At 69.2% G+C, this 55327-nt stretch carries 57 protein-coding genes and 2 tRNA genes (2 of these 59 only partly in view); 32 read left to right on the top strand and 27 right to left on the bottom strand.

The annotated features are described in order from the left end of the window. Positions 1-74 carry the 5' portion of a hypothetical protein gene (locus tag ACQEU1_RS17330; RefSeq protein WP_157512840.1) on the bottom strand. Its footprint begins 103 nt before the window's first position, so only the first 74 of its 177 coding nucleotides appear in the window; its start codon is at positions 72-74; its stop codon lies beyond the left edge, outside the window. Between the two features lie 82 nt (positions 75-156). Between ACQEU1_RS17330 and ACQEU1_RS17325 the strand changes: the two genes are divergently transcribed. Then, on the top strand, positions 157-693 hold the full coding sequence (locus ACQEU1_RS17325) for a carboxymuconolactone decarboxylase family protein (protein WP_433202258.1): 537 nt from the start codon (positions 157-159) through the stop codon (positions 691-693). Positions 694-697: 4 nt separating this feature from the next. After that, the gene (locus ACQEU1_RS17320; protein ID WP_433202255.1) at positions 698-1510 is read left to right on the top strand and encodes a class I SAM-dependent methyltransferase; all 813 of its coding nucleotides are present in this window, start codon (positions 698-700) and stop codon (positions 1508-1510) included. Position 1511: 1 nt separating this feature from the next. Here ACQEU1_RS17320 and ACQEU1_RS17315 read toward each other — a convergent pair whose 3' ends face one another. Together ACQEU1_RS17315 and ACQEU1_RS17310 are read right to left on the bottom strand one after the other, a co-directional pair. After that, positions 1512-2141 carry a dioxygenase gene (locus tag ACQEU1_RS17315; RefSeq protein ID WP_433202252.1) on the bottom strand — a complete coding sequence of 210 codons (630 nt, stop codon included), beginning with the start codon at positions 2139-2141 and terminating at the stop codon, positions 1512-1514. A 112-nt stretch (positions 2142-2253) separates the two neighbouring features. Next, entirely contained in the window at positions 2254-3117 is an 864-nt protein-coding gene (locus ACQEU1_RS17310; RefSeq protein WP_433202249.1) for a sigma-70 family RNA polymerase sigma factor, read from the bottom strand. A 35-nt stretch (positions 3118-3152) separates the two neighbouring features. Here ACQEU1_RS17310 and dnaG point away from each other — a divergent pair, with 35 nt between their 5' ends. Genes dnaG through ACQEU1_RS17295 form a run of 3 tightly spaced genes read left to right on the top strand, consistent with a single transcriptional unit; the run spans position 3153 to position 6307 of the window. Further along, positions 3153-5042: a DNA primase gene (dnaG, locus tag ACQEU1_RS17305; protein WP_433202246.1), complete on the top strand. Its 1890-nt coding sequence runs from the start codon at positions 3153-3155 to the stop codon at positions 5040-5042. After that, positions 5042-5542, top strand: coding sequence for a hypothetical protein (locus ACQEU1_RS17300; RefSeq protein ID WP_433202243.1), 501 nt, complete (start codon positions 5042-5044; stop codon positions 5540-5542). The genes dnaG and ACQEU1_RS17300 overlap by 1 nt, the downstream gene beginning before the upstream one ends. A gap of 24 nt (positions 5543-5566) precedes the next feature. Next, complete coding sequence (locus ACQEU1_RS17295) at positions 5567-6307, top strand: trans-aconitate 2-methyltransferase (protein ID WP_433202240.1); 741 nt, start codon at positions 5567-5569, stop codon at positions 6305-6307. 6 nt (positions 6308-6313) lie between these two features. Here ACQEU1_RS17295 and ACQEU1_RS17290 read toward each other — a convergent pair whose 3' ends face one another. After that, on the bottom strand, positions 6314-6586 hold the full coding sequence (locus ACQEU1_RS17290) for a hypothetical protein (protein ID WP_433202237.1): 273 nt from the start codon (positions 6584-6586) through the stop codon (positions 6314-6316). A gap of 144 nt (positions 6587-6730) precedes the next feature. Here ACQEU1_RS17290 and ACQEU1_RS17285 point away from each other — a divergent pair. Continuing rightward, positions 6731-6803: transfer RNA gene (locus ACQEU1_RS17285), tRNA-Asn, on the top strand. A 70-nt stretch (positions 6804-6873) separates the two neighbouring features. Continuing rightward, positions 6874-7731, top strand: a complete 858-nt coding sequence (locus ACQEU1_RS17280; RefSeq protein ID WP_433202234.1) for an oxygenase MpaB family protein — start codon at positions 6874-6876, stop codon at positions 7729-7731. On the opposite strand, the gene ACQEU1_RS17275 is transcribed toward ACQEU1_RS17280, so the two are convergent. Continuing rightward, positions 7686-8147, bottom strand: a complete 462-nt coding sequence (locus ACQEU1_RS17275; protein ID WP_433202231.1) for a GNAT family N-acetyltransferase — start codon at positions 8145-8147, stop codon at positions 7686-7688. The genes ACQEU1_RS17280 and ACQEU1_RS17275 overlap by 46 nt on opposite strands. Before the next feature lie 111 nt (positions 8148-8258). On the opposite strand from ACQEU1_RS17275, the gene ACQEU1_RS17270 reads away from it, so the two are divergent. Together ACQEU1_RS17270 and ACQEU1_RS17265 are read left to right on the top strand one after the other, a co-directional pair. Next, positions 8259-8336: transfer RNA gene (locus tag ACQEU1_RS17270), tRNA-Ile, on the top strand. Between the two features lie 250 nt (positions 8337-8586). Continuing rightward, on the top strand, positions 8587-8736 hold the full coding sequence (locus ACQEU1_RS17265; RefSeq protein ID WP_433202228.1) for a hypothetical protein: 150 nt from the start codon (positions 8587-8589) through the stop codon (positions 8734-8736). Positions 8737-8751: 15 nt separating this feature from the next. Here the strand turns inward: ACQEU1_RS17265 and ACQEU1_RS17260 are convergent, their stop codons facing one another. Beyond that, positions 8752-9309: a TetR/AcrR family transcriptional regulator gene (locus ACQEU1_RS17260; protein WP_433202225.1), complete on the bottom strand. Its 558-nt coding sequence runs from the start codon at positions 9307-9309 to the stop codon at positions 8752-8754. A 108-nt stretch (positions 9310-9417) separates the two neighbouring features. Between ACQEU1_RS17260 and ACQEU1_RS17255 the strand changes: the two genes are divergently transcribed. Beyond that, positions 9418-10119 (top strand): SDR family NAD(P)-dependent oxidoreductase, encoded by a 702-nt coding sequence (locus tag ACQEU1_RS17255; protein WP_433202222.1) that lies wholly within the window; start codon positions 9418-9420, stop codon positions 10117-10119. On the opposite strand, the gene ACQEU1_RS17250 is transcribed toward ACQEU1_RS17255, so the two are convergent. Beyond that, entirely contained in the window at positions 10116-10847 is a 732-nt protein-coding gene (locus ACQEU1_RS17250; protein ID WP_433202219.1) for an AraC family transcriptional regulator, read from the bottom strand. The genes ACQEU1_RS17255 and ACQEU1_RS17250 overlap by 4 nt on opposite strands. Before the next feature lie 54 nt (positions 10848-10901). Here ACQEU1_RS17250 and ACQEU1_RS17245 point away from each other — a divergent pair, with 54 nt between their 5' ends. Together ACQEU1_RS17245 and ACQEU1_RS17240 are read left to right on the top strand one after the other, a co-directional pair. Next, on the top strand, positions 10902-12041 hold the full coding sequence (locus ACQEU1_RS17245) for an MFS transporter (protein ID WP_433202216.1): 1140 nt from the start codon (positions 10902-10904) through the stop codon (positions 12039-12041). A 24-nt stretch (positions 12042-12065) separates the two neighbouring features. After that, positions 12066-12926 carry an exodeoxyribonuclease III gene (locus ACQEU1_RS17240; protein ID WP_433202213.1) on the top strand — a complete coding sequence of 287 codons (861 nt, stop codon included), beginning with the start codon at positions 12066-12068 and terminating at the stop codon, positions 12924-12926. A 30-nt stretch (positions 12927-12956) separates the two neighbouring features. On the opposite strand, the gene ACQEU1_RS17235 is transcribed toward ACQEU1_RS17240, so the two are convergent. The 5 genes from ACQEU1_RS17235 to ACQEU1_RS17215 form a co-directional block, all read right to left on the bottom strand. Continuing rightward, positions 12957-14252 carry a HAMP domain-containing sensor histidine kinase gene (locus tag ACQEU1_RS17235; RefSeq protein ID WP_433202210.1) on the bottom strand — a complete coding sequence of 432 codons (1296 nt, stop codon included), beginning with the start codon at positions 14250-14252 and terminating at the stop codon, positions 12957-12959. Then, positions 14249-14920 carry a response regulator transcription factor gene (locus tag ACQEU1_RS17230; RefSeq protein ID WP_433202207.1) on the bottom strand — a complete coding sequence of 224 codons (672 nt, stop codon included), beginning with the start codon at positions 14918-14920 and terminating at the stop codon, positions 14249-14251. Before ACQEU1_RS17230 ends, ACQEU1_RS17235 begins: the two co-directional genes overlap by 4 nt. 4 nt (positions 14921-14924) lie before the next feature. Beyond that, entirely contained in the window at positions 14925-15056 is a 132-nt protein-coding gene (locus ACQEU1_RS17225) for a hypothetical protein (protein ID WP_433202204.1), read from the bottom strand. Further along, a complete protein-coding gene (locus ACQEU1_RS17220) occupies positions 15053-15415 on the bottom strand; it encodes a hypothetical protein (protein ID WP_433202201.1) in 363 nt (120 codons plus the stop codon). The genes ACQEU1_RS17225 and ACQEU1_RS17220 overlap by 4 nt, the downstream gene beginning before the upstream one ends. A gap of 64 nt (positions 15416-15479) precedes the next feature. Next, the gene (locus ACQEU1_RS17215) at positions 15480-16247 is read right to left on the bottom strand and encodes a hypothetical protein (RefSeq protein WP_433202198.1); all 768 of its coding nucleotides are present in this window, start codon (positions 16245-16247) and stop codon (positions 15480-15482) included. A gap of 189 nt (positions 16248-16436) precedes the next feature. Here ACQEU1_RS17215 and ACQEU1_RS17210 point away from each other — a divergent pair, with 189 nt between their 5' ends. Beyond that, the gene (locus ACQEU1_RS17210) at positions 16437-18668 is read left to right on the top strand and encodes an ATP-binding protein (RefSeq protein WP_433202195.1); all 2232 of its coding nucleotides are present in this window, start codon (positions 16437-16439) and stop codon (positions 18666-18668) included. 13 nt (positions 18669-18681) lie between these two features. Here the strand turns inward: ACQEU1_RS17210 and ACQEU1_RS17205 are convergent, their stop codons facing one another. Beyond that, complete coding sequence (locus tag ACQEU1_RS17205) at positions 18682-19749, bottom strand: LCP family protein (RefSeq protein WP_433202192.1); 1068 nt, start codon at positions 19747-19749, stop codon at positions 18682-18684. Positions 19750-19783: 34 nt separating this feature from the next. Between ACQEU1_RS17205 and ACQEU1_RS17200 the strand changes: the two genes are divergently transcribed. The 7 genes from ACQEU1_RS17200 (at position 19784) to ACQEU1_RS17170 (ending at position 28649) form a co-directional block, all read left to right on the top strand. Further along, positions 19784-20194 carry a DUF6542 domain-containing protein gene (locus ACQEU1_RS17200; protein WP_433202189.1) on the top strand — a complete coding sequence of 137 codons (411 nt, stop codon included), beginning with the start codon at positions 19784-19786 and terminating at the stop codon, positions 20192-20194. A gap of 90 nt (positions 20195-20284) precedes the next feature. Beyond that, positions 20285-22168, top strand: coding sequence for a glycosyltransferase (locus tag ACQEU1_RS17195; protein WP_433202186.1), 1884 nt, complete (start codon positions 20285-20287; stop codon positions 22166-22168). 65 nt (positions 22169-22233) lie between these two features. Continuing rightward, the gene (locus tag ACQEU1_RS17190; protein ID WP_433202183.1) at positions 22234-22794 is read left to right on the top strand and encodes a TetR/AcrR family transcriptional regulator; all 561 of its coding nucleotides are present in this window, start codon (positions 22234-22236) and stop codon (positions 22792-22794) included. Between the two features lie 78 nt (positions 22795-22872). Then, positions 22873-24066 carry a cytochrome P450 gene (locus ACQEU1_RS17185; RefSeq protein WP_433202180.1) on the top strand — a complete coding sequence of 398 codons (1194 nt, stop codon included), beginning with the start codon at positions 22873-22875 and terminating at the stop codon, positions 24064-24066. Next, positions 24066-24260: a ferredoxin gene (locus ACQEU1_RS17180; protein WP_433202177.1), complete on the top strand. Its 195-nt coding sequence runs from the start codon at positions 24066-24068 to the stop codon at positions 24258-24260. The genes ACQEU1_RS17185 and ACQEU1_RS17180 overlap by 1 nt, the downstream gene beginning before the upstream one ends. Positions 24261-24568: 308 nt before the next feature. Further along, positions 24569-25498, top strand: a complete 930-nt coding sequence (locus ACQEU1_RS17175; RefSeq protein ID WP_433202174.1) for a hypothetical protein — start codon at positions 24569-24571, stop codon at positions 25496-25498. A 223-nt stretch (positions 25499-25721) separates the two neighbouring features. Then, entirely contained in the window at positions 25722-28649 is a 2928-nt protein-coding gene (locus ACQEU1_RS17170) for a BTAD domain-containing putative transcriptional regulator (RefSeq protein WP_433202171.1), read from the top strand. Here the strand turns inward: ACQEU1_RS17170 and ACQEU1_RS17165 are convergent. The 5 genes from ACQEU1_RS17165 to ACQEU1_RS17145 form a co-directional block, all read right to left on the bottom strand. Next, positions 28646-29446 (bottom strand): phospholipid scramblase-related protein, encoded by an 801-nt coding sequence (locus ACQEU1_RS17165; protein WP_433202168.1) that lies wholly within the window; start codon positions 29444-29446, stop codon positions 28646-28648. The two genes, ACQEU1_RS17170 and ACQEU1_RS17165, sit on opposite strands and share 4 nt — an antisense overlap. Positions 29447-29527: 81 nt before the next feature. Further along, positions 29528-29719 carry a ferredoxin gene (locus ACQEU1_RS17160; RefSeq protein WP_382439591.1) on the bottom strand — a complete coding sequence of 64 codons (192 nt, stop codon included), beginning with the start codon at positions 29717-29719 and terminating at the stop codon, positions 29528-29530. Next, complete coding sequence (locus tag ACQEU1_RS17155) at positions 29716-30930, bottom strand: cytochrome P450 (RefSeq protein WP_433202165.1); 1215 nt, start codon at positions 30928-30930, stop codon at positions 29716-29718. Before ACQEU1_RS17155 ends, ACQEU1_RS17160 begins: the two co-directional genes overlap by 4 nt. Beyond that, positions 30927-32504, bottom strand: a complete 1578-nt coding sequence (locus tag ACQEU1_RS17150) for an ABC-F family ATP-binding cassette domain-containing protein (RefSeq protein ID WP_433202162.1) — start codon at positions 32502-32504, stop codon at positions 30927-30929. Before ACQEU1_RS17150 ends, ACQEU1_RS17155 begins: the two co-directional genes overlap by 4 nt. 125 nt (positions 32505-32629) lie before the next feature. Continuing rightward, complete coding sequence (locus ACQEU1_RS17145; RefSeq protein ID WP_433202159.1) at positions 32630-33166, bottom strand: TetR/AcrR family transcriptional regulator; 537 nt, start codon at positions 33164-33166, stop codon at positions 32630-32632. A 73-nt stretch (positions 33167-33239) separates the two neighbouring features. Between ACQEU1_RS17145 and ACQEU1_RS17140 the strand changes: the two genes are divergently transcribed. The 5 genes from ACQEU1_RS17140 (at position 33240) to ACQEU1_RS17120 (ending at position 38143) form a co-directional block, all read left to right on the top strand. Next, positions 33240-34310, top strand: a complete 1071-nt coding sequence (locus ACQEU1_RS17140) for an FAD-dependent monooxygenase (RefSeq protein WP_433202156.1) — start codon at positions 33240-33242, stop codon at positions 34308-34310. A 182-nt stretch (positions 34311-34492) separates the two neighbouring features. Beyond that, on the top strand, positions 34493-35668 hold the full coding sequence (locus ACQEU1_RS17135) for a nitric oxide synthase oxygenase (RefSeq protein ID WP_433202153.1): 1176 nt from the start codon (positions 34493-34495) through the stop codon (positions 35666-35668). Between the two features lie 9 nt (positions 35669-35677). After that, positions 35678-36742 (top strand): APC family permease, encoded by a 1065-nt coding sequence (locus ACQEU1_RS17130; protein ID WP_433211546.1) that lies wholly within the window; start codon positions 35678-35680, stop codon positions 36740-36742. A 40-nt stretch (positions 36743-36782) separates the two neighbouring features. Further along, on the top strand, positions 36783-37880 hold the full coding sequence (locus ACQEU1_RS17125) for an NAD(P) transhydrogenase subunit alpha (RefSeq protein WP_433202150.1): 1098 nt from the start codon (positions 36783-36785) through the stop codon (positions 37878-37880). Continuing rightward, the gene (locus ACQEU1_RS17120) at positions 37877-38143 is read left to right on the top strand and encodes an NAD(P) transhydrogenase subunit alpha (protein ID WP_285645206.1); all 267 of its coding nucleotides are present in this window, start codon (positions 37877-37879) and stop codon (positions 38141-38143) included. The genes ACQEU1_RS17125 and ACQEU1_RS17120 overlap by 4 nt, the downstream gene beginning before the upstream one ends. Here the strand turns inward: ACQEU1_RS17120 and ACQEU1_RS17115 are convergent. Next, on the bottom strand, positions 38133-39242 hold the full coding sequence (locus ACQEU1_RS17115) for an RNA-guided endonuclease InsQ/TnpB family protein (RefSeq protein ID WP_433202147.1): 1110 nt from the start codon (positions 39240-39242) through the stop codon (positions 38133-38135). The genes ACQEU1_RS17120 and ACQEU1_RS17115 overlap by 11 nt on opposite strands. 62 nt (positions 39243-39304) lie before the next feature. Between ACQEU1_RS17115 and ACQEU1_RS17110 the strand changes: the two genes are divergently transcribed. After that, positions 39305-40666 carry an NAD(P)(+) transhydrogenase (Re/Si-specific) subunit beta gene (locus ACQEU1_RS17110; protein WP_433202144.1) on the top strand — a complete coding sequence of 454 codons (1362 nt, stop codon included), beginning with the start codon at positions 39305-39307 and terminating at the stop codon, positions 40664-40666. Here the strand turns inward: ACQEU1_RS17110 and ACQEU1_RS17105 are convergent. The 3 genes from ACQEU1_RS17105 to ACQEU1_RS17095 form a co-directional block, all read right to left on the bottom strand. After that, entirely contained in the window at positions 40632-42602 is a 1971-nt protein-coding gene (locus ACQEU1_RS17105; RefSeq protein WP_433202141.1) for a diguanylate cyclase domain-containing protein, read from the bottom strand. The two genes, ACQEU1_RS17110 and ACQEU1_RS17105, sit on opposite strands and share 35 nt — an antisense overlap. Before the next feature lie 52 nt (positions 42603-42654). After that, positions 42655-43458: an SAM-dependent methyltransferase gene (locus ACQEU1_RS17100; RefSeq protein ID WP_433202138.1), complete on the bottom strand. Its 804-nt coding sequence runs from the start codon at positions 43456-43458 to the stop codon at positions 42655-42657. Positions 43459-43531: 73 nt separating this feature from the next. Next, positions 43532-44566 (bottom strand): MFS transporter, encoded by a 1035-nt coding sequence (locus ACQEU1_RS17095; RefSeq protein WP_433202135.1) that lies wholly within the window; start codon positions 44564-44566, stop codon positions 43532-43534. Between the two features lie 57 nt (positions 44567-44623). Between ACQEU1_RS17095 and ACQEU1_RS17090 the strand changes: the two genes are divergently transcribed. Genes ACQEU1_RS17090 through crcB form a run of 3 tightly spaced genes read left to right on the top strand, consistent with a single transcriptional unit; the run spans position 44624 to position 45712 of the window. After that, on the top strand, positions 44624-45067 hold the full coding sequence (locus tag ACQEU1_RS17090) for a MarR family winged helix-turn-helix transcriptional regulator (protein WP_433202132.1): 444 nt from the start codon (positions 44624-44626) through the stop codon (positions 45065-45067). A gap of 22 nt (positions 45068-45089) precedes the next feature. Next, positions 45090-45377 carry a fluoride efflux transporter FluC gene (locus ACQEU1_RS17085; RefSeq protein WP_433202128.1) on the top strand — a complete coding sequence of 96 codons (288 nt, stop codon included), beginning with the start codon at positions 45090-45092 and terminating at the stop codon, positions 45375-45377. Continuing rightward, the gene (gene crcB / locus ACQEU1_RS17080) at positions 45374-45712 is read left to right on the top strand and encodes a fluoride efflux transporter CrcB (protein ID WP_433202125.1); all 339 of its coding nucleotides are present in this window, start codon (positions 45374-45376) and stop codon (positions 45710-45712) included. Before ACQEU1_RS17085 ends, crcB begins: the two co-directional genes overlap by 4 nt. Here crcB and ACQEU1_RS17075 read toward each other — a convergent pair. From ACQEU1_RS17075 to ACQEU1_RS17060, 4 genes are all read right to left on the bottom strand, one after another. Continuing rightward, positions 45657-47987, bottom strand: coding sequence for an NACHT domain-containing protein (locus ACQEU1_RS17075; RefSeq protein WP_433202122.1), 2331 nt, complete (start codon positions 47985-47987; stop codon positions 45657-45659). The genes crcB and ACQEU1_RS17075 overlap by 56 nt on opposite strands. A 208-nt stretch (positions 47988-48195) precedes the next feature. After that, positions 48196-50763: an NACHT domain-containing protein gene (locus ACQEU1_RS17070; protein ID WP_433202119.1), complete on the bottom strand. Its 2568-nt coding sequence runs from the start codon at positions 50761-50763 to the stop codon at positions 48196-48198. A gap of 19 nt (positions 50764-50782) precedes the next feature. After that, entirely contained in the window at positions 50783-53014 is a 2232-nt protein-coding gene (locus ACQEU1_RS17065) for a HelD family protein (protein ID WP_433211543.1), read from the bottom strand. A gap of 144 nt (positions 53015-53158) precedes the next feature. Beyond that, entirely contained in the window at positions 53159-53587 is a 429-nt protein-coding gene (locus tag ACQEU1_RS17060; protein WP_433202116.1) for a MarR family winged helix-turn-helix transcriptional regulator, read from the bottom strand. Positions 53588-53722: 135 nt separating this feature from the next. Between ACQEU1_RS17060 and ACQEU1_RS17055 the strand changes: the two genes are divergently transcribed. The 3 genes from ACQEU1_RS17055 to ACQEU1_RS17045 all read left to right on the top strand — a co-directional run bounded on the left by ACQEU1_RS17055 (position 53723) and on the right by ACQEU1_RS17045 (position 55276). Then, positions 53723-54325 carry a hypothetical protein gene (locus ACQEU1_RS17055; RefSeq protein WP_433202113.1) on the top strand — a complete coding sequence of 201 codons (603 nt, stop codon included), beginning with the start codon at positions 53723-53725 and terminating at the stop codon, positions 54323-54325. Position 54326: 1 nt separating this feature from the next. Then, positions 54327-54545, top strand: coding sequence for a DUF6343 family protein (locus ACQEU1_RS17050; RefSeq protein WP_433202110.1), 219 nt, complete (start codon positions 54327-54329; stop codon positions 54543-54545). Between the two features lie 95 nt (positions 54546-54640). Beyond that, complete coding sequence (locus tag ACQEU1_RS17045; protein ID WP_433211540.1) at positions 54641-55276, top strand: TetR/AcrR family transcriptional regulator; 636 nt, start codon at positions 54641-54643, stop codon at positions 55274-55276. Here ACQEU1_RS17045 and ACQEU1_RS17040 read toward each other — a convergent pair. Next, positions 55247-55327 carry the 3' portion of a dihydrolipoyl dehydrogenase family protein gene (locus ACQEU1_RS17040; RefSeq protein ID WP_433202107.1) on the bottom strand. The gene runs 1272 nt beyond the window's last position, so the window shows 81 of its 1353 coding nt (coding positions 1273-1353); its start codon lies off the right edge, out of view; the stop codon is at positions 55247-55249. The two genes, ACQEU1_RS17045 and ACQEU1_RS17040, sit on opposite strands and share 30 nt — an antisense overlap.

Genomic DNA, 55327 nt, shown 5'->3' with positions numbered 1-55327 from the left:
TCGCCTGCCAGCAGCGTTCCCGCCAGCAGGCCGGCCGACTCGTGGTCGATGTCCAGCACGAAGTCGTTGCTCATGCAGGGACCCTATGAGTAGAGCGGCTCGGGCCCCAGTCACCCAAAGGTGTCACGTTCTGGCGGGCTGCGTCGTCCAGTGGGCATGACGAGGATCAAGGGAGTCACCAAGAAGGACGCGGGCCTGCTGCTCAAGGCCGTGTACTGGTTCGCGCGGCGCGAGTTCGGGGCCGTGCCGGAGCCCGTCACGGTGATGGCCCATCACCCGAAGGTGCTCATCGCGAGTGGACGGCACGAGCTGGCCGTCAAGAAGGCCGTGCACGGGCCGTTGTTCGAGCTGGTCGTCTACCGGACGGCGGTGAAGCTCGGCTGCTCGTGGTGCGTCGACTTCGGCGCCATGCTGATGAAGCACGACGGGCTCGACATCGAACGGTTGAAGCACATCGACGAGTACGCCACCTCGCCGTTGTTCACCGACCTCGAACGCAAGGCGCTCGCCTACGCCGACGCCATGACCGAGACGCCGGTCGCCGAGCTGGAGGGGCTGATGGGACGCAAGCAGCTCATCGCGCTGACCTACCAGATCGCGCTGGAGAACCAGCGGGCCCGGTTCAACAGCGCGTTCGACATCAAGGATCAGGGATTCACCAGTGGTGACGCGTGCCGCGTCCCGACAAACTAGGGGAGTGGAGAAGATCACCCTGACGGGTGCGCAGGAGACCATGCTCGCCACGCTCTACGGGCGGGCCCTCGACAGCGTGCGGCCCGCGTCCGTGCTGCACGACGACGAGGCCAAGCGCGCCGTCGACCGCATCGACTACGACTTCGGCAAGACCGGGATGAACACGACCACCGCGGTCGGCGTCGCCATCCGCGGCCGGGTGCTCGACGACTGGGCCCGCGAGTTCCTCCGGCACACCCCGTCCTGCACGGTGCTGCATCTGGCCTGTGGCATGGACACGCGCGTGCATCGCCTCGAACGGCCGGACACCGTGCGGTGGGTCGACGTCGACATGCCGGACGTCGTTGCGTTGCGGCGCAAGCTCTTGCCCGAGCCCCAAGGCGACTACCGGCTGGTGGCGTCGTCGGTCACGGAGGACGCGTGGCTCGCCGAGGTCCCCGCGGACCGGCCGGTGGTCGCGGTGTTCGAGGGCCTGTCGATGTACCTCACCCAGCAGGAGGGGCACGCGCTGATCAGCCGCATCACGAACAGGTTCGCGAGCGGTGAGCTGCTGTTCGACGTCTACGGGTCGTGGGGGATCAAGCTGCAGAAGCTCGTGCCCGCCGTGAAGAACGCGGGCGCGACGTTGCACTGGGGCGTCGACGATCCGCGCGAGATCGAGGCGTTGCGCACCGGACTGACCACAGTGGACTCCTGGCGCAGCGTGGACCTGCCGCACCTGGACGCGTTGCCCAGGTCCGGCAGGATCCAGATGAAGGTCGTCAGCGCGGTGCCGAAGCTCCGTGACGTGGGAAAGCTGCTGCGAATGCGGTGGTAGCTCAGCTGTCCAGGACGAAGTCGAACCTGGCGGTGTAGCGGTTGCCGACGAGCGGGCCGAGCTCCATCTCGCACTCGCGGTCGAGGTAGGCGTCGCGCCGGTTCAGGTACGCCACGTTCATCCCGTACGCCCTGAGGTTGTCCGGGAAGAACAGCTGCGTGGTCAGGATCGGGCCGCCGCGCGGCTGCGCCTTCACGTGGATGTGCGGGGTGCGGCCTGGGTAGTCCTTCGGCACGATCGTCTCCAGCACGTACGCGCCGGAGGCGTTGGTGAACTGGTGGCCGCGCATCTTGAACGTCGTGTTGTCGTAGACGCCCCGGTCGTCCGCCTGCCAGAAGTCCAGCAGCGCGCCGGGGATCGGCTGGCACTTCATCGTGTAGACGAATCCGGTGATGCTCAGCACGATCCCGGTGACGCCGGGCGTGCGCAGGTTCGTGCGCTGCGGTGAGTTCCGCTTGAAGTAGGGACCCTCGATGTTCGACGGGGTGTCGTCGTCATCGACGCAGGTCGGGGTGAGCGGGAGCGGGGCACTGCGGGCGGTGGTGGTGCCGGCGGCGGTCAGGGCGACCACGGCGGCCGCGCCGGTGGTCGCGAGGAACGACCGGCGCGAGGGGACGTCTTGTTCGGGCATGAGCGGACTCCGGTGGTTGCAACCCGCGGCAGGGGGCTTGGGCTGGACCGACGCCGGGTGACGTTAGCCAGCACGCCGGTCCCGGCTCCAGTTACGGTCCAGACCAAAACCCTCAGAACGCCACGTGGGCGAGCTTGTCCGGGTTCGCGATGTCGTAGACGGCCGCGATCTTGCCCTCGTGCACCGTGAACGTCGTCACGCGCGCGGTCACGTCGCCGTACGCCGGCATCACGACGCCGAGCTCGCCGTTGACGAACATCGGCCGCTGAGCCTCCGGGAAGCCGTACTTCTGCACGAGGCCCAGGAAGAAGCGGGCGACCTTGTCCGCGCCGGAGACCGTGTTGACCGCCGTGCGCACCTTGCCGCCGCCGTCGCCGATCATCACCGCGTCCGGGTGCAGCAACGCCAGCACGCCGTCGAGGTCGCCGCTCGCCATGGCGCGCATGAACTTCTCCAGCACCTCCTGCTGCTCGGCCAGCGCCGCGCGGGGTGGCGGGTCGGCGTCCGCGACGGCCTTGCGGGCCCGCGACGCGTGCTGCCGGGCGGAGGCCTCCGAGACGCCGAGCACCTGGGCGATCTCGTTGAACGGCAACGAGAACGCGTCGTGCAGCACGAACGCCACCCGCTGGTCGGGGGTGAGCCGGTCGAGCACCACCAGCGCCGCCATCCGCACGCCGTCGGACCGCACCACGCTCGCCAGCGGGTCGTCCTCCTCGCCGGTCGTGAGCAACGGCTCCGGCAGCCACGAGCCAACGTACGTCTCGCGGCGCACGGCGGCGGAGCGCAGCCGGTCGAGGCAGATGCGGCTGACGACGGTCGTGAGCCAGCCCCGCGCGTCCTGCACGCCCTGCGCCTTCGCGAACCGCGGCCACGCCTCCTGCACGGCGTCCTCGGCGTCGGCGATGCTGCCGGTCAGCCGGTACGCGACGCCGATCAGGTGCGTCCGGTGGAGTCCGAAGACGTCAGCGGTGGTCACGGTCGGCAGTTTGCCAGGGGATTAGACTCGGGTTCGTGGCAGGACGCATCAGGGAGAGCGACATCGCGTTGGTGCGTGAGCGCAGCCGCATCGACGAGGTCGTCGGTGACCAGGTTTCGCTGAAGCGGGCGGGCGGAGGCGCGCTCAAGGGGTTGTGCCCCTTCCACGACGAGAAGACGCCGTCGTTCAACGTGCGCCCGTCGCACGGCACGTTCCACTGCTTCGGCTGCGGCGAGGGCGGTGACGTGATCGCCTTCGTGATGAAGGTCGAGCACCTGTCGTTCGTCGAGGCCGTCGAGCGGCTCGCGGACCGCGCGGGCATCCAGCTCGTCTACGAGGGCGGCGGCGCGACGATCCAGCGCGACCGCGGCACCCGCAGCAGGCTCATCGAGGCGCACAAGGCGGCGCAGGAGTTCTACGCCGAGCAGCTCAAGACGCCGGAGGCGCAGGCGGCCCGGGAGTTCCTGGCCGAGCGCGGGTTCGACGAGGCCGCTGCGCGCCAGTTCGGCTGCGGCTTCGCGCCCGGCGGCTGGGACAAGCTGACGAAACACCTGCTCGGAAGTGGTTTCGAGCTCGCGGAGCTGATCAAGTCGCAGCTGGTCAAGGAGGGCAAGCAGGGGCCGATCGACCGGTTCCACCGGCGGCTGCTGTGGCCCATCAAGGAGATCAGCGGCGACGTCGTCGGGTTCGGTGCCCGCCGGATCTTCGACGACGACCCGATCCAGGCGAAGTACCTCAACACCAGCGAGTCGATGATCTACAAGAAGTCGCAGGTGCTGTTCGGGCTCGACCAGGCCAAGCGGGAGATCGCCAAGCGCAAGCAGGCGGTCATCGTCGAGGGCTACACCGACGTGATGGCCATGCACCTCGCGGGCGTGCCGACGGCGGTCGCCTCGTGCGGCACGGCGTTCGGCTCCGACCACATGAACGTGCTGCGCAGGCTGCTGATCGACGACGACGTGAACGGCGAGGTCATCTTCACCTTCGACGGCGACGAGGCGGGCCAGAAGGCCGCGCTGAAGGCGTTCGAGGGCGAGCAGCACTTCTCCGCGCAGACCTACATCGCGGTCGCGCCGGACGGCATGGACCCGTGCGAGCTGCGGCAGAACAAGGGCGACGTGGCGGTGCGCGACCTGGTGGCGCGGCGCATCCCGCTGATCGAGTTCGCGATCAAGGCGCAGCTCAAGGCGTACGACCTCGACTCCGTGGACGGGCGCGTCGAGGCGTTGAAGAAGATGGTGCCGTTCGTCGCGCAGATCAAGGACCGGGCCAAGCGCGACGGCTACGCGACGCGCCTGGCCTGGTGGGTGGGCTGGGACGACGAGGCGATGGTCGTGCGCCGGGTGCGCCAGACCGCCGGCGGCAAGGCGCCCGTCGCGGTGGCGCAGCGCGTCGACCCGAACCAGATCGCGCTGGGCGTCGAGGTGGACGGACCCGCGCGGCCGAGCCCGCGCGACCCGAAGCTGATCTTCGAGCGCGAGGTGCTCAAGATCGCGCTGCGGCTGCCCGAGTACGCCGGCCCGCTGTACGACTCGCTGCCGGACGAGTCCTTCACCGACCCCGCGTACGTCGCGCTGCACCGGGCGATCCGCGACGCCGGTGGCGCGTCCTGCGGTCTCGCGGGCACGGCGTACCTGGACGCGATCTCGCAGGCGTGCTCGCACGCGTCGGTGCGGTCGGTGCTGACCGAGCTCGCCGTGGAACCGTTGGCGGTCAAGCAGAACGACGAGTTCCGCTACGTGTCGATGGTGATCGCGCGGCTGCAGGAGGTGCAGGTCGGCAAGCAGGTCGAGGACGTGAAGTCGCGGCTGCGGCGGCTGTCCCCGATCAAGGACGCCGACGAGTACCGGGCGCTGTGGGGCGACCTGGTGGCGCTGGAGGAGTACCGCAAGGCGCTCCTGCAGCAGAGCGCTGGAGTGCTGTAGTGGGGCTGTTCAGGCGGTTGTTCGGCGACGGCGCACCCGACGGGTTCACGGGCGAGCTGGAGAAGGACGAGACCGTGATCGCGTTCGCTCCGGTGACGTCGGGCGGGCACCTCGTGGTGACGTCGCTCGGGCTGTGGGTGCCGGACGAGCCGCCGCGGCGGATCGGCTGGCACCTCGTCAGCAAGGTCAAGTGGGAGGGCTCGCTGCGGGTCGTGGAGGCCGCCGAGGCGTCGGCCGAGGGGCCTGTGGTGCTGCTGGAGGACCTGCCCGCCGTGCGGTTCTCGGTCGACCGGCCGGATCGCGTGATGCGGGCGATCAGCCAGCGCGTCGAGGGGTCGATCCGGGTGCGGGAACGCGTGGAGTCGCCCGGCGTGTGGATCCTGCAGCGCAAGATCCCCGGCCGGGACGGCGTGGTGTGGCAGGCGCGGGGTGACGCCGGGGTGGACCTGGCGGCGGTGCGCGAGGCCGTGGGGCCGTTCGCTTCGAAGCTTGCGGGCTAGCAGTACGCGTGTACTGTTAGTCGCATGTGGGATCCGGCGCAGTACCTGGCCTTCGCCGATCACCGGGCGCGGCCGTTCTACGAGCTCGTTGGGCGCGTGCAGGCTTCTTCGCCGCGTCGTGTCGTCGACGTGGGCTGCGGGCCCGGCAACCTGACCGGGTCGCTGTCGGTGCGGTGGCCGTCCGCCGTGGTCGAGGCGTTCGACTCCTCCGCCGAGATGGTCGAGGCGGCTCAGGCGGCCGGCGTGGACGCGCGGGTCGACGACGTGGCGACTTGGGAACCGTTGCCCGACACCGATGTCGTGGTGTCCAACGCGGTGTTGCAGTGGGTTCCGGAACATCCCACGATCGTGTCTGGCTGGCTCTCGGCCTTGTCGCCTGGCGCGTGGCTCGCGTTCCAGGTTCCCGGCAACTACGGGGACGCCTCGCACCGGTTGATCCGCGAGGTGGCGGGAGCCGGTCTGGAGCACGTCTTCCGGGCGGAGAAACCGGTTCTGGACCCCGTGGAGTACGCGAACCTGCTCGGCTCCTGCTCCACTGTGGACGTCTGGGAGACGACGTACGTGCAGCGGCTCTCCGGTGCGGACCCGGTGCTCGAATGGGTGACAGGCACGGCTTTGCGCCCGGTGCGCGCCGCATTGTCCGTTGAGGACTGGGAGGCGTACCGGGCGGAACTGGCGCCGCGGCTGCGCGAGGCGTACCCGCGGCGAGCCGACGGCACCACGTGGTTCCCGTTCAGGAGGATCTTCGCGGTCGCCCAGCTGTGAAGGTGATCACAGGCGGGGCGGCGTGACGACCCTCCCGTTGGCCTCGTCCTGGTGTCGCCACGGTGCCTTCTCGGCGGCCTTCTCCGCCGCGTCGGCAGCGAGGTCCTTGGCCTGAACTGCGGCTTCGAACGCCTTGTCCTTCGCCTGGGCGGCCGTCTTGCGCACCGTGGGGTTCTCGATGAAGCGGTGCCAGAGGCGCACGATCTGGTCGTAACGCTCCCGCCCGGCCTTCGCGCCGAGCACGTAGCCGACCGCCACACCGACCAAGATGCCCTTCATGTGGCTTCTCCTCTCGCATCGTGCCTGGTCAGAGCCTATGTTGCCGCAAAGCGGGGGGTGCCTGCAAAACCCCTTTTGAGGCTCATGTAGAGTTACCCACTGTCAGGAGGAACCAAGCCTGACAGGCAAGACACAACAGAACATTCCCCCATAGCTCAATTGGCAGAGCATGCGACTGTTAATCGCAGGGTTACTGGTTCGAGTCCAGTTGGGGGAGCGTAGCCACTAGGCCCCAGTCATCCGACTGGGGCCTAGTGCTTTACCGGGCGTTGCTCCAGCTTGGGGAGATGGCCCGCTTCGCTAACCTCCGCCGCATCTCGTCGCTGGACCCGGTCGCCGACCACGAGGAGATCATGCGGATCTCCGCGGGCCTGGAGTTCCCGTGGGACTACCAGAAGTCGCTGGAGCTGGCGCTGTTCCGCACGTACTGCGTGCCGACGATCTCCGGCCTGCTCGACCGCACCGGAGAGTTCGCCCGCCGCCCCCAGAAGCGCTACGACGACACCGCCATCCTGATGGCCGAGCTCGTCGAGCACGGCTACGACTCCCCGCGCGGCCGCGAGGCGTTGCGGGTCGTGAACCGCCAGCACGGCCGTTACGACATCTCGAACGACGACATGCTGTACGTGCTGTCGACGTTCATCTACGACCCGATCGAGTGGATCTCGTCGTACGGCTGGCGCCCGCTGACCCGCGTCGAGCAGCTGGCCGCGTTCCACTTCTACCGCGCGGTCGGGGCCCGCATGGGCATCCGCGACATCCCGGCCGGCTACGACGAGTTCCGCGCCTTCAAGGTGGCGTACGAGCGGGAGCACTTCGTGTACGCGCCGTCGAACCGCCGCATCGGCCAATACACCCTCGACCTGTTCTGCTCCTGGTACCCGTCGCTCGCGCGTCCCGTGGTGTCCCGCGCCGTGGTCGGGATGCTGGATCCCCTGATGGTGCGCGCGTTCGGCTTCGTGGCACCGCCGGCGTGGGTGGGCTTCTTGGGACGGCGTGCACTGCGGTTGCGTGCTTTCGTCGTGCGCCGCATGCCCGTCCGCAAGGTCTTGAAGCTCACCAGCACCCCGAACCGCACCTACCCGGGCTACCCGCGCGGCTACCGGCCGTCGGACCTGGGCGCGACCTCCAGCACGGCCCGCTGACCGTTGAGCACGAACCCCATCGCCTTGAGGAACTCGGTGCCGGGCTTGAAGTCGTCGAGCCGCACGTGCACCCGTTCGATGGCGGGGAAGCGGTCTTTCAGAGCCCTGGTCATCTCCCGGCCGATGCCCCACCTGCGCAGATCCCGGGGCACGAGGAAGAACCCGATGCTCGCCTCCCCGGCCGCAGGATGGTCCTGGACGAGATCCACGAACCCGATGATCCCCTCGGCCTGCGCCACCAGCAGGTGCTTCTGCTCGAAGGCGGCCCCTTCCGGCAAGGCGTAGAAGAGGCTTTGCACGTCACCGGGCCCGGACGGATGGCCCGTCGCGGCCTGGAACCAGTCGTCGCAGTCGGCGAACAGCCGCAGCACCTCGGGCTCGTCCGCCGGGGTGAAGTCGCGGAGGGTCAAACGCACGCGTCCACCCTATGTGTCGCTCGCCACGGGGGCGCGCAAGGCCCGTTCGGCGTGATCGGTATCCTCCACCACGCAGCGTCAGCGGGGGTCGGGGAGCCCGCGGCCTGCGAGGGGGCAGTAGCTCAACCGGTCAGAGCAGCAGACTCATAATCTGTCAGGTTGTCGGTTCGAATCCGACCTGCCCCACCAACCGCTCACTTCGCACGCAGGTGGACGTCGTCCCAGTCGCCTTCGCGGTCTTCGGCTCACGGCTCGTCGTCCGACCAGGCCGCATTGCCCCACAGCGCCGTCCCGAACGGGTCGTCCAGCTAGATCAGCGGTGAGATCGTCCTGAGGTGCCGGCACGAGCCGTAGTTCAGGTCCCGCTGCACGGCCCACAGGCCGCTACCTGGAGGCCCCACGACGTCGGGTTGTCCCAGGCGCAGAGCGTGATGTCGAGGTGCGGGTGTTTCGCCGCACGTCCCGGATCGCCCTGGTCGCGGCCTCCTGCTTCTTCCTGTGCTCGCTCAGCGAAGCGGCGACGACGAACACGCGGTGGTACGACTTGAGCACGAACCTCGCCTGGTACGTGAAGTGCTTCCGCGCCTGAACCGCTTTCAGCTTTCTACGGGGCGCGCAGGCCTTCGACGTAGATCGACAGGAAGCGGCGCCACTCGGCGGGGGAGTCGCGGATCACCTGGGCCATGGCTCTGGTGAGCGTGCCCATGTCCGTGATCGTGTAGTCGGCGCGGAGGGTGCCGGCCGCGATGGCGCGCATGATCAGGATCTCGGCGTGGCCCGCGCCCCGGTGGCAGGCGGTGACGACCTCCGGGGCGTTCGGGAGGTCTCGGGCCAGGATGTCGTTGAGGCCCCTGTCTTCTGCCTGCAGGCCGTAGAGGTCTTCCAGGTAGGTCGTGTAGGCGTGCCACGGGTCGTCGTCGGCCAGGGCCTTGTCGCCGATGACGTCCAGGGCGGCGAGGCGGTCCGGGAAGATCGCCGCCACGAGGTCCTCGCGGGTCGGGAAGTGCTTGTAGAGCGTGCCGATGCTGACTTCCGCGCGGCGGGCGATGTGTTCCATGGGGACGTCGAGGCCGCGTTCCGCGAACAGTTCGGTGGCTGCTGCCAGCAGCTTCTCCCTGTTGCGTGCCGCGTCCGCACGCAGGGGCCTCGACGCGGTGACCATGTGCGGATCCTACTCGGCGGTTAAGTTGAGGGTGCCCTCGATTTCTGTGGTAGCGTCGGCGGCGTAAGTCGAGGGTTACCTCGAATTAGTTCTGGAAGGGCGGAAGTCATGTCTCCCACCGTGGTTGTGCTCGGGGCCGGGCCTGGGCTCGGGATGTCCGTCGCGCATCGGTTCGGGCGCGAGGGGTACGAGGTCGTGCTGATTTCGCGACGCGCTGAGCGGCATGCCGGGTTTCTCGAGTCGCTGGCCGCGAAGGGGGTGAAGGCTCGGGCGTTCGCGGTGGACCTGTTCGACCGGGACGCCGTCAAGTCCACTTTGGACGCTGTCGGGCCGGTTGACGTTCTGTACTACGGGCCGGCGGCGATCAGCATGGACGTGTTGCCGCCCGAGATCGCGGCCACCACGTCCGACGAGGTGCGGGCCGCGATGGACTCGGTGTACGCGGGGATCGACATCACCCGGCTGGTGCTGCCCGGCGTGATCGAGCGCGGGGGTGGCCTGTTGTTCGCCGGCGGGCTGAGCGCTGTGCGGCCGATGCCGGTGCTGGGGGCGTTGACGTTGTCGTCCGCGGCCATGCGCAACTACGCGGTGACGCTCAACGCCTCGCTGGCCGAGAAGGGGGTGTACGCGGGCACGCTCACGATCGGCGGTGTCATCGGGCGCAGCGACATCCACCAGGTGGTGGCGGCGAATCCCGGTCAGTTCGGCGGGCTGGCCGACCGGACGCTGGACCCCGACGAGATCGCCGACACCGCGTGGCAGATGTTCGTGAAGCGGGACCGGGCCGAGGAGATCTTCTCGGTGCTCTAGAGGTACGAGCCGGGGGTGTGGCCCAGCGAGCGGCGGAACACGTCGATGAACGCGCTGGCGCTGGCGAAACCGCAGCGCAGGGCCACGGAGGTGACGGGCTGGCCTTCGGCGAGCAGGCGCAGGGCGTGGTAGAGGCGCAGCTGGGTGCGCCACTGGGGGAACGTCATGCCCATCTCGTCGCGGAAGAGCCTCGTCAACGTCCTGCCGCTCGCGCCCGCCGCGCGGCCCAGTGCTTCGAGACCGCGGTTGTCCGAGGGGTCGGTCTCGAGGGCGGTGCACACGGTCGCGAGCCTGGGGTCGCGGGCGGCAGGCACGCGGACGGGTTGTTCGGCCGCGGTGGCCAGTTGGTCGAGGAGCACCGAACGCATTCGTTTGCCCGGAGGGGTTTCTCGGTCTGTGAGCTCTGTGTAGGTGATGAGCAGCTCACGTAGTAGTGGTGAGACGGCCAGCGCCGTGGGTTCGTTGAGCTTCAACGGGTTTTGCGTCAGTCCGAGGAAGTGCAGCCGTGTGACGCCGTACGCGCGATGGGAGTGCACGGCGCCTGCGGGAATCCACAACGCACGGTGCACCGGTGCGATCCAGCGGGACGTCTCCGTGTGCACGGCCACGACGCCACGGCTGGCGTAGACGATCTGGTGCTCGTCATGCCAATGCGCGGTGACGCCACTGGTGGCCGCCAGGTCGCGGCTCGTGGTCGGCGCCGCCGGCATGTGGCGAGAATTCGACATACATCGGCAGATTATCGGAATCGGGAACGCCGGGGCGGGGCCACGATCGGTGGTGTGACCAACTCCCGCTGGCGGATGTCCGTCCTCGTCGCCGGCCACGCGGTGGACGACCTGTACCAAGGGGCCGTCCCCGCCGTCGTGCCGTTCCTCGTGCTCGAACGCGGTTACAGCTACCTCGCGGCGGCCGGCATCACGGTCGCCGCGACGCTGCTGTCGTCGGTGGTGCAGCCGCTGTTCGGCGTGCTGACCGACCGGCGCCCGATGCCGTGGCTCGTGCCGCTCGGCATGACGCTCGCCGGGGTGGGCGTCGGCCTGTCCGGGCTGAGCGACTCGTACGTGCTGACGTGGCTCGCGATCGCGCTGTCCGGCCTCGGCGTCGCCGCGTACCACCCGGAGGCGGCCCGGCTTGCGCGCCGCGTCGCGCAGGACAGCCACGTCGGCATGAGCTGGTTCGCGGTGGGCGGCAACGTAGGGTTCGCGCTCGGTCCTGTGCTGGTGACGCCCGTGCTGGCGTTCGGAGGGCTGGCCTGGAGCCCGGTGCTGGCCGTTCCCGCGCTGGTCGGAGGCGCTTTGACGCTCGCCGCGCTGCGCGGGGTGCACGGTGCGTCGGCTTCGGCGTCGGTGCGCGGGGGCCGGGACGACTGGGGGCAGTTCAGCAGGCTGACCGTGATCATCGTGGCGCGGTCGGTGGTGACGTTCGGGCTCGGCACGTTCCTCGCGATCTGGGTGACCGAGCGGGTCGGCGGTGGTCCGGCGGCCGGTGCGGCGGCGTTGGTGGTGCTGTTCGGCGCGGGAGCAGCGAGCACGTTGCTGGGCGGTGTGCTGGCCGGACGATGGGGACGCGTCCGCGTACTACAGGTTTCGTACGCGCTGGCGGTGCCTGCTGTCGCGGGTGTCGCACTAGTGCCCGGACCTGCCGTGTACCTCATGGTGGCACTCACGGCCGTGGCGCTCTACGTGCCGTTCTCACTGCACGTCACTCTCGGCCAGGACTACCTGCCGAACCGCGTGGGCACGGCCAGCGGCGTGACACTCGGCCTCGCGGTCAGCGTCGGCGGCCTGGGCTCGCCGGTCGTCGGTGCCATCGCCAGTGCCTCCGACCTGCGGTGGGGCCTGCTGTCGCTGGTGCTCATGCCGGTCGTGGCGGCGGTCGCGGCGCGCGGCCTGCGCTCACCGAGTTCGATGCGGGCTTGAGCGCCGGTGGCTACGGTTGACGGCGTGCGAGTGGCGACGTGGAACGTGAACTCAGTCAAGCAGCGCGTGCCGAGGCTGCTGCCGTGGCTCGACCAGCGGCAGCCCGACGTCGTGTGCCTGCAGGAGACCAAGCTGGCAGACGACGCCTTCACCGCGCTGCTCGGCGACGCTCTGAAGGAACGCGGCTACGAGGTCGCGCTCTTCGGCGAGCCCCAGTGGAACGGCGTGGCCCTGCTGTCCCGCGTGGGCCTGGAGGACGTCGCCGTCGGCGTGGCTGGCGCACCCGGCTTCCCCCATGTCGAGGCACGAGCCGTAGCGGCCACGTGCGGCGGAGTGCGCGTCCACTCGCTGTACGTGCCGAACGGCCGTGAGCCCGAATCGGACCACTACAAGTACAAGCTCGAATGGCTTGCTGCCCTCCGCGACGTCCTGGAGGCCGGACCTGCCGACGCGCTGGTGTGCGGCGACATCAACATCGCCCCCGCCGACGCCGACCTGTTCGACCCCGAGGCCTACATCGGCCAGACCCACGTCACCGAACCCGAACGCGCCGCGTTGCAGGCGATCGAGGCGTTGGGCTTCCACGACGTAGTGCGCGAACGGTGGCCCAACGAGCGCGTCTTCAGCTACTGGGACTACCGCGCCGGCATGTTCCACCGCGACCTCGGCATGCGGATCGACCTGATCCTGGCCTCCGACTCGGTGGCGCCGCGGGCCAAGGCGGCGTGGATCGACCGGCACGCCCGCAAGGGCACGGGGCCGAGCGACCACGCGCCGGTGATCGTGGACTTGGACGAGGCGCCGGACGGGGACATCGGTCCCGTGGTGCCGCCACCGTCGTCGCCGGGCTCGAAGAAGAAGGTCAAGCTCCCGCAAGCGAAGTAACTCGGGCGACGCGGCTCAGGGCGAACCAGGTCAGGCCGGTTGCAGCGTCACGGTGAAGGCCGCGCCGCCTTCCGCGGCCGGCCCCGCCACGATCGTCCCGCCCATCCGCGTCACCAGCCCGTGCACCAGCGCGAGCCCCACACCGGTCCCGACCGGGCGTGTCTCCTGGTACCGCGCGTGCAGCACCCCGCGGTCGAACGCCACCGGGTAGTCCTCGGGCGCCAACCCGGGCCCGCCGTCGCGCACCTCCAGAACCGACGACAAGGACAACACCACCGGTAGCCCGGCAGGCGTCACGCGCAGAGCGTTCTCCATGAGGCCGTCGATCACCTGACGCAGACGGCGGGCATCGGCGCGCACGACCGGAGACGACGACACCTCGAGAGAGAACTGCACACCGCGCGCATTGCAGCGGGCATGCCACACCTCGGCGGCCGAGCGCACGACCGGTTCCAGCGACACGGTGGCCATGTCCAGGCTGAAGTCGTCGGCGCCGAGCCGGGCGAGGTCCAGCAGGTCGGTGACCAGGCGGTCCAGCCGGCGCGCCTCGTCCAGGATCACGGTGCCGACCGGGGCGACCTGGGTGCCGGTGACCACGCCGTCGGCCAGCGACTCCGCGAAGCCTGTGACGGCGGTCAGCGGCGTGCGGAGCTCGTGGGAGACGGACAGGAGGAAGTCGCGTTGGCGGGACTCGCTGCGGTGCAGGGCGTCGGCCAGCGCGTTGATCGCGTGGCTCACCTCGGCCAGTTCGTGGGTGCCGACGGGAGGAACCCGCAGGTCCCGGCGGCCCGCCGACATGGCGTGGGCGACGGTGGCGACCCGGCGCAGCGGGCGGGCCAGGAAGGTGCCGAGGGCAAGGCCGGCGAGCACCGCGACGGCCAGGCCCACGGTCAGCGCCAGCAGGATGTTGCGGATCAGCTTGCGGTAGGTGCCGCTCGTCTCGGTCTGCTGGACCAGGGCGAAGCCGCCCGCCCCCGACGGACGGGCCTCCACGTTCAGACGGCCGCTCACCCCGGATGCGGCAGAACCGGACAGCACTCGCCGGTAGTCGATCGAACGGACCGCTCGCACGGCCGCGCGGTCGGCGCCGGTCACGTCACCACCGGCGGTGATCCGGACGATCGCGATGCCCTGGCCCTCCAGGATCTGTTCCACGCGGTTGTTCGAGATCTGGCCGGCGACGACGTCGGCCTGCGCGCGCAGGAACTCCTGGCTCACCTGCTGGGAGGTGGTGGCGACCTGGCGGATCGACACGAAGCCCGCCACGGACACCGCCACGAACGCCACTCCCAGGCACAGCAACGCGATTCTGCCCGCGAGGTTCACGACACGTCCGCCGAGTAGCCGACGCCGCGCACTGTCCGAATCGGACTCAACGCACCGAACTTCGCGCGCAGTTGCGCTATGTGGACGTCCACGGTCCGTGTGCCGGCAACGGACGAGTAGCCCCACACGGCGGAGAGGAGCTGCTCGCGCGAGAACACCTGACGTGGGTTCTTCATGAGGTACGAGAGCAATCCGAACTCCGTTGACGTCAAGGACACCTCGGCCGGACCAGCGAACGCGCGCCGTTCGCCGACATCGAGCCGTACGGAACCCACCTGCAACACGTCGGACACGACGCTGGACGACCGACGCAACACCGTGCGCACACGAAGCGCCAACTCGCGTGGGCTGAACGGCTTGGTGATGTAGTCGTCGGCGCCCAGCTCCAGCCCCAGCAGGCGGTCGACCTCGTCGTCGCGCGCGGTCACGAACAACACGGGCGTCCAGTCACCGGACGCCCGCATGGCCCTGCACACCTCGATGCCGTTCATCACCGGCAGGCCGACGTCGAGCACGACGGCCACCGGCGAGAGTGCGCGGACCGCGGCCAGTGCCGCGTCCCCCGAGGACTCCAGGTGCACGCCGAAGCCGTCGCGTCGCAGGTAGAGCGACACGAGCTCGGCGATCGCCGGTTCGTCCTCCACGACGAGCACCAGGCCACGTTCCACGCGTTCACCCCGGCTGGTTGAGGTCCGACTCGATGCTGTTCAACGTAGATTCCACATCATCGAGGTCGTTCGGCGCCTCCTCGCCCCGGCACGCCGTCAGGGCGAACAGCAGGACGACCGCGGCGAGCCACCTCACTTGGACCCGCAGTGCTCGGTCTTGAACTTGGCGATCCGCTCGCCCGCCTTCGCGAGCTTCACGAGCTGGGCGTCGCGCAGCTTCAGCTTGGCGTCCAGCACGTCCGCCCGCGCGGTGTTGCCGTTCTTGCGGGCGTCGGCGGACCTCTGCTCGATCCACTTCTTCGAGCCGAGGGTCTCCGCGGTGCCGTTGATCTTGTCGGTCAGCGCCTTCACCTTGGTCTCCACCCGCGGCACGCGCTGCGAGCAGATCTTCTCCACCTTCTCGGGGCTGATCGTGATCGGCTCCTGTGCCGACGCGGTGCCCGCGCCCAGCAGCAGCATGCCTGCCACCAGCCCACCGATTCGCGAAATGTTCATGGCACAGAACGATGACCGCCCACGGTCAGAGCACGGTCCGCCGAATGTTCGGGTTCTGCAAAGATCACGCCTGATAGGTGTAGACGGCCTCGGACGCGGGGATCGGCGGCCGCCGGCTGTCGTCCGGCACGTCCAGCGACGCCCAGATGACGTGCCGCCCACCCCCGGCCGGCGTCTCACCCATCGTGAAGTTGCAAACGGCGATGGACGCGACGTTGTGCCTCATGATGTGCCACTGCTTGAGGTCGAACCGTGCGGTCGTGCGCACCGCAACGGACATCTGGTCGCCACGCATGCGCAGCAGCAGCGCGAGAGAGTTGTCGTCCTCGACGTGCGACACGAGCTCCACGGCCACCTGAGGCGCGACGTCGAGCAACGCCTGCACGCCCCACCGCTCGCAGGCGCGTTCGGTGATCCGCTCGGCCACGTGCGGCAGGCAGCGGCACGTCGGCAGCGGCGCGTCCACCCGGTCCTCGAACCGGTGCCGCACCACCGAGCCCACGGCCTCGGACGTCGTCGCGTACATCGGGATGTGCCGGGGCAGCCCGCGCGACTCCAGCGTGGACCGCAGCGCGAGGTCGCTCACCACGATGCTGAGCGAGATGCCGGGCCAGCGCGCCGCCGACAGCCACACGACGTCAAACAGCACGAGCAGCGCGGGGGACTCGGCGACGAGCTCGTCCAGTTCCACGACGACGCCGACGAGCTCCTTCGTGGCGTGGTCGAGCAGCACGTCCTGCGCGCGCATGTACGTCGTCCAGTCGAGCCGCCCGCTGAACCTCACGACGAGCACGCCGTTCTGCTCCCGGACGTCGACCTCAAGGCTGTTCATCGCCATGACCCCTCCCGCGGGCGAGCGTCCCCAAGTTTTCAAGACTGGCGATGTGACCGCATGCGCCCTAGGGGGTAACTACCCGTGTTTCGGCGTTGGTACCTCCGGGGGACCGCGTTGCAGCGGGAGAACGGGCCGACCTAGGGTGCGGCTGTGGGAGGTTCGCTACACCCTGGTCGGAAAGGCAATTTGCCTGCTGACACAACTACTTTCGTCGGCCGCAAGCAGGACGTCGCCGAGGTGCGCAGGCTGCTGTCCGGGTCGCGCCTTGTCACTCTTACGGGTGTTGGTGGTGTCGGCAAGACGCGGCTGGCGTTGCGCGCGGCGGCCGAGACGCACAGGGCGTTCCGCGACGGGGTGTGGTACGTCGACCTGGGCGTGGTCACCGATCCGGACCTGGTCGTGCACACGGTCCTGGAGCAGCTGGGCGTCCACGACGACACCGTCCGCATGCACCGCACCGTCCTGGTGGAACACCTGCGCGACCGCCAGCTGCTGATGGTGCTCGACAACTGCGAGCACGTCATCGCATCGGCGGCCGATCTGGTCGACGCGTTGTTGCGCGGCGTGCCCGGCCTGCGAGTTCTCGTCACGAGCCGGGAACGGCTGGGTGTCGACGGCGAACATTTGTGGCAGGTCCTGCCACTGCCGGGCGAACCGGCGCTGGCGCTGTTCGCCGAACGGGCCGCCGCCGTCGAGCCGGGGTTCGTCCTCGACGCGCGCAACCACGAGCAGGTCAGCCAGATCTGCGCGTTGCTCGGCGGCATTCCACTGGCGATCGAACTGGCCGCCGTGCGGCTGCGGGTGCTGAGCCTTGACCACTTGTTGTCCAGATTGGACAACACCTTCCGCGTTCTCGTCGACGGCAAGCGCGGCGGCGACCCGAGGCACCAGACGCTGCACGCGGCGGTCGACTGGAGCTTCCACCTCTGCACCCGCGACGAGCAGGTCCTGTGGGCGCGCGCGTCGGTCTTCGCCGGCACGTTCGACCTGGAGGCGGCGGAACGGGTCTGCGCGGGCGAGAGCGTTCCGGCGGAGGAGATCCTGCGGTCGCTGATGGGACTGGTCGACAAGTCGGTCGTCGTGTCCGAGCAGCACCCGTCCGGCACCCGCTTCCGGCTGCTGGAACCGCTGCGCCAGTACGGCCTGGAGAAGCTCCGCGCCGCCGGCCGCGAGCAGGTGATGCGCGAACGGCACCGCGACCACTTCATCGACTGGGCCGAGCGCCGCGAGGCCGAGTGGTTCGGCCCGGCCCAGGCGCAGATCTTCGGCCGCACCCGCCTGGAACACGCGAACCTGCGGTCGGCCCTGGACTTCTGCTTCGACAACGACGGCGACCACTGCGTGCACCTCGCGAGCACGCTGTGGTTCTACTGGGCGGGCTGCGGCATGCTCGGCGAGGGCAGGCACTGGCTCGACCGGGCCGTGGCGGGCGCGAAACCCGGACCGCGGCGGGCGAAGGCGCTGTGGGTCAACGGCTACGTGTCGACGTTGCAGGGCGACCTGCCCGCGTCGGTGCGGATGCTGGACGAGTGCCGCGAGTACGCCCTCACGTCCGGTGATGGGACCGCACTGGCGTACGCGACCCACCGCATCGCCTGCACGCACCTCGTCGGCGACGACCTCGACCTGGCCGACAGCGGGTTCGCCGAGGCGATGCGGCTGTACCGGGGTCAGGGCACGGTCAACAGCCACACCATGCTCGCCGGCATCGAGCTCGCGATCTCGGCGACGTTCCGGCGCGACTTCGCGGCGGCCGAACGGCTGTGCGTCGAGGCCAAGGCCGTCGGCGAGGAGCACGGCGAGCTGTGGGCGCAGGCGTACGCGATCTGGGTGCTGGCGTTGTGCGCGTGGGTCAGCGGTGACCTCGTCCGCGCCGACCAGCTCGGCCGCGAGTGCCTGCGGATCAAGCGCTCGTTCCACGACCTGCTGGGCATCGTGCTCGCGGTCGAGCTGCTCGCCTGGATCGCGGCCTCGCAGCGCAACGCGGCGCGCGCGGCGACGTTGCTGGGCGCCACCAACGAGATCTGGCAGTCGGTGGGCTACCCGATGTTCGGGTCGCGGTACTTCGGCGCGCCGCACGGCGAGTGCGAGTCGGCGACGATGTCCGCGCTCGGCGAGCAGGAGTTCCGCGCCGTGTTCCGCAAGGGCATGGACCTCGAACTGGACGACGCGATCGCGTTCGCCATCGGGGAGGAGGAGACCGCCGCTCCGGCGCCGGCCGCGCCGCTCGCGCCGTTGACCCGCCGAGAACAGCAGGTGGCGGACCTGATCGCGGGTGGCATGTCGAACAAGGAGATCGCGGCCCGGCTGGTGATCGCGCGCCGGACCGCGGAGGGACACGTGGAGCGGATCCTGCAGAAGCTCGGGTTCAGCTCACGGGCGCAGATCGCGACCTGGGTGACCGAACGCCGCACCTAGAGTTTCGAAACATCTAGTCCACGCACGGAATCCCGTCGTCGGGCGGCGGCGGAGGCGGTGCGGCGGCCAGCTCGGTCACCTTCGCGCGCACCTTCTCCCGGTCCACCTTGTTCACGTCGAGCCCGCCGAGGTGCGCGCCGCCCTCGATCGGCAGGGTGTCGAACCGCACCTCGGCCGGGATGTTCCGAGCGAACTCCACCAGGTCGAACCGCGCGTCCAGCACGACGTCCTGCTTCGCCATGTCGATCATCGCCTGCACCGCGCCGACGTCAGCGCCCCTGAGCCGCTTGGTGACCGCGGACAGGAACGCCTGCTGCCGCCGGGTGCGGCCGAGGTCGCCGTCGCGCAGCCCGTGCCGCTGCCGCACGAACGACAACGCCTGGCCGGCGTCGAGGTGCTGCGGTCCCGCCGGGAAGTCCGCGCCGGACAACGGGTCCTTCGTCGCGTGCTGCAGGCACACGTCCACGCCCCCAAGCCCTTCGGCGATGTGGAAGAAGCCGATCAGCGAGATCTCCACCAGGTGGTCGACGGGCTGGTTGAGGAATGCCGACACGGTCCGCACCTGGGCGCGCCTGCCTGCCTCACGCCCGCCGCGTTCGAGCTCTCGCCTGTCGTGCGTGCCGGCGGCGCGCAGCCGGTCCTCCTCGGCGATCTTGGCCCGCCCGTACGCCTCCTTGATCTTGCCCTCGCCGCCCGACTCCAGCGCCACGAGGTTGTCGCGGGGCACCGACATCGCCACCGCCGGCCCGGATTCGGGGATGTGCAGCAGGATCAGCGTGTTCGCGTTGTAGCCGCCGCGGTCGCTCTCGCCCGCCTGCATGCGCCGCAGCACGTCGTCGGGCAGCGGTTCGCCGTGCAGGTCCAGGCGGGTGGTCAGGCCCATGATCAGGATGTTGCGGCCGGACGCGGAGCGCGGCGCGTCGTCCGGGATCGCGAAGGACCGCTCGACGCCCGTCGAGATGGTGGACACAGTGGACCAGGCGAACGCCGACGCGGCCAGCACGACGAGGCTCAGCGCCATCCAGGCGAAGCGGGTGAGGACCAGGAAGACGGTGCGGTGACGGCCACCACGTGATTGCATTGACGAGACACCCCCTCAACTATTCTAGGTGGTCATGGGGGTTCAACTGCCCAGTCTCGCCGCGCTCGCGGTGCTGGCGGTGTTCACGCAGGCGGGGGTCTGGGTGGACGGGGAAGAGTTCGGCTGGGTCTTCGGCGCGTGGCTTGCGGGCGGCACGCTCGTGGCCTCGGCGCTGGTCAGGCGGGTAGGTCTCTGGACGGTGGCACCGGCGCCACCTCTCGTGTTCGTCGTCGTCGCGGTGGGCAACGCGGCCTGGGAGCGGCAGACGAAGAGGCTCCCGCTTTGGGGAAGCAGCAAGGAATTCGCGGCGGACGCGGTCCCGTGGCTGGTGAACGGGTTCCCGTGGATGGCGTCGGCGGTCGGCGTGGCCCTGGTGGTCACAGTGGTCCGTCTTTTCATTGGGGGGAAAGGAAATGCAGGTCTTCGTCGATCGAAGCGGCGGTAGACGGGTAGCGGCGAGGCTGGTCAGCTGGACCGTCGCGAGTGGACTGATCGTGTTCGCGGCCGTGGTCGGCGGCACGTTGCTGGGAGCCTGGTGACGCGCACGCCCAGGCTGCACTGGATCTCCATCGTGCTCGGGTTGCTCGTGCTGATGAGCGTGGTGTCGTTGCACGCCTACGCCTCGGTCAAGCCCGAAGCCGTGCCGCACGAGGGCGAACGTCACGAGCTGCCCGCGGGCACGCTCGCGCTCGCGTTCCACGGCGGCCCTGACCCGAAGTGGACGCCGCGCACCCTGGACCGCCTGCGGGACGCGGGGATCAGGGCGACCTTCTACGTCACCGGCGCCCAGGTCACGCGTCATCCCGACGTCGCACGCCGGGTCGTCGCGGAGGGCCACCGGATCGGGCTCGACGGGTTCCGGACCGAGGGCGACCTCGGCGAGCCGCTGAACCTCGCCCTCGCGCAGGCGGCCCTCGCCGACGCGCTGGGCGTCCACACGCGTCTCGTCGGCGCGCCTGGGGAGGTCGACAGCGGCGACCGCGAGCACCAGGACATCGGCACGCTGGTGCGGATGTCGTTGCAGGAAGGGAAAGGCGTCGTCCGGCTGCACGACGACGGCAGCATCGGCGGCGACATCGCCCGCGAACTCGCGAAGCAACCCGGCTACCGGTTCGTGCTCGTCAGCGAAGAGGCGCCGGTCGTGGCCTCGGCGAGCGAACGGTTCACCGGCGCCGTCACGGCGTGGTCGCAGCGCAACGGCGGGGTGGTGCTCCTGCTGTTCGGCACCGCCATCGGCATCGCCGCACTGCTGGGCTTGCTGCGCACGCTGATGCAGCTGGGTCTCGCACACACCGACCGCCGGCTGCGCCGCGAGCAGGAGCCACCGCCGTGGTCCGCGCCGCCGGTGTCGGTCGTCGTCCCGGCGTACAACGAGGCGTTGAACATCGCCGCCACCGTCAGGTCCATCGCCGCGAACAACCACCTCGCCGACGTCGAGGTGATCGTCGTGGACGACGGCTCCTCCGACGGCACCGGCGACATCGCCGAGGAGCTGGAGCTGCCCGGCCTCACCGTGATCCGGCAGGCCAACCAGGGCAAGCCCGCCGCGCTCAACGCGGGCATCCGCGCGGCGCGGCACGACCTCCTCGTGCTCGTGGACGGCGACACGATCTTCGAGCCGGAGACCGTCGGCCAGCTCGTGCAACCGTTCGCGGACAACGAGGTCGGCGCGGTCTCCGGCAACGCCAAGGTCGGCAACCGGCAGGGGATCCTCGGCCGCTGGCAGCACCTGGAGTACTGCGCGGGGTCCAACCTGGACCGGCAGATCCTGCACGCGCTGCGCTGCATCCCGACGGTGCCGGGCGCCGTCGGGGCGTTCCGCCGGGCGGCGCTCACCGACGTCGGCGGCGTCAGCGAGGACACCCTCGCCGAGGACACCGACCTGACGATGGCGGTGACGCGGGCGGGCTGGCGGGTCGCGTACCGGCCGGAGGCCAGGGCGTGGACGGAGGCGCCGGTCACCGTCCGCGGCCTGTTCCGGCAGCGGTACCGGTGGTCGTACGGCACGTTCCAGGCGATGTGGAAGCACCGCGGCGCGTTGGTCGAGAAAGGACCGATGGGCCGGTTCGGACTCCTCTACCTGTTGGCGTTCCACCTGCTGCTGCCGCTGCTCGCGCCCGTGATGGACCTTCTTGTGCTGTACGGGTTCCTCGTCGCGGACGCACCTCTCGGGCTCATCGTGTGGACGGTGTTCCTGCTGATCCAGACAGCGAGCGCGGGGTACGCGCTGAGGCTCGACGGCGAGTCGTTGAAGCCGCTGTGGGCCTATCCGCTGCAACAGGTGGTGTACCGGCAGCTCATGTACGTCGTGGTGATCCAGTCGCTGATCACGGCGGTGCACGGCACGCAGCTGCGGTGGATGTCGGTGCAGCGGACGGGCAAGCTAGCGGACGCTCCGGGTACGGTCCCGGTGTCTTAGGCCGCTGCTCCGCAGACGGCGGCCCGACGCGAACTCGCGGTTCGACTGACGACGGGAGGTTGGGGTTGGGTCGCACGCCGCTGGACGCGCCGGAGCGTCTGCAGGAGGTCTTCGCCGCCGTCCTCGACGTGCTGGCCGAGGTCGGCTACGCGCGGTTCAACATGGACCTCGTCGCCGGCCGGGCCCGTGCGAGCAAGGCGAGCCTCTACCAGCGCTGGCCCTCCAAGGCGCGGCTCATCACCGACGCGTTGAAAGCGAACCTCCCCCAGCTGCCGCAACCCGACGAGGGCGCGTTCGTCGAGGACGTCCGCCAGATCATCCGGGCGTGGCGCGAGCCGCCGTTCGACACCGCCGGGATCTTCCTGGGCCTGCTCGAGGGCAGCCGGCAGGACCCCGACCTCGCGAGCCTGCGCGAGGAGCACGTCGACCGCGCCTACACCGAGCACCTGCGGGTCGCCGTCGACCGGGCGAAGGCGCGCGGCGAGCTCCCCGACAGCCTCGACACCGAGGTCCTCATCACCGCGCTGATCTCGACGTTCGTGCTGCGTTCGGAGGAGCCGGGCGTCGTCGAGGGCATCGTCGACGGCCTGTTGAGACCGCTCATCAGTACATTTCGGACCAAATAACTCGCCAGACCGTAGTCGTTGCGCTACGTTCGGTCATGGATTCAAAAGAACAGTTCTGTTCTGTTGAGGGGGATGTCCATGACCGAAGCCGCTGTCTGCCCCGTCCCGCACGAGAACCGCGTCCACCCGCTGGGACCGCCCGCGGGCTTCGAGGAGGCCATCAGCGACGGCCCGGTGAAGATGCTCTGGCCCAACGGCGTCGAGGCCTGGGTCGTCAGCAGCTACGCGGGCGTGCGCACGGTGCTCTCCGACCCGCGGTTCAGCGCGAACAAGGACGGCCAGCCCGAGATGCGCACCGAGGGCGAGCAGGTCCTCGGGCGACCTGAGCCCGGCAACATGAACGTGATGGACGGTGCCGAGCACCTGCGGCTGCGCCGGCCGCTCTCCCGGGCGTTCATGGTCAAGCGCCTCAACGAGATGCGCCCGCGCATCCAGGAGATCGTCGACGAGCACCTCGACGCGATGGAACGGGCGGGGGCGCCGGCCGACCTGGTGGCGTCGGTGTGCCTGCCGGTGCCGTCGCTGGTGATCGCCGAGCTGCTCGGCGTGCCGCCGGAGCACCAGGAGCTCTTCCAGGCCACGGCCAGGGAGATGTTCGGCAAGAACGGCTCGCGCGCCGAGTACGAGGCCAAGGCCGAGGAACTGGGCGGGGTGCTGCTCGAGGTCGTGGAGGAGAAGAAGGCGTCGGGCACCACCGACGACCTGATCGGCCTCATGGTCAACGACACCGACTTCCAGATGGACGAGCTGCTGTTCCTCGCCATCGGCCTGCTCGCGGCGGGACACGAGACGACGTCGAACTTCTTCGGCCTGTTCACGCTCACGCTCTTCGAGAAGCCGGACCAGCTGGCGATCCTGCGGCGCGACCCCGGCCGCGCGGACGCCATCGTCGAGGAGCTGATGCGCTACACCGTCGGCAGGCTCGGCGGCGCGGGGCTCGCCCGCAAGGCCCTCGAAGACGTCGAGGTCGACGGCGTCACCATCCGGGAGGGCGAGTGGGTCGCGGTGACGTTCCACGCCAACCTGGACGACGCGCTGTGCCCGCACGCCGGTGAGCTCGACCTGGAGCGCAAGGCCGTGTCGCACCTCGGGTTCGGGTTCGGCCCGCACCAGTGCCTCGGCGCGAACCTGGCTCGCGCGGAGCTGCAGATCCTGCTCCGCACGCTGTTCACCCGGTTCCCGGACGTCCGGCCGGCGATCCCGGTGGCCGAGATGGACTTCCGCGAGGACATGATCACCTACGGCGCGGCGACGATCCCGGTGGTGTGGTGATGGCGGTCCGGATAGACCAGACCGGGTGCATCGGTTCGGGCCAGTGCGTGCTGGCCGCACCGGACGTGTTCGATCAGTCGGATGACGACGGGCGCGGCCTCGTGCTGATCTCCGAGCCGTCCGCCGACCTGCTGCCGGGCGTTCGTGACGCGGTGGACAGGTGCCCGGCCCAGGTGGTCACCCTGGAAGAGTGAATTCAGCGGCCGATCCGGTGCGATGTCGTCACGGGAAATTGATTCAGTCCGACATGCTCAACACCTCGATGGCCCCTTTCCGATCACCACGACCGTCCGAAATCGTAGGCGCGGCCACCACGGCGTTGTGGTGGTCGCGCCGCCATGTTCCGGGAAGGCCGAAAGACCCTTCCCGACCAGGCCGGACAGCGGGATGGTGACGCGGCGCGGTGAGTACCGGCGGTGTGTAACGGGTAGCCGTACAACGGGTGACCGGCGCACGTCAGGAGGGCCCAGCTATGTTCGACGGCGAAGCATTTCCCGCTCGCGTGGACAAAACGGATGTGCGGCACGTGGAAACGCTCACGGGCGCGCTCAGAGCACTGGACCACGAATACGGCGGCGGTGCCTGCCGCGATGCCTGCGTCGCACTGCTGAACTGGGCGAACCCGTTGCTCGACACCGGTTCGTCCGGCAAGGTGCTGCACCGGCTGCAGGTGGCCATCGCGGACCTGCACAACCTGGCCGGCTGGTCGTCGTTCGACATGGGACTGCTGGAGTCCGCGCACCTGCACTTCGGCCGTGCGATGGGCCTCGCGCGCGCGTCGGGCAACAGCGGGTTGGAGGCGAACATCCACTACCGGATGGGTCGCGTGCACCTGCACTACGAGCTGGCCGAGGACGCGCTGGCGTCGTTCCAACGAGGACTGCCGATCGCGCAGGCCAGCGGGTCCACTCTGGCCGTGTCCATCCTGCACGCCAACGAGGCGTGGGCGTTCGCGAAGATGGGCGCGGAAAGGCAGGCGCTGCGCCAGTTCGCGCGGGCCGAGGACGAGTTCGAACGGTCGGTGGCCGAGGACGCGCCGCCGTGGGCGAGGTTCTTCGACCTGGCCGACCTGGTGTCGATCGGCGGCATGGTGCACACCGAGCTCGCGCGCACCTGCGACGTGAAGTACGCGCGGTCGGCGATTCCGCTGCTCACCAGGGCGATCTCGGCGGGCGGCGAGGACGCGTCGCGCAGCCAGTCGTTCCGGCTCGCCGCGCTGGCCGTCAACTACCTGGTGCAGAACGAGGCCGAACACGCGCGTGATGTCGGGGAGCAGGCCATCGCGGTGTCCGGTCCCATCCGTTCCGCCCGCACCCGTGACCGCATGCGCCCGTTGCGGCAGGAAGCGGAACGCCTGCGGGGCAACGAGGCCGCGGACGACCTCGTGTCGCGGCTCGGCAAGTTCATGACCACGTCGCGGGGTGCCGCCTGAGAAAAGGCGCCGCCAGGGCCCGAGGAGAGGTTTGGGCTGTCCGGGCCCCGGCGGCACCGTCTTGGGGGAGTGACGCCCGGCTGGGGGCCGGGGCGCCGCTCCGGTGATCGTCAGCGGCCCGCCCGGGGTGATGGGCCGCTGACCCTTCCTCGTTTGTGAGCATCGCGACCGCCGCTGACATTTCGCTGACACCCGGGGTTACCGGCTGGTTAGGATCGGTCACATGCAGCGCCGGTGGGGGTTCAGGGTTCTCGGGTCGTTGCAGGTCATCGACTCCGGACGGGTCGTGGAGCTGCGTTCCGCCAAGCAACGCGTGCTGCTCGCCGCGTTGCTGATGAAGCCGAACGCGCCGGTGACGTCGTACGAGCTGATGGAACACCTTTGGGGCGACGAGCCTTCAGGTGCGGCTCGCGCGACCTTGCAGACGTACGTCATGCGGTTGAGACAGTCGCTGGACGACCTCGCCGACCGCAAGCTCGTCCGCACGTGGCCGACCGGCTACTCGATCCACCTCGAGGACGACCAGCTCGACCTGCTGACGTTCCAGCGGTTGCGGGCGGAGGCCCGCCGCGCGCCGGACCTCGAGACCGAGGCACGGCTGCTCGGCGAGGCGGCCGCGTTGTGGCGCGGACCGGCCCTGGACCAGGTGTCGTCGTTGCGCATGGAGCAGACCGACGTGCAGCGGCTCAACGAGCAGCGCTGGGAGGTGCTGGAGCGCCGCAACGACGCCGAGCTGCAGCTCGGCCGCCACGACCAGATCGTCGACGAGCTGCGCTCGCTCGTCGCGGAACACCCGCTGCGCGAACGCTTCTGGTTCCAGCTGATGCTCGCCCTGCACCGCACCGGTCAGCAGGCGCAGGCCCTGGACGTGTTCCGGCGCGCGAGCGAGGTGCTCGCCGACGAGCTCGGCATCGACCCGAACGCGGAACTGCGCGCGCTGCACATGGAGGTGCTGGCGGGCTCGTCCGCGCCGGTCGCCGCCGTCCAGGCAGGACCGTCGTGGCTGCCGCCCGCGGTCGGCGACTTCTCGGGTCGTGCCGCGGAGGTCGTGCGGCTCACGGCCGGGCTGCGCGCCGGTGGCACGTGGACGATCACCGGGCCCGGTGGCGTCGGCAAGACCTCGCTGGCGGTGCACTGCGCGCATCTCGTGCGGGACGCGTTCCCGGACGGCCAGCTGTACCTGAACCTGCGCGGTGGAGAGCAGAAGCCCGTCGAACCCGCCGCCGCGCTGGACCGGTTGCTGCGCGGGCTGGGCGTGTCCGGCGGCGCGATCCCGTCCACTGTGGAGGATCGGGTCGACCTGTACCGGGACCTGTTGTCGGACCGGAAGATCCTGGTCGTGCTGGACAACGCGGTGAACGAGGCGCAGGTCCGGCCGTTGCTGCCGGGAACGACGTCGGGCGCGGCGCTGGTGACCTCGCGGGCCGCATTGGCCGGGCTGGAGGCGGCGCACGTCGTGCCGCTGGACGTGCTGCCGTCGACGGACGCGCTGGCGTTGCTGCAGGCCGCCGTCGGCGAGGCCCGCTGTGCGGCCGAACCCGTTGCGGCGCAGCAGATCGTGACGTACTGCGGGAGCCTGCCGCTCGCGTTGCGGGTGGCGGCGGCCCGGCTGGTGGCGCGGCCGCACTGGCAGCTCTCGAAGCTCGCCGGGCGGCTCTCCGACGAACGGCGCCGGTTCGACGAGCTGTCGCTGGGCGACCTCGACGTGCGCGCGTCGCTCGCGCTCAGCTACGACGGGCTGGCCGAGTCGCACCGGACCGCGTTCCGGTTGCTGTCGCTGGTGGACACCCCGGACTTCCCGGCCTGGGTGGCGTCCCCGTTGCTGGGCCTGGATCTCGACGACGCCGAGGACGACGTCGAGGCGCTGGTCGACGCGCGGCTGGTCGACTACGCGGGCCGCGATGCGCTGGGACAGGTGCGTTATCGCCTGCACGACCTGTTGCGCGCGTTCGGCCGTGAGGCGGCCGCGGAAGACCCGGCCGACGCGTTGAAGGCGTTGTTCGAGCAGTGGCTCGACCTCGCGACGCGGGCCGACGTCGAGCTGCCGCACCAGGGGTTGCGGCTCGAACCCCTGGCTCTGGAACGGTTCGACCTCGGCGACGCGGCCGAGTGGTTCGACGCGGAGTGGCAGAACGTCCACGCGGTGATCACGCAGGCCGCGGCGCTGGGACTCGGAACGCTGGCCGCCGAGCTCGCGATCCGGTCGGCCGCGTTCTGCGACCTGAGGGCCCGCTTCGACGACTGGGAGCACATCAACGCGCTCGGCCTGTCCTGCGCGCCCGCCGGCCGCAGGCCGATGCTGGTGCAGCAGCGGGGGATTCTGCGCGCCCGCCTGAACGACTTCGCCGCCGCGTCCGCCGACTTCCAGGCCGCGCAGCAGGGTTTCGTCGAGGCGGGGGACGTCTGGGGCGAGGCCTACGCCTGGTACGGCCTGGGCTGGATGCACGAGTGGTGCGGGCGCTCCGAGGAAGCCCGTGCGGCGCACCGGGAAGCCATGGAACGGTTCGTCGCGGCGAGCAACCCGCACGGCGAGATCGAGGTGCTGTGCTCGCTGGGCGCCATCGAACGCCGTGCCGGTGGGCTGGCCGCGGCGCAGGAGTACCTGGAACGGGCCCGGCGCGTCGCCGGTGAGCTCGGCGACGAGCAGAGCGAGCTGATGGCGACGCTGGAACTGGGGCGGCTGCACCAGTTCACCGGCGAGCTGGACGAGTCCGCGGCGTTCCTGCGGTCGTCCTTGGCCGCCGCGCAGAAGCTCGGCGACCCGGACCTCGCGGCCAACGTCCGGCTGTTCCTCGCGGACACGCTGGTGCGGTCGGGCCAGAACTCGCTGGCCGAGGAACAGCTGCGCAGGGCCTGGGAGTTCTTCGAGGAGCACGACGACCGGCAGGGCCGCATCTGGGTGTGGCGCCTGCGGTCCGGGCTCGCCGCCACGCCCGAGGAGGCGCTGCGGCTGGCCGCGCTCGCGCTGGACCACGCGCGCGACATGGACTCCCCACCCGAGTTCGGCCGTTCGCTGCGCGTGCTCGGCAACGCCCTGGACCGCTCCGGCCGTGCCGAGGAGGCACGGGAGCACTGGCGTCAGGCGGAGGAGACCCTGACGGCGTCCGGGTTCCAGGCGGAGGCCGTCGAACTCCGCCTGGCGACGTCCTAGCCCTGGTTCTGGCTCAGCACCGTGTCGACGGTGACCCCGGAGGCCACGATCATGCTGAGCAACGGGTCCGGCACCGGCCGGTGGAACTGCACCACGTAGTTGTCGGCCGTGGAGAACATGGCCTTGGAGAAGCCCTGCCAGGTCTTGGTGATGCGGGCGACCTCGGTGCCGGTGTGGTCCTGGAGCGAGAAGTTCCAGGCCCGCCAGTTCTCCGCGTAGATGCCGCCGACCTGCGTTCCGTTGCACACGTAGGCGAAGCGGACTTTTCCGAACACGTTCTCCTGCACGATCTCGCCGACCGGCATGCCGTCACCGCGTTCGACCAGGACCTTCGACTTCCACATCGTCGCGGGCCGGGTGATGCGCAGCTGCGGCATCCCGTGCAGGTCGCGGATCTCCAGCCGGACGTCCAGCATCGAGTCCATCTTCGTGAAGGCGCGCAACGCCTTCGCGGCGCCGGACTGCCCGACCTGCTCGACCGTGCCGAGGTGGCGGGCGTGCTGGTCGTAGATGACGTAGGAGTTCGACATCTCGACGAGCTTGGCCTTCTGGTTCACCACCAGGACCGGTTCGCTGAACAGGGTGCCGCCGCCCCCGGAGACCACGCCCTGCACGCCGGCGCGTCGCACCTGCTGGGCCACGCGGTCCTGGCCGGTGCCGCCCATCTGCAGCTCGGTGTGGTGGGCGTCGGCCTGCTCCTGCCGCGGCTGGACGTGCGGCGTCCACTGAACGCCGTCCCACCACCGGACGAACCGCGGGTCGGCGTTGTCCGGGTACCACCCCGGCGCTGTGTTCATGGTGGGAGCGTACGACTTTCAGGGACGCGCTGGCGCCGGGCGACAGGGCACGGTTTTGTCGCCCGGCACGTCTTCAGCGCGTCAGCTGATCGTGATCGCTCCGGCCGGGCAGAGCCCCGCCGCTTCCTTCGCGCCCGCTTCGTGCTCGGCGTCCGGATTCTCCTGCAGCAGCACGACGGTGCCGTCGTCCTCGCTCTGGTCGAACAGGTCCGGGTCGGTCAGAACGCACATTCCCGAACCGCAGCACTTGGTCTGGTCGACGGAAATCCTCATGCCGACCACGCTACTGGCAACGAGTGCACTCCGTAGATCCCCATGTCGGTGCGCAGCGGCACCTCCTCGGGGTCGATGTCGAGCCGGAGGTCCGGGAACTCCTGGAAGAGCTTGGCGAACCCGACCCTCATCTCGATCCGCGCGAGCTGCTGGCCGAGGCACTGGTGGATGCCGTGCCCGAACGCCACGTGCCCGCTCGCCGGCCTGCGCAGGTCGAGCTCCTCCGGGTTGCCGGGGAACCTCTCCGGGTCGCGGTTGGCCGCGGGCACGTGCATCACCACGGTGTCACCGGCCTTGATGAGGTGCCCCTCGATCTCCACGTCCTCGACCGCGGTGCGCGTCGGTCCGAAGTGGATGATCGACAGGTACCGCATCAGCTCCTCGACGGCGTTGTCGACGACGTCCGGCTCGTCCTTGAGGATCTTGAGCTGGTCCGGGTGCTGCAGCAGCGTGAACGTGCCGAGGCCCAGCATGTTCGCCGTGGTCTCGTGCCCGGCGACCAGCAGGAGCAGCGCCATGTTCGCCGCTTCCTCGTCCGTGGGTTCCCCCGTGGCGATGAGGTCGCTGATCATGTCGTCGCCCGGGTTCTCCTTCTTGCGGGCGACCAGTTCGCGCATGAACTCCTGGATGCGCTGGAAGGCCTCCATCGCCTCCTTGAACGACGAGTCGAGGCTCAGCAGCTTCGCGGTGTCGTCCTGGAACCGCGCCTTCTCGTCGTACCCGACGCCGAGCAGCGCGCAGATCACCAGTGACGGCACCGGCATCGCGAACTCCTTGACGAGGTCCGCGCGGCCGTCGAACGTGCGCAGGTGCGCCAGCTGGTCGTCGACGATCTGGCCGATCCACTCGGACAGCTGGTTCATCCGCCGGACGGTGAACTGGCCCTGCAGCATCTTGCGCAGCCGGGTGTGGTCCGGCGGGTCCTGGCTCAGGAACATGCCAGGCTCGGCCTTGCGCTTGTCCTTGTCCTCGGGCAGGTCGCCCTGGAAGCGCACGTCGAGCAGGTGGTGGTTCTCCGGGCGGTTGGTGAACTTCGGGCTCCCCAGGATCTCGCGCACCTGGTGGTGCCCCGTGACCAGCCAGCCGAGGTGGCCGTCCGCGAACTTCAGCCTGCTGACGCGGGCCTGCTCGCGGATGGCCGTGACCTCGGCCGGCGGGTCGAACGGGGTCTGGCGCGTGGTGGGCAGTTTCTCGGAGATCAGTTCGGTCATCTCGCACACCTCCCAGTGCTCAGCAGAGGACCTACTTCCGAAGCTACAGAAGTTTCATGACTCCGTGAAGGTGAATCGAGGGTTACGGACCGCCACGAACCGAAATCTGTCCGCATCCGCCGGTCGTGCGTCGCGACGGCCACCGCGGCCCGCGTCTGGCGCAGGGCTTCGGTCAGCTCGTCGACCAGCGCGATCGACAGGTGGTTGGTCGGTTCGTCCAGCAGCAGCACGTGCGGGGAGCCGCTGAGCAGGATCGCGAGCTCCAGCCGCCGCCGTTGACCGGTGGACAGCCGGGCGACCGGGCGGGCCAGGTCGGTCCCGGTGAGCAGACCGAGCTCCTCGGCTTCCGGGCACAGCTGCCGCGCGGTGGCCTCCTCGTTCTCGAACACCGACTCCTGGGCGAGCAGCGCGACCTTGCCGACGTGGTGCACCGTGCCTTGGGCAGGCGTGATGCGGCCGGCGAGGACGTTCAGCAACGTCGACTTGCCCGCGCCGTTCGGCCCGACGACCAGCAGCTTCTCGCCCGCGCTGAGCGAGATCGGCTCGGTCAGGGTCACCCGCCCGGGTACTTCGAGCGGGGTTGCGTGCAGCAGGTCGCCGCTCGCCTCCAGCTCTGGCGGTGTGAAGCGCAACGGCGGCGGGGGAGCGTCCACCCGTTGGTCGTCCAGCTCCTCCAACCGCCGTGCGACGTTGCGCATCTTGTTCGCCGCACGGGTGCTGCGCTTGTGCTTGAACGCGCCCTTCGGCGGCCGCCAGTTGTCCTTCAGCCGGGACTGGGCGCGTTCGACCTTGCCGGCCAGCTCGTCGTGCTCGGCCTCCTCCTGGGCGAACCGCTGCTCCCACCGTTGGCGTTCGGCGCGTTTCGCCTCCTTGAACGCCCGGTAGCCGCCGCCGTGCAGGTGCACCTCGCCGTCGGGGGTCGGGTCGAGGTCGAGCAGTTGCGTGCAGACGTCGTCCAGCAACGTGCGGTCGTGGCTCACCAGCACCACGACGCCGTGGTGCTGGCGCAGGCGTTCGGTGAGGAACGTCAGCGCGCCCGCGTCGAGGTGGTTGGTCGGTTCGTCGAGCAGCAGGACGTCGGCGCGTTCGGCGAGCAGGCACGCGAGCCGGACCCGGTAGCGCTGGCCCACGCTGAGCCTGGCCAGCTCGGTGGCCTTGTCGTGGTCGGCGTCGAGTGCTTTGAGCGCGATGTCGGCCCGTCGTTCGGCGTCCCACGCCTCGATGCTCTCGGCGTGCGCCAACGCCTCGGTGTAGCGCTGCTCGTCGAACGGCTCGGCCGCACCGTCCAGTTCGGACAGTGCGTCGCGGCTCTCGCGCAGCGCCTCTGACAGCAGGTCCCCCACGGTTTCGCCTTGGTGGAAAGGCATCTCCTGTTGCACCAGGCTCAACGAACCGTGCCGGGTGACAGTTCCCTGGTCCGGGGTCAGGTCGCCGGCCAGCAGGCGGAGGAGGGTGGTCTTGCCGCGGCCGTTCTCGCCGATGATGCCCAGGCGCTGGCCCGCGGAGACGGTGAGCGAGATGCCGTCGACGACGGGCCCGGCCTCATAGCCCTTGGTGAGATCTTGGGTCGTCAAATGAACATGCGAACGCACGGGGATCCTCTTTTGGGTACGCGAAATCAGGACGTGTTGCGCTGCGGCACACGTCCTGGATCAGAGGTAGAAGACCCCGTACCCGAATCCCATGAAACCCACGGTACCTACGGTCGCAACGCCTTTTCGACGGCCTGGCGCAGATCCCGCAGGCTTTCCTCGGTGCCCGGCGCCGGGCCGACCGTGCTGCCGCCGCCGACGAGCCGGTAGAAGAGCAGGCCTTCGAGGAACGCCGTGAAGTGCGCGCCCGCTCGTTCGGGATCCGCGTGGCCCAGCATCTTCGCGAGCGCCGTCGCCTGCTCGCGCGGCGAGTGCGCCATGATCGACTTCAGCTCGGGGTGGTGCGTCGCTTCGAGCATCGCCGCGTACCGGGCGAGCGTGCGGTCGCGTTCGACGAGCCAGCTGTCGAGCGTCTTCGCGATGCTGCCGGCGATGTCGTCCGGGTCGGGGGCGACGTCCAGGCGTTCCTGCTCGGCCAGCCGCGCCACGAACCCCTCGACCAACGCCTTGCGCGTGCGGAAGTACGCGCTGGTCGACCCCTCCGGCAGCCCTGCCTCGCGGTCGACGGCGCGATGGGTGAGGCCGCGCATGCCCTGGGCGGCCACGAGCTTGATCGCGGCGTCGGTGATGAGCTCTCTGCGCACCTGTGGTCCCCATCTCTCTCTACAGCTGTAGTCTACAGGTGTAGAGTCTTCTACATCCGTAGAGGAGGATGCGATGAAGGCGATCGTGGTGGGCGGCGGCATCGGCGGGCTGGCGGCGGCGGTGTCGCTGCGCCGGACCGGCTGGGAGGTCGAGGTCCGCGAACGGGTGGCGGCGTTCGGGGAGATCGGCGCCGGGGTGGGCGTGATGCCGAACGCGATGCGCGCGCTGGAGTGGATGGGCGTGGATGCCGAGATCCGGCGGCTCGGGACGCCTCGGGTGTCGGGTGGCGTGCGGGCTTCCGGCGGGCGCTGGCTGGTGCACCTGCCGGATGTGGGTCAGGAGAAGGTGATCGCGATGCACCGCGCCGACCTGCACGGCGTGCTGCTGCGGGCGTTGCCGTCGTCGGTGCTGTTCAACGACGCCGAGGTGACCCGTTCGGACGAGCTGGACGCGGATCTCGTCGTCGCGGCGGACGGCATCGACAGCCGGTTGCGCGCGGAGCTCTTCCCTGACGCCCCGGCTCCCGAGTACGCGGGGGCGACCGCGTGGCGCGGCGTGGCGCCGGGGCCGTACGACCTGCCGATCTCGCAGACGCTCGGGCCCGGCGGCGAGGCCGGGATCCTGCCGCTCGGGGACGGCCGGGTGTGCTGGTACGTCGCGTGCGTCGCGCCCGCTCGGGCCGACCTCGACCCGGTGGCGTTGTTCGCGGACTGGCACGACCCGTTGCCCGGCCTGGTGTCCTCGACCCCGGACGTGATCCGGCACGACATCTACCAGTTGCCGTTGCTGCCCGCGTTCGTGAAGGGGCGGGTGGCGTTGCTCGGCGACGCGGCGCACGCGATGACGCCGTACCTCGGGCAGGGCGCGTGCATGGCGTTGGAGGACGCCGTGACGCTGGCCGCGGTGAACGGAGATCTCGCCCGGTACGACGCTCTGCGGCGGCCGCGCACCCAGGCGGTGTGGAAGGGTTCCCGGATGGCGGGGAGGTTCGGCATCGAGATGCGGTCGCCGATCGCCTTGGCACTGCGGAACTTCGCGTTCCGCGTGTTGCCACCTTCCTTGGCAATTCAGGGGATGACGCGCTTCTCCACGTGGGAGATACCGCAAGTTCACTCGATCGGGTCGAATCCAGCGGTGAACTGAATCACAGGTCAATGTTTGATTTCGGCGTGATAACGGTCAAGAACCACCCTTTGTCGCGCCCATTGTCACCCAGTTGTAGGATCAAGTAACTGCTGAGCGTGTCGGACGCGGTCCAGTGATCCAGATGGCGTAGCGCGACAGGCGGTTCCTCCTACACGAAAGCGCAACTACGGTGCCTCGCCATGACCCCCGTCCCGACTGATGTGATGCCCCGTTCCCTCACGGCGCTTCCCCCGGCGCAGGTCGAGAACACCGGCGAGATCGACATCGCCGAGGCTGAGGACTTCGTCCGGCAGCACCACGAGGAGCACCCGGAACTCGGTCCGGTCGAAGCCAGGCTGGCCGAGGTGCACGCGGAGATCGCCGCGACCGGCACCTACCGGCACACCACCGAAGAACTGACGTTCGGCGCGCGCGTGGCGTGGCGCAACAGCTCCCGCTGCATCGGGCGTTTGTACTGGCGGAGCTTGAAAGTGCGCGACCAGCGGGAGGTGTCCGCCCCCGCCGACGTGGCGAAGGAGTGCGTCGAACACCTGCGGGTGGCGACGAACAAGGGCAAGATCCGTCCGGTCATCACGATCTTCGCCCCCGCCGAGCCCGGCACGCACGCGCCGTTGATCGTCAACGAGCAGATCATCCGCTACGCGGCCTACCGCGGGTCCGACGGCGGGGTGCTCGGCGACGGCCGCAACCTCGCGCTGACCGACCTCGCGGTGAAGCGCGGCTGGAAGCCACCGGCCACGCGCGGCCCGTTCGACGTCCTGCCGTTGATGGTGACCTGCGAGGGCCAGGAGCCCGCGCTCGTCGAGATCGCCGCCGACGACGTGCTGGAAGTCAAGCTGGCGCACCCCGACTTCCCGTGGCTCGGCGCTCTCGGCGTGAAGTGGCACGCCGTGCCCGCGATCAGCAACATGCGCCTGCGCATCGGCGGCATCGACTACCCGTCGGCGCCGTTCAACGGCTGGTACATGGGCACCGAGATCGGCGCCCGCAACCTCGCCGACTCGGACCGCTACGACCTGCTGCCGTACCTCGCCAAGCGAATGGGCCTGGACATGTCGTCGGAGGCGACGTTGTGGCGCGATCGAGCCCTGGTGGAGCTCAACCGCGCCGTCCTGCACTCGTTCGCGGAGGCCGGGGTCACGATCACGGACCACCACACGGAGTCGAAGCGGTTCCTGACGCACCTGGAGAAGGAGGAGGCGGCCGGACGTTCGTGTCCCGCGGACTGGTCGTGGATCGTGCCACCCGTGTCGGGCGGGCTCACCCCGGTCTACCACCGGTATTACGACTCGGATGAACTGCTGCCGAACTTCTTCCCCGCCGCGAAGCCCTCGGGATGTCCTGTCGCACACTGAGATGTGCAGCTGACCCGCAGTCTCTCGCTCACCGACGCCGTGTTCGTCGGGCTCGGTTCCATGATCGGCGCCGGGGTGTTCGCGGTGTTCGCCCCGGCCGCCGCCGCGGCCGGGTCGGCGTTGCTGGTGAGCTTGGTGATCGCCGGTGTGGTCGCTGCCTGCAACGCGTTGTCGAGCGCGTGGCTCGCAGCCCGTTATCCGCAGTCCGGCGGTACGTACGTCTACGGCCGTGAACGCCTTGGGCGCGTGTGGGGCGATCTGGCCGGATGGGCGTTCGTGCTCGGTAAGACCGCGTCGTGCGCCGCGATGGCGTTGACGGTCGGGGTGTACGCCGGTGCGCCGAAAACCGTTGCGGTGGCGGCGATCGTGGCGTTGACCGTGCTGAACCTGACCGGCGTGCAGAAGTCCGCGCTGGTCACTCGCGTCATCGTTGTTGTTGTCCTGCTCGTGCTTGTTGTTGTGTCGTTCACGGCTCGTGAGGCCGTGCAGCCGGCGGAGTTCCTGCCGTCAGGAATCCTTCCCGCCGCCGCGCTGCTCTTCTTCGCGTTCGCCGGGTACGCGCGCATTGCGACTCTGGGGGAGGAGGTTCGGGACCCCGCGCGCACGATCCCTCGTGCAGTGGTCGTTGCCCTTGCGATCACTCTGGTCGTGTATTCGGCGGTGGCTTTGGTCGCGTTGAACGCGTTGGGCAGCCGTCTGGCCGTGTCGACGCTTGCCGACGTATCGCCTTCTCTGGCGCCTCTCATTCGCGTGGCCGCCTGCCTCGCTGCCTTGGGTTCGTTGCTCTCGTTGCAACTCGGGGTCAGCCGGACCGCGTTGGCGATGGCGCGTGACCGCCGGTTGCCGTCGTTCCTGGCCGATCTCCGTTGGGCGGAAATCGCGACCGGGCTCGTTGCCGTGGCGTTGGTACTCACGGTCGATGTCACGCGTGCGATCGTGTTCAGCTCGTTCTGCGTGCTGCTCTACTACGCGATCGCCAACGCCAGCGCGTGGACGCTCGGTAAGCGGCTCGTACCCGCGATTGGGCTGGCAGGGTGCCTGACCCTCGCCGGTGCGGTGCTCTGGCAACTGTAGATGTGGCCCAGGTCACCTTTGATCGCGTAACGTGCGTACGGTGAAAGTGGGAACCCCCGCAGAGTCGCGGCCCGCCGAGCGCCGAGTCGCCTGCGTACCGGAAACGGTGTCGTCGCTGGTCGACGCTGGACTGACCGTGCACGTACAAGAAGGCGCAGGGCGTCACGCCCACGCCCCCGACGCCGCTTACCGAGCGGCCGGGGCGCACGTGACGCCCGAGGACCCGACGTCGGAATCCGATGTCGTCGTGTCCGTGCAGCCGTTGACCATCGCCCAGGCCTCGTTGCTGAAGCCGGGCGCCATCACCGTGAGCTTCCTGCAGCCAGGCCTCGAACGCGAGCTCCTGGAGGTCTACCGAGACCGCCGGGTCACGTCGTTCAGCTTCGACCTGCTGCCCCGCGTGACCCGTGCCCAGAGCGCGGACGCCCTGTCCTCCCAGGCCCTGGTGGCCGGCTACCGAGCCGTCCTGGTGGCGGCCGAACGCCTGCCGCGCTTCCTCCCGATGTTCACCACCGCCGCCGGCACCGTCCCACCGGCGAAAGTGCTGGTCCTGGGCGCCGGAGTGGCGGGCCTGCAGGCCATCGCCACGGCTCGTCGCCTGGGCGCCGTCGTCGAGGCCTACGACGTCCGCAAGGCCGCGGGCGAGGAGGTCCGCAGCCTCGGCGCCAAGTTCCTCGAACTGGACCTGGAGACCCAGTCCGGCGTCTACGCCTCCGTGCAGTCCGAGGAGTTCCTGGAACGCCAGCGAGAACTCATCGGCAACCACGTCGCCGCGTCCGACGTCGTGATCACCACGGCGGCCATCCCGGGCCGAAAGGCACCCGTCCTGGTCACCACCGACATGCTCAAGGCGATGACGCCGGGCTCGGTCGTGGTCGACCTGGCGGCGGAGTCCGGCGGCAACTACGCGGGATCCGTCGCGGGTTCGGAGATCTGGGTCGGCGACGTGCTCGTGCACGGCGCCATGAACCTGCCGTCGTCCATGCCGGTGCACGCGAGCAAGTTGTACTCGCGCAACGTGCTGAACCTGCTCAAGCTGATGACCGCGGACGGGGTCGTGGCGCCGGACCTGGGCGACGAGGTGCTCGACGGCTGCTGCCTCACCCACGACGGCCAGATCCGCAAGGAGTTGCCGTGATCGACCTGCTGACGATCTTCGTGCTGGCCGTGTTCGTGGGCTTCGAGGTGGTCTCGAAGGTGTCCACGATCCTGCACACGCCCCTGATGTCCGGTGCGAACGCCATCCACGGCGTGATCCTGGTGGGCGCGATCCTGATCACGGGGTCCGCCGAGAGCACGCTCGAGCTCGTTCTCGGTGTGCTGGCGGTGTTCCTGGCCACGGTCAACGTCGTGGGCGGGTTCGTGGTGACGGACCGGATGCTGGAGATGTTCAAAAATTGACCTTTCCCCTTGTCAGCAAGGGGATATCTGCTTCGTCGCCGATCGCCCGCCCGGAGTGTTTCCGTTGAGGTCTTGCACCGGCTCCACAGACTGTCGCCGCCAGCCCGGCGGCCAGGATGTTGCGCGCTGCGTTCACGTCTCGATCATGGGACGTTCCGCAGTCACAGGTCCACACGCGGATCTGCAACGGCATGGTCTTTGCCGGCGTGCCGCAGGCAGAACACAGCTTGGACGACGGGAACCAGCGATCGAGCACGATCACCTTCCGCCCGTACCAAGCAGCCTTGTACTCCAGCATCTCCCGGAACTGCCGCCAGCTCGCGTCACTGATGGACCGGGCGAGACGGTGGTTGCGGACCATGGAGGCCACGTTCAGGTCCTCGATCACAAGCGTTTGGTTCTCACGCACGAGTCGAGTGGTGACCTTGTGCAGATGATCGGCTCGCCGGTCAGCGATCCGAGCGTGGACGCGCCCGACCACGAGGCGAGCCTTCTCCCCGGTCGAGAGCGTCAGCAGGTGGTTCAGGCCCATGTCGATCCCCACCTCGGAGCCGGTGGTGGGAAGCGTCGGCACGTGAGGGTCCTCGCACAGCAAGGACACGAACCAACGGCCGGCCGCGTCCAGCGAGACGGTCACCGAGGACGGCGCCACACCGGCGGGCAACGGCCGGGACCAGCGGACGTTCAGAGGCTCGGACATCTTGGCGAGCGTCAACGCACCGTCACGCCAGCGGAACGCCGAGCGGGTGTACGCGGCGCTGGACCTCGACCTCTTCCTGGACTTGAAACGCGGGTATCGCGCGCGCTTCGCCCAGAAGTGGGAGAACGCCGCTTGCAGATGCCGCAGCGTCTGTTGCAGCGGGACACACGACACCTCGTTGAGGTATGCGAACTCTTCGGTGCGCTTCCAAGCCGTCAGCAGCGCCGACGAGGCTTTGTAGTCGAGCGCGCCCTGGCCCTCGGTCCACGCTTCGGTGCGGGCACGCAGGGCCAGGTTGTAGACCTTGCGGACACAGCCGAACGTGCGCAGCAGTTCTGCTGCCTGCGCCTCGGTCGGATAGAAGCGGTATTTGAAACCCCGCTTCACCTCGCTGCTCACGGTTCTGAACCTAGCGGATGCCGTGCGGCCCCAAACGGGCAGTTTTCCTTGGAGGACTTCAGATGACCATCGTCGGGCTGATGTACCTCGTCGCGTCGCTCTGCTTCATCCTGGCGCTGAAAGGCCTGAGCTCGCCCAAGTACGCGCGCTACGGCAACTTCATCGGCGCGTTCGGCATGCTGGTCGCCGTCGTCACCGCCTACGTGCACGGCGTCGTCCACAACGGACTGTGGATCCTCATCGCCGTCGCACTCGGTGTGGCCGTGGGCATCCCGGCCGCCCGCTCGGTGAAGATGACCGCGATCCCGCAGATGGTGGCCCTGTTCAACGGGGTCGGCGGCGCGGCGGCGGCTCTGGTCGCGCTGGCCGAGTTCTTCGCGGTGCCGGACACGACCGTGATGTTCCGGCTCGCGACCGTGCTGACGGTGCTGATCGGCTCGGTCAGCTTCTCCGGTTCGGTGGTCACGTTCCTGAAGCTGCAAGAGCTGATGACGACGAGGCCCGTGCTGTTGCCGGCCGGGCAGCAGCTGGCGATCGCGGCCGCCGCGTCGTCGGTTGCCTTGTGCGCCTTGACGATGGCGGTGCCGAACGGGTTCCTGCTGTGGTTGCTGGCGGCGGTCGGGCTGGCGCTCGGCGCGTTGTTCGTGCTGCCGGTGGGCGGCGCGGACGTGCCGATCGCGATCTCGTTGCTCAACGCGTTCACCGGGCTCGCGGTGGCGGCGTCCGGGTACGTGCTGGCCAACACGTTGCTGATCGTGGCGGGCACGCTGGTCGGCGCGTCCGGCACGATCCTGACCCGGCTCATGGCCCAGGCGATGGGGCGGTCGCTCGCGAACATCCTCTTCGGTGCGTTCAAGGCGACGACCGTGACGGCGCACGAGGAGGAGCAGCGGACGGTCAAGTCCGGGACGGTCGAGGACGTCGCGATCCTGCTGGGGTATGCGAACAACGTCGTCGTGGTGCCGGGGTACGGGCTGGCGGTGGCGCAGGCCCAGCACGCGGTGCGGGAGCTGGTGTCGCAGCTCGAACGGCGTGGAGTCGCGGTGTCGTACGGGATCCACCCGGTGGCGGGGCGGATGCCGGGGCACATGAACGTGCTGCTGGCCGAGGCGGACGTGCCGTACGAGCAGCTCAAGGAGCTCGACGACGTCAACCCCGGGATCACGTCCGTCGACGTGGCGGTGGTGGTCGGGGCGAACGACGTGGTGAATCCGGGGGCGCGCGACGAGCCGGCCAGCCCGATCTACGGCATGCCGATCTTCGACGTCGACCGCGCGAAGTCCGTGGTGTTCATGAAGCGGTCGATGCGGCCGGGGTTCGCGGGCGTCGACAACGAGCTGCTCTACAACCCCAAGACGACGTTGTTGTTCGGGGACGCGAAGGACTCGCTCACGAAGCTTCTGGCGGCTGTGAAGCAGCTCTGAGCAGGTCGGTGACCTCGGCGGCGGTCAGCGCGGGCAGCAGTCCGATCACGCCGTCCGCGCCCGCCTGACGCCAGTGCTCGGCGTCGGCGAGGGTGTGCACCTCGTCGACGCCGAACCGCACGCCGAGACCGTGCACGGTCGCGATCAACGCGCGCATCGCCTGGTGCAGCGGGGAGTCCGGCGCGGGCGCGGGGGCTCTCGTGATCACGGAACGGACCGGCACCTCGGTCAGCACGGCCAGTTCGTCGTGGCCGCCGCGGAACCCGTCGAGCGCCGTCACGATGCCGCTGTCGTGCAGCACCACGGCGTTGTCGTCGCCCGCGAGCACCGACGAGATGTCCAGCGCGATCCGCAGCCGTTCCGGCGGCAGGCCTGTCTCGTCCAACGCGCGTTTGACGTCGGCGACCAGGTCCTCGTCGCGGGACTGCAGGGCGCCCAGCGCGATGTGCAGCGTCGGGGCGCCGTCCCCGAACTCCTCGGCCCACTCGGCGGCCTGCGCGCACGCCTCGCGCAGCAGCCAGCGGCCGATCGGCAGCGACAGGCCCGTCGAGTCGGCGAGCTCCACGAGGTCGTTGTGGCTCAGGTCGTCCCAGTGCAGCCGGGCGACGGCACCGAGCACCTCGCGGGTCTCCAGGTCGTGGACGGGCGCGTAGACGATCTCGATCTCGCCGTGCTCCCACGCGCCCGGCATCGACGCGGCCAGCGCGTACTTGCCGCGGCGGCGCGCGTCGTCGTGCGGGTCGTGCAGTGCCCACTGCCGTTTGCCGCGGGCCTTCGCCTGGCGCAGCGCGGCGTTGGCGCACCGCATGAGCTCGGCGGCGGTCGCGAACGACGGCGGCCGGTCCACCACGCCGACGCTCGCCGACAGCGCGATGCCGTGATCGTCCACAAAGGTCGGCTCGGCGAGGACGTCCTGGATCTCCTCGATCGTCGAGGTGACGTTGTCGTTCGCGGTGAGGAACCCGAACTCGTCGCCGCCGAGCCGCGCCAGCACGGCGTTCTTCTCGGCCGCGAGCTTGCCCAGCCGGCTCGCGACGATCTTGAGGAGCTTGTCGCCGGTGTCCTGGCCGAGGCCGTTGTTGACGACCGAGAACGCGTCCAGCCCCAGGTGGTAGAGGGTGATCGGGCCGCCGTCGAGCTGCCGTTCGACCTGGGAGACGAAGTGCTGGCGGTTCGACAGGCCCGTGAGCGAGTCGTGCAGCAGCTGGTGGTCGAGGCTGCGTTGCAGCAGGTGCAGCTCGCTGATGTCCTCGACCATCGTCACGTGGTGCGTGGGCCTGCCGTCCGCGTCGCGCAGCACGGAGACCACGAGGTGCACCCACACCGGTTCGCCGTCCGCGCGGATCAGCTGGCGCTGGTCGCGGAACCGGTCGAGGCGCCCCTCGCTGAGGTTGCGGTAGGAGGCGCCGAGCGGCTTCAGGTCCTCCGGCCGGTAGAACTCCTTCAGGTCGTGGTCGACGACCTCCGCGCCCGATTCGAGTCCCACGATCTCGGCCAGCGTGTCGTTCGCCTCGACGCAGCGGCCGGTGAGGTCGGTGATCGCGATGCCCAGCGCGGCGGAGTCGAACACCTCCTGGAACCGCGCCTCGCTGACCTTGAGCGTGCGTTCGACCCGCTGTTTGGCCCGCACGATCGCGACCTTGATCTGCTCCTGCTGGTCGAACGCGTCCATCCGCATGGCCTGCGCGTACGCGGAGCTCAACCGGGCCAGCACGGGTAGTTCGAACGTGGACGAAAGAACCTCGATCGTGGCGCTCAACGAGTCGGGGCCGGTTGCGTGCAGTGACACCAAGCGCTTGCCGACCGACTTGGGCGACCCCGGCAGCTCCCGCAACGAGTCGAGCAGCGCGCGCTCGATTTCGGCGCGGGACAGCGGGATGTACGCGGTAGGCGTCAGCGCGTGCATCCAGCGGGCGGCGAGCTCCGGAAGTTCCATCCTGCGCACAGAGAGTACGGATTCGGCGCCGAACGGCCAACAACGACAGGCGCTACCGCTTGCGTCCCACAGCAGCGTAAATGCCTGCCTTGCCCGGATCGTCGGTGTTGGTGCCCTCCGGCCGCCACAACGGCGTCGGCACGATGCCCGGCTCCACGAGGTCGAACCCGGCGAAAAGCGCCGCGATCTCGCTCTTCGTGCGCGGGTACATGGGGTTCTGGCTCTGCTTCATGACCTCGACGATCCCGGCCATCTCCTCCGGCTGGAGGTCCTGGGTGAACTGGGAGACGGCGAGGTAGCTGCCCGCAGGCACCGCGTCGCGATAGGCGGCGACTATGGCTTCCGGGCCGGCCTCGGGCGGCACGAAGTGGAAGACACCGGCCGTCAGAACGCCGACGGGCCGCGTGAAGTCGATCAGGCCGCTCTCGCGCGCCGCGTGCAGCACCGCGTCCGGCCTGGTCATGTCCTCCTGGATGATCGCCGCCCGCGGGTCCTGCTCCAGGATGAGCTGGCTGTGCGCGACGGCGACCTCCTCGAAGTCCACGTACACGACCTGCGACTCGGGGTCGGCCTTCTGCGCGATCTCGTGCACGTTGCCGACCGTGGGGATGCCGGAGCCGAGGTCGAGGAACTGCCGGATGCCCTCGTCGATCATGAACAGCACCGACCGGCGCAGGAACGCCCTGTTCAGCCGGGCGATCGCGCGGCCGTTGGGCTGCGCCTTCAGGAACTTCTCGGCGAGTGCCCGATCGGCCGCGAAGTTGTGCCCGCCACCGAGCAGGTAGTCGTAGAGGCGTGCGGCACTCGGCTTGCCCGTGTCCACGCCTTCGGGAACCCAGCTCACCTGTTCAGCCATGCGGCCAGGCTACTGAGACACGACGTGCGTCCGGCAGGGCTTGTGCCCTTTCGGGCTAGTGAAATGCCTTATGTCACTGGAAAGTGTGAATCAGCAGGGTGGCCACCGCTACGCCCAGTGCCGTGCCGAGCCCGCGTGCGACGTTCACGAGCCCGCTCCCGACCCCGGCCGACCCTTCGGGCAACGCGCTCATGACCATCTTCGTGCAGGCCGGCGCGATGATCCCGAGCCCGATGCCTGCCACGATGAGCTGAAGTGGTTGTGGCACAGGCAGAACGAGGGCTGTCGCCGTGATGATCGCGCCGGTCCAGATGCCCGGCCTGGACAGCAGGGTCGCCGCGATAGCGAACCCCAGGGGCAGTGCCGCGACCGTGAGTCCTATATGTGCCAAGGGTTGTTTCATGGTGAACGGCAGCAACGTCATGGGCGCGAACAACGCCGCGTACGTGAGCAGCACGCCGATGAGCCCCGGCAGCACTCGCCAGCTCGGCTTTCCCTTGTCCCGCGCGGTCTTCGTGCGGGGGAGCAGGTAGTGACCAGCGACCATGGCGACGACCCCGATCGGCACGTTGATCGCGAAGACCGCCTGCCACCCGTAGTGCTCGGTGAGGAACCCGCCGAGCAACGGCCCGGCCGCGAGCCCGGTGGCCTGCGCCGCGGCCTGCACCCCGAGCGCCTTGCGCCGCTTCTCCGGCGCCACCGCCGTGGTCACCAGCGCGACGCTGTTCGCCTGCAACATCGCCGCCCCGACCGCCTGCGCGATCCGGGCGGCGATCAACGCGTCGAAACCCGGCGCGTACACGCACGCCACCGACGCCGCGGTGAACAACGCGAACCCGTAGATGTAGACGATCTTGCGCCCGATCCGGTCCGCGATCCTGCCCATTGGGACGAGCAGAGCGACGAGCGTGATCAGGTAGCTGAGCGAGATCCACTCCGGATCGGCACCGAAGTGAGCACTCATCGCGGGGAACGCCAGCGTGACGATCGAGGCGTCCAGCTGCCCCATGAAAGCGCCGAAGCAGACCGTCGCGATGACCAGCCAAGGTGCGTACGACCGGCGCGCGATCCACGCCGGCCTGGGCGACTCCGTGACGAACCAGTTCATCGTAAGCAGATTATATCTGACCCAGAGCTATTGTTCGACGTTCAGTAAGATTTCCGCATGTCAGACGAAGCCCGCACGCTCACCGACGTCGTCACTCGCCTGCGCCGGGCGCTGCGGACGAGCATCCGGGCCGACTGGCCGTGGGAATCCCTGCCGATGGCGCAGGTAGAACTGCTGCAGACCCTCGCGGAACGCCCGCCGATGAAGGTCGGCGACCTCGCCGCCGCGCTGAGGCTGGCCCCCAACACCGTGTCCGGCCTCGTCTCCCAACTGATCGACTCGGGCCTCGTCGTACGCGGCGGAGACCCCAAGGACAGACGGGTAGCGCGGCTATCCGTCTCACCTCGTGGACACGAACAACTGCTCGTCTGGCAGCGCGAACACGAGAAGCGAATCGGCTCGGCCCTGGCCAAGCTGGAGGCCTCCGAACGCGAGGACGTGGTGCGCGCCCTGAAGGCTCTCGACCACCTGGTGGAGCACCTTGCCGAACCCACCACCTGACCGCTCCCTGGCGTTTCTGTCCTTGGTCTCGCTGGGCGGCGGGCTCGGCGGGGTGGCCCGCTACGGGTTGTCCTTGGTCGTGCCGGGGGCCTGGGGGCTGTTTCTGATCAACGTGCTGGGGTCGTTCCTGATCGGCGTGCTGATGGGGACGGTGCCTCGGCCTCTGGTGCGCGCCTTCTTCGGGGTCGGGGTGCTGGGCGGCTTCACGACCTTCTCGTCTTACGCCGCTGCCTGGTCGTGGGCCCTGCTGGCCACACCGGTTTGTGCTGTGGGGTCGGCGTTTCTCGGGTTGCGGGTGACTCGGCGATGATCGTGCTGGCGGTGTTCCTCGGTGCTGCGCTTGGGGCGCCTTGCCGGTACCTGCTTGACGGGTTGGCGCAGTCGCGCCACTCCCGCGACTTCCCGTTCGGCACGCTGACCGTGAACGTCGTCGGGTGCCTGCTGATCGGGTTCGTCATCGGCACGTCCTGGATGCCGTTGCTGGGCATCGGCTTCTGCGGCGGCCTGACCACGTACTCGACCTTCAGCTACGAAACGGTGAAACTTCTGGAAGCCGAGAAGTACCGCTCAGCCTTCCTGAACGCCCTCGTCAGCGTTGTTCTGGGAGTGGCTGCGGCTGCTCTGGGTCTGGTGCTAGCACGCTGATCTCACCGCACTCCCACCTGTGGAGAAAAGCACGCACCTGCTCCGGAATCTCATATCCGTCGTCCCAGCCTTCTGGAAGTGACTTTTCCCCTGTGAGCTCCAAACAGGGCAAGGTCAGCATTAGCTCAAGGACGCTGGAGGGTCGGACGGACTGCCAGTCCTCCAACCCGAACGGTTCCGCTCCGGTCCAGGGTGTCGGCAGGACGGTCATCGTGATGGCGATCGAGTCCGCTTCAGCCACCTCGATGATCTCGCTGGCGGCGCTGTAGTACATGAAACCGGCGGCAGCGCATCTTGTATAGAAGATCCTGGCACCCATACTGCGGAGCGCGAAATCGAGGAGTTCCGGATCGTCGAGCATCCACAACGCCCAAGGCGTTGACTTCCGGAGCTCCCGAATTTCGTGGCGGTAGCGCTCACGCAGGTCCTGATAGACAGTCGGCCAGTGCTTGGCGAGCACGGTATCGATCATCAGTGTTGCACCGGCTTCACCTTCTGAGAGCAGGCGCCCGACGTGCTCGGTCACCGTTCGCTGGACCGCTTCCCTGTTCATCGGAGACAAATCGGCCACGCAGTTCTTGATCGAGATATCCGTCGGTGGGTCGTAGCCGCGAGTACGGGCTGCAAACGGAACTCGGACGAACTCCTCCAGTGCCTCGACGGTGATCGACCGGACCACCCGGTCGCTGGGAGCCACGTGGTGCAGTGCGCGGGTGGCGAACCTCAGCCCGCCGTTGTGGAGTGCTTCTTCCAGCAGTTCGTCGGCGCCGCCCTCGAAGTTGCGTTCGAACAACTGCAACACGATCTGGGCCACCACGTCCCACTGGTCGACGGTCGGCTTGAGCACGGCCCAGACTGCTTCAGCCGTGCGATGGGTACGCACAAGGTGCTCGGCGGCGAAGTACTCGAGGAACGTGCGGTGGGTGAAGCCGAACTCGTTCGCGCCGACGTCGGTGAGGATCCAGGCCCGCCCGGTGCAGTACGCGAGGAACTCCTCCGCGGCCGCCACCGACACGTCGTGGTCGTCGAGCTTGCGGTCGAGGTACTCCGTGAGGTGGCGGATGACCCTGGCGCGTTTCTGGGCCTTGCCTGACTCGGTCGCGCTGAACATCTTCCACGCCAGGTGCTGCACCGCGCCGCGCAAACGCCCGTGGAACTTGATCGGCAGCTCGATCCCGCGCTTCGAGTCCCACTGCTCGAACAACATCAACGCACACCGCTCGTACACCTCAGCGAGGTTGTGCGGCAGGTATCGATCGCTGGAGTACATGGCGCACAACAACGTCAGCAGCAGTGCATTGCTGCGCAACTCGCTGATCTGCTTGCTGTCCTCGAGAAACGAGGTGATCAGCCGTTCCCGCTCGACCGGTGACGTGGCGTCGTCGAGACTGAACCAGCGCGCGACGTAGTCCGACACCTGATCGTCGTCGAACTCCGCGATCTGGCTGGCCGCAAACATCTCGTCGTTCAAGGCAGCGTCTTCGTAGCCGACCTTCCGGGCGGTCACCAGGATCGGCACCAGCGGATACAGGTGCGCGAAGCCTTCTACCAACGACACGACTCGGCGGCGTAGTTCGATCTGCACGATCTCGTCCAGGCCGTCGAGGATCACGACTGCGCGGCCGGTGCGCAGCAGGTATTCGACGCCGTCACGCGGTGGCTTCACGTTGTACGGCTCCTGGCACAGCTTTTCCAGGTAGTGCAGGAGGTCGTGGCCTCCCTCGGCGAACGAGTCGGCGAACTGGCGCAGCACCAGCAGGAACGGCACGCGCTTGGTGCCGTCGGTGGCGATGTCGTAGGCGAACTTCGTTGCCAGCGTGGACTTGCCGGCGCCGGGATCGCCTTGCACCAGCACGCGGTGGCCGGGGGAGCCGAGGCGGATGGTGAACTTCGACGTCAGCGTCGGGTCTACGTAGAGCTGGTCGTAGCGGACCGCGCGGCTCACGCCGATGTGCGGCATGCGGATTCGGCTGTGCAGGGCGGCCACCTGTTCGCGCATGCGGGCCGCGAAGACGTGGATGCGTGCGGACGACTTGAGGCGCCGGAGCATGACCGTGTTGGTGGTGGCGGCGTTGTAGATGTCGGCGCGGTCGGTCTTGGTGCCCACGGCGCGGTAGTGGCCCTCCACCTCCTGGCAGGCGGCGACCATGGCGTCGTGCAGGAGGCCCGTGACCCGGTCCAGGGGGTGGTCGGACATGCCGGCCAGGCGGAGGCCTTCGTGGAGTTGTTCCTTGGAGGCCTTGCCCATCATGTTGCCGACGCGCTTCTGGGCCACGACGGTCGCGAAGTCGGGGGAGTCGAGGTAGGTCTCCAGGGCCTCGACGTCCTGGCGGTCCAGGTCGGCGAACAGGGCCTCGGTCGCGGCGCTCGTGGCGGACGGTGAGGGCAGCTTCAGGCTGTCCGTCAGGCGGGACGAGAGCTGGTCGCTCACGTCCACGACGACCCGGATGACCGCCGATTCGATGCTGGGCAACGGAAAGCTCCTACTCGAAGACGCTGAAGTCCTTGGCCACCCACCGGAGCAGCAGGTGGGCCGCGTGGCTGGAGAGGTCGGGCGGGCGGGACCAGCGGCCGGAGGTGGCGCGGGCCTCAGCCAGGTGGCCGAGGTCGGGGGTGACCTCGAAAGGGGGCTTGGTGGAGTGGTCGGCCAGCCGTTCCAGGTACGGCAGGCACAGCAGGAGGTTGAGGTCGGCCCCGAACACGTCGTGCGGCGTCAGCTCCGGTGCCCAGGCCGGGTCGTAGGTGCGGCTCCAGCTCTCGGCCGAGATCCACGGCCGGTCCGACTGCTGCACGATCAGGTCGGCCAGTTCCTCTGCCTGGAGGCCGTCGAACGTCCGGGCCTGGGACGACAGCAACGTGCACACCGGCGCGGGGAGTATGCCGCCGAGGTAGGTGCGGTGCTCGAACAGGACTTTCGGGCCGTGCAGGGAGACCAGGAAGTCGAGGTCGCTCAGGCCGTTCGAGCTCAGCCACGGCCGCGTCCCGGACGGCGGGTGCAGCCGCAGGTCGCGCAGTGCGGCCTGGAGTTCGGGCTCCTGGTCGAGGCAGCCGAGCACGCCCAGCAGGAAGCTCCCGAACTCGGGGTCGCTCGCGAGCACGGCGGCCTCGTCCAGCAACGCCCGGTGGGCGAACGGGGTGTTGGCCGGAAGGCTGTGGCGCAGGCACATCTGCACCGGCAGGTCTTCCTTCACCAGCAGGAACGAGGTCGAGTACGTCACGCGCGACGCGGTGGGGACGGACATCGCCTCGTGCAGGCACGCGCGGGTGATCCGGTCGACCAGCGCCGGGCGCGGCGCCACGTACTGCAGGGCGTTGGCGGCGAACGCCGTGCAGCCGTCGCGCATGGCCAGCGTGAGCACGTCGTCGGCGCCGTCGTCCACGTTGCGGTCGTGCAGTTGCAACGCGATGCGGGAGACCACGTCCCAGGCGCCCTCCGCGACGTGGGGACCCAGCGCCTGCCACAGGGAGTCGGTGTCGGTGTGCTTGCGCACCAGGTGTTCTGCGGCGAAGTACTCCATGAAGGTGCGGTGGGTGAAGCCGAAGAGCGGCTCCACCCGCGTCGCGCCCACGTCGGTGAGGATCCAGGCGCGGCCCGTGCAGAAGTCGGCGAACTCCTCTGCCGCGGCGAGGGCGTCGTCGGTGTCGAAGGACTTGGAGACCAGGTAGCGGGCCAGCAGGTGGACTATTCGGCTGCGCGGCAACGCCTTGCCCGACTCCGGGCTGGTGAAGAGCGCCCAGGCGAGGTGCTGGACGGCGCCGCGGAGCCTGCCCTGGAACTGCACCGGCAGGGCGATGCCGCGCATCGAGTCCCAGCGGTCGAAGAGCATCACGGCGCACCGCTCGTAGACCTGGGCGAGGTTGCGCGGCAGGTAGTGCTCGCTGGAGTACATGGCGCACAACAACGCCAGCAGCAACGGGTTGCGGCGCAGCTCGGCGATCTCGGCGCTCTCCGCGACGAACGACGAGGCCAGCCGCGCCCGCCGGGACACCGGGGTCGCGGCGTCCAGGGCGAACCAGCGGGAGACGTAGGCGGTGACCTGTTCGGTGTCGAACTCGTCCACCGTGCCCTGCGCGAACAGGGAGGTGCTCAACGGGGCCTCGGCGTAGCCGACCTTGCGAGCGGTGACGACGATCGGCGTCAGCGGGTACTGGTGGGCGAAGCCCTCGATGAGCCGCACGACCCGGCGGCGCAGTTCGGGTTCGACCAGCTCGTCCAGGCCGTCGAGGACGACGATCGCGCGGCCGTTGCGCAGCAGGTACTCCACGCAGTCGTGCGCCGGCGAGAGGTTGTACGGGTCGCGGCAGACCTGCTCGAAGTACCTCAGCAGTTCGCGGCCGCCCGCGCGGAACGACGGCGTGAAGTCCCGCAGCACCAACAGGAACGGCACGCGGTCCGACGAGGAGGCCAAGTCGTGCGCCAGTTTCGCGGCCAGCGTGGACTTGCCGGCGCCAGGGTCACCGAGCAGCACGGTCCGGCGGCCGGGCAGCACGAGGTCGTCGACGGACAGCTGCGGGTTCAACGTCGGCCGCACGTACAGCTCGCGGTACGGCACGGAACGGCTGACCCCAACGTGCGGTAGTCGCATCTCCGCGTGCGTCGCGACGACCTGCCGGTTCAGCTGCCGGGCGTACGCGTGGAAGTCCGCGAGCGACGGCGCCCGGCGCAGCAGCAGCCTGTTGTGCATGGCGGCGTTCGCGAGGTGCGTCACGGCCACCGCCGTCGGGACGTCCAGGTCGTCCGCGCGCAACGGCGGTGCGTCCGCCAACGCCCCCAGCACCGGAGCCGGATCCGCGGAGGCACCCGCGTGCCGCAGGCCCTGCACGATCTGTTCGCGAAGGTCGGCGGCGAGCGCGGGATCGAGTGCGCCGCGCATCGTCCGCCACAGCACGACCTGGCGGGCGACCTCCGCGAAGTCCGGTGATTCCAGGTAGCTCAGCAACACCGGGTCGACGTCGGCAGGAGCGGGAGGGACGAGCTGGGAGAGCCTGGTGGCGAGCTGGTTGCTGACGGACACCACGATGCGGCCGACCGCCGCGTCCACGCTCGCCACGCAGGCCTCCCGTCGTTCGTTACGAAACGTCCTTCAGCCGGGATAGCACATCGGGGAGCGTTCCGGTGTGCACGACGCCGAGTCGTTGCGTGGCACGGGTCAGCGCGACGTACAGGTCCGACGCCCCGCGCGGCGACTCGGCGAGGATGCCCTCCGGGTCCACCACGACCACCGAGTCGAACTCCAGGCCCTTGGCGTCGGTCACGCCGAGCACCACGACCTGGGCCTCCTCCAGCTCGTTGCCCACCGACGAACCCGGGACGCCCGCGGAGATCGACGACCCCACGGACAGGAGCAGGGCGGCCGGCACGATGACCGCGATCTTGCCGTCACCCACGGCCGCCACCTCGCGGGAGATCAGCGCGGGCACCTCGGCCTCGTACGACGCCACGGCCGACACCCACGGCGGCACACCGGTTTCGCGCACGGAGGTCGGCGGCACCAGGGACGCGTCCACGGAGGCGAGCACGTCGGCGGCCACCTCCATGATCTCGGCGGGGGTCCGGTAGTTGACCGTGAGTTCCGTCAGGCGCCAACGGTTCTGCACGTACGGCGACAGCACGGCACCCCATGAGGTCGCACCGCCGATGTCGCCGGTCTGGGCGATGTCGCCCACGACGGTCATGGACTTGCTGGGGCAGCGGCGCATCAGCGTTCGCCACGCCATCGCCGACAGCTCCTGGGCCTCGTCCACGATGATGTGGCCGAACGTCCAGGTGCGGTCAGCGGCGGCGCGTTCCGCCGCCGTCTCGTAGTTGTCGACGCCGTGGCGCTGGGCCAGGCTGTACGCGTCCATCAGGTCCGAGGCCATCAGCAGGTCCGGGTCCGCGTCGTCGTCCAGGTCGAGGATGTCGAGCACCCCCTGCGCGTACTCGACGGCCTGGCGGCGCTGGCGTTCGGCACGGGCCTTGGCCTCGGTGTCGTCCTCGCCGAGCAGTTCCGCGGCCTCGTCCAGCAACGGCACGTCGGCCGGCGTCCAGTCGTCGTTCGACCGCTGCAGCAGATCGCGTTCCTCGCGGGTGAACTTCACCATCGCGCGGTTGCGCCGCTTCGGGTTCCGGTACAGCTCCGAGAGCAGCGAGAACGGCGTCAGGATCGGCCACAGCGACGAGATCGCGGCCTGCACCTCCTCGGACTCGCGCAGCTCGCGGCGGATGTCGTCCACGTCCGCCGCGTCGAGCAGCTGCCCGCCTAGGCGGCTGACGACCATCTTCGACAGCATCCCGATGATCTCGCGGGCGAACGTGCGGCGCGCCTCGTTGTGCGCGCGGCGCGTTCGGCGGGCCCTGCCTCGCGCCTCGGCGATGGCGCGGCGGTCCAGGCGCAGCACGTCGTTGTCGAAGCGGATCTCGACGAACGGCGGCGCTTCCTGCCGGTCGCGCACGGCCGCGGCGATCACGTCCGCCATCTGCAGCCGGCCCTTGATCGCGGCGGCCGCAGCCGACTCGCGGCCCGTCGCCGTCAGGTTCGGGTACAGCTCGCCGACCGTGGACAGCAGCACGCCCGTCTCACCCAGGGAGGGGAGGACCTGACTGATATATCGCAGGAACGTCGTGTTCGGTCCCACGACCAGAACACCGCGTTTCGCCAGCTGTCGACGGTGTGTATACAGCAGGTATGCGGCTCGGTGCAGGGCCACGGCTGTCTTGCCGGTGCCCGGACCGCCCTGCACGACGACGACGCCGTTCAGCTCGGACCGGATGATCTTGTCCTGCTCGGCCTGGATGGTCGCGACGATGTCGCTCATCTGGCCGGTGCGCGACTCGTTCAGCGCCGCCAGCAGGGTCGCCTCGCCGGTCAGGCTGTCCTTCGCCGAGCGGTCGACCGAGTTGATGTCGAGCACCTCGTCGTCGAGGCCGATGACCTTGCGCGAGCGGGTCCGCAGGTGCCTGCGCCGTCGCACGCCGTCGGGGGAGGCGGCGGTGGCGAGGTAGAACGGCCTGGCGGCGGGCGCCCGCCAGTCCATCAGCAGCGGCTCGTATTCCTTGTCCTCGTCGAAGAGACCGATTCGGCCGATGTAGAAGCGGTCCTCGTTGTGGAAATCGAGCCGGCCGAACGCGAGTCCGTTCTCGACAGCGCTGTACTGGGCCAATTGATCTGTGTACATCGCGACGGACGTGTCGCGCTCGGACCGCATCTGGTGCGTGCCGCCGGTTTGTCGCAACGATTGTGCGAGTCGTTTCGACGTCTGTTCGCGGAGGTCGTCGAGCCGGCCGTACAACATGGCCACGTATTCCTGCTCCGGCTCCATTTCGGCGAGCCGGAGGTCATCGGAGGGGCTTGACAACTTGCCTCTTTTCTCGTTACAATGCGACGTCGGCAATAAATGCCGCTTCGCCCTGCTGTTAGATAAACACTGTCCTGCCTACACTCCGGTCGCCTGAGCGCAGACTGTCTAATCTACACGCATATCAGCGTGGTGCAGGTACGCCTTCCGCAGCAGTGTGGCCAACGTATCCCGCTCGTGCGGGGTCAACGGCGCCAGCAGCTCCTCCTCGAAGGCCCGCGCCGCCTCCAGTCGCTCGCCCAGGGCCTGTCTGCCCCCGTCGGTGATCGACACCGTGAACCGCCGCCGGTCGCGTTCGTCCCGTCTGCGCTGCGCGAACCCGAAACCTTCGAGATCGTCGAGCACCGACACCAGGTCGCTCGGGTCCATCCGCACCCGGTCGCTGATCCGCTTCTGCGCCACCGCTTCCTGTTCGGACAGGTACGCGAGCACGGTCAGGTGAGGCCCCCGGAGATCCGCGCGGCCGATCCTGCGTGCTTCGCGCACCAGCCCGAGCATCAGGTAGCTGGGCAGACGCAGAAGCTGATCAATGCTCATGTACCAAGTCTAGGAAAGATCCGTCCCCCGAAAGTGGATTGCGCTGCGTGAGGAACACGCCCGGACGAGGGCCGACAGGGTGAGCGATGGGGTGACGTTTCTCCGCAAACCACCTGGAAGCGGCAAGGTGGGGGTATGACGCGTGCGGAGATCGTCCGGCTCGCCCGATGTGTGGTGCGCCGGCCCCGGTGGCAACTCGTCGTCGCCGTGCCGCTGTCCGCGTGGACGCTCGCCTGGGTGCTCGGCCAGCTCGCCGACGAACCCCCGAGTCCGCTCGGCCTACTGGCCTGGACCGGCATTCCCCTCGATTCGGCATCCCTATGGGCGAGGGAGCGCGTGGACGTCCTCGCGTGGCTCGCCACGCTCGGCGGCCTGAGCTGGGCGGCCACCACCGAACGGGGTCAGCTGCCCGCGCTCGGCGGCTGGCTCGCCGTGCTGGTCGCGGGGGAGGCCGCCGGGTACGAGCACGCGGTGCAGCGGGCGATGCTCACGATGGTGGCGTTCCTGGTCGTCCTCGCGGTGGTGTCGATCACCGGGCGCCGGGCGTTCGTCGTCGACCGCGTCGCCGTCATGCCGAAGGACGTCGTCCGGGCGGGCATCACCGCGGCCGTGCTGACCGCCGTGGTCCCGCTGATCGCCGTCGGGCTGGCACTCACGCGTCTCGTTAGGCCTTATGTGACGAAACCGCCGCGTCAGCTGAAGGCGGTTGACGTGCCGTTGCTGCGGGAAACCGGGTGAGGTGAGCGACTACCTGCCACCCCCTGCGCCCCCGCGCAGTGCGCTGACCCTGAGGTTGTGGCTGGCCGGGTTCGGCCTCGTCTTCAACTCGGTCGCCGGGTGGCTGGCGGTGCGAGCTGACCTCACCTGGCTCGCGATCGTGCTCTTGCTACTCGCCGTCGTGTGCCTCGTCGACTTCGCCTGGGTGCTGCGCCGCAAACGTCGCGGAGATCCCGGCTGAAACCTGTCGGGAACCTGTGCTTGGGCTCAAGCGCACATATGGATAAAGATGTCGGCGTGCATGAAGACCCGGCCAAAGGCAGGTTAGCGAGGGTGATGCGCCGGCAGCCGGTGCAACAACGCGGCGCGGCCACTGTTTCGGCGATCCTCGACGCTTGTGCGAGCCTGCTGAACGAATACGACTACGACGACATCACCACGGCCAGGATCGTGGATGTCGCCGGAGTGCCCATTGGTTCTTTCTATCAGTACTTCCCGGACAAAAGATCCGTTGTGCACGCTCTCGCGTTGCGCGGTATGGAGACCTATCTCCGCGAGGTCGAGGAGCTGTTCGTCTCCGATCTGATCGCGGACACGTGGCGCGGGGCCATGACGCAGATCGTCGCGGTGTACATGCGGATGCTGACCGACGTGCCGGGGTTCGGGCGGGTGCGGTTCAGCGACATGCTGGACAGCCACCGCCTCGACTCGAGCGTCGACCAGTACGAGCTGATGGCCGAACGGCTGGCGGAGATGTTCGTCAACCGGTTCGGCGCCCACGGCGACGCCCCGGTGATGCTGACGTTCCGGATCGCCGTGCAGACCGCGGACGCGCTGTTCAAGCTCGCCGAACGGGTCGACGAGGACGAACGCCCGTACGTGGTCGGCACGGCGAACGAGCTGCTCAGCGGCATGCTCGGGTCGGTGCTCGAACCGCAGGGGTCAGAGCCCGTAAGCCTCCAGCAGCCGTAGCCAGACCTCGCTCATCGTCGGGTACGAGGGCACCGCGTGCCACAACTGGTC

The sequence above is a fragment of the Lentzea sp. CA-135723 genome (assembly GCF_050936595.1).
Lineage (GTDB): Bacteria > Actinomycetota > Actinomycetes > Mycobacteriales > Pseudonocardiaceae > Lentzea.
The sequence above is the reverse complement of the archived record's forward strand: the minus strand, read 5'-3'. Positions and strand labels throughout refer to the sequence as shown.

Coding starts and splice junctions, on each gene's coding strand:
- ACQEU1_RS17325 (WP_433202258.1), top strand. CDS start 157: ATGACGAGGATCAAGGGAGTCACCAAGAAGGACGCGGGCCTGCTGCTC.
- ACQEU1_RS17315 (WP_433202252.1), bottom strand. CDS start 2,141: ATGCCCGAACAAGACGTCCCCTCGCGCCGGTCGTTCCTCGCGACCACC.
- ACQEU1_RS17295 (WP_433202240.1), top strand. CDS start 5,567: ATGTGGGATCCGGCGCAGTACCTGGCCTTCGCCGATCACCGGGCGCGG.
- ACQEU1_RS17290 (WP_433202237.1), bottom strand. CDS start 6,586: ATGAAGGGCATCTTGGTCGGTGTGGCGGTCGGCTACGTGCTCGGCGCG.
- ACQEU1_RS17280 (WP_433202234.1), top strand. CDS start 6,874: ATGGCCCGCTTCGCTAACCTCCGCCGCATCTCGTCGCTGGACCCGGTC.
- ACQEU1_RS17260 (WP_433202225.1), bottom strand. CDS start 9,309: ATGGTCACCGCGTCGAGGCCCCTGCGTGCGGACGCGGCACGCAACAGG.
- ACQEU1_RS17255 (WP_433202222.1), top strand. CDS start 9,418: ATGTCTCCCACCGTGGTTGTGCTCGGGGCCGGGCCTGGGCTCGGGATG.
- ACQEU1_RS17250 (WP_433202219.1), bottom strand. CDS start 10,847: ATGTCGAATTCTCGCCACATGCCGGCGGCGCCGACCACGAGCCGCGAC.
- ACQEU1_RS17220 (WP_433202201.1), bottom strand. CDS start 15,415: ATGAACATTTCGCGAATCGGTGGGCTGGTGGCAGGCATGCTGCTGCTG.
- ACQEU1_RS17215 (WP_433202198.1), bottom strand. CDS start 16,247: ATGAACAGCCTTGAGGTCGACGTCCGGGAGCAGAACGGCGTGCTCGTC.
- ACQEU1_RS17205 (WP_433202192.1), bottom strand. CDS start 19,749: ATGCAATCACGTGGTGGCCGTCACCGCACCGTCTTCCTGGTCCTCACC.
- ACQEU1_RS17200 (WP_433202189.1), top strand. CDS start 19,784: ATGGGGGTTCAACTGCCCAGTCTCGCCGCGCTCGCGGTGCTGGCGGTG.
- ACQEU1_RS17185 (WP_433202180.1), top strand. CDS start 22,873: ATGACCGAAGCCGCTGTCTGCCCCGTCCCGCACGAGAACCGCGTCCAC.
- ACQEU1_RS17180 (WP_433202177.1), top strand. CDS start 24,066: ATGGCGGTCCGGATAGACCAGACCGGGTGCATCGGTTCGGGCCAGTGC.
- ACQEU1_RS17170 (WP_433202171.1), top strand. CDS start 25,722: ATGCAGCGCCGGTGGGGGTTCAGGGTTCTCGGGTCGTTGCAGGTCATC.
- ACQEU1_RS17165 (WP_433202168.1), bottom strand. CDS start 29,446: ATGAACACAGCGCCGGGGTGGTACCCGGACAACGCCGACCCGCGGTTC.
- ACQEU1_RS17160 (WP_382439591.1), bottom strand. CDS start 29,719: ATGAGGATTTCCGTCGACCAGACCAAGTGCTGCGGTTCGGGAATGTGC.
- ACQEU1_RS17155 (WP_433202165.1), bottom strand. CDS start 30,930: ATGACCGAACTGATCTCCGAGAAACTGCCCACCACGCGCCAGACCCCG.
- ACQEU1_RS17140 (WP_433202156.1), top strand. CDS start 33,240: ATGAAGGCGATCGTGGTGGGCGGCGGCATCGGCGGGCTGGCGGCGGCG.
- ACQEU1_RS17135 (WP_433202153.1), top strand. CDS start 34,493: ATGACCCCCGTCCCGACTGATGTGATGCCCCGTTCCCTCACGGCGCTT.
- ACQEU1_RS17110 (WP_433202144.1), top strand. CDS start 39,305: ATGACCATCGTCGGGCTGATGTACCTCGTCGCGTCGCTCTGCTTCATC.
- ACQEU1_RS17105 (WP_433202141.1), bottom strand. CDS start 42,602: ATGGAACTTCCGGAGCTCGCCGCCCGCTGGATGCACGCGCTGACGCCT.
- ACQEU1_RS17100 (WP_433202138.1), bottom strand. CDS start 43,458: ATGGCTGAACAGGTGAGCTGGGTTCCCGAAGGCGTGGACACGGGCAAG.
- ACQEU1_RS17095 (WP_433202135.1), bottom strand. CDS start 44,566: ATGAACTGGTTCGTCACGGAGTCGCCCAGGCCGGCGTGGATCGCGCGC.
- ACQEU1_RS17090 (WP_433202132.1), top strand. CDS start 44,624: ATGTCAGACGAAGCCCGCACGCTCACCGACGTCGTCACTCGCCTGCGC.
- crcB (WP_433202125.1), top strand. CDS start 45,374: ATGATCGTGCTGGCGGTGTTCCTCGGTGCTGCGCTTGGGGCGCCTTGC.
- ACQEU1_RS17065 (WP_433211543.1), bottom strand. CDS start 53,014: ATGGAGCCGGAGCAGGAATACGTGGCCATGTTGTACGGCCGGCTCGAC.
- ACQEU1_RS17060 (WP_433202116.1), bottom strand. CDS start 53,587: ATGAGCATTGATCAGCTTCTGCGTCTGCCCAGCTACCTGATGCTCGGG.
- ACQEU1_RS17055 (WP_433202113.1), top strand. CDS start 53,723: ATGACGCGTGCGGAGATCGTCCGGCTCGCCCGATGTGTGGTGCGCCGG.
- ACQEU1_RS17045 (WP_433211540.1), top strand. CDS start 54,641: ATGCGCCGGCAGCCGGTGCAACAACGCGGCGCGGCCACTGTTTCGGCG.